A 57,671-nucleotide genomic window follows, 5' to 3' on the forward strand; every position below is an offset into this window, starting at 1 on the left:
TATCGCCGGCGACACCATCCAGGCCATGCTGACGGCCGAACCGTTCTTCCAGTCCCTGATCGACAAGCCGGTCGCGAATGCCCGGGAAGCCAATGAGCTCGTCATTTGCCTCAGTTGCGACAGCCGGGAAGAAGTGGACAGCCTGATCGCCAAGGCCGTCGCTGCCGGCGGCCGCACGCCGCATCCGCCAGAAGACCATGGCTTCATGTACGACCAGGGCTTCGAGGATATCGATGGCCACCTGTGGAACCTGGTCTGGACAGCGCCAGAGGCCTGACGCCGACCACATACTGTGCCCGCCGCAGGCCAATTGTCGGATGCGCGCAGCGTCATCCGGCTCCATGGGTGAGCGGCAGTCTTTATTTCCGGGCCACCCGCGCCACCACCAGTTCGATCAGTTCCGCGATCAGGGGACGGAAGGTGGCCGCGTTGCCGCCCTGCCCCAGCATCACGGTGCGCGTGGTCAGGTGCGAGAAGACGGCATCGAACAGGATCTGCGGCAAATTGGAAAACGAGGCGTCGGGCGCGATGCGCCCTTGCCCGCGCTGCTGCTCCAGCAGGCGCAGGATCAGCGCATGCCACACTTGCGGGCCGTGTTCGTACCAGGTCAGGCCCACGGCGGGCACGGCGGCCGCGCCCGTGACGACGAGGCGGTAGAAATCCACGTGGCGGGGGCTGGTGACGACGGCCACCAGTTCATCGAGGATCAATTGCAAGCCCTGTTCCAGGCCCGCTTGCGAGGTATCGAGCCGGCGCAGGTCGATGATGAAATCGGCGCACAGGTATTCGACCACGGCCACCAGCAACTCCTGCTTGCTGCCGAAATAGCGGTAGGCCGTGGCTTTCGAGCCGCCCGCCTCGGCCACGATGGCGTCCATGCTGACGCCGTCGTAGCCCGATTGCAGGAACAGGTTCGCCGCCGCCACCAGCAGCTTGCGCCGCCGCTCCTCGCTTCGATTGCTGGGGGAAGCTGGAACGGTGCGCAACTGGGGCATGAAGCAAACTCTTACGGTGTCTTGGGAAGCGCGTATGCTATCACGTAATCTCCCCGGTCCGGGCTCTGGCGGGCGCCGCCCGCCACCACCACGACATACTGGCGGCCCGACTTGGGCGACACATACGTCATCGGCGTGCCTTGCGAACCGACGGGCATGCGCGCCTTCCACACTTCGCGTCCCGTGGCGATATCCATGGCGCGCAGATAGTAATCCTGCGTGCCCGCATAAAACACGAGGCCAGACGCCGTGCTGACGCCGCCGCCCAGGGTGGGCATGCCCAGCGGGATCGGCAGATTCGCGCGCACGCCGTGGATGACGGCATCGCGCACCGTGCCGGCCGGACGCTCCCACACTTTCGTGCGGGTCTTGAGGTCGATGGCGGCAAACACGCCCCAGGGCGGGCTTTGGCAGGGAATGCCCAGCGGCGAATTGAAGGCCTTGTGGTCGATGACGAACGGCGTGCCATCCATGGGATAGGTGCTGCCCACGCCGTGGCCCGACGTCAGCTTGGCCACGTCCACCGTCTCGCGCGGCACCAGCTTGACCACTTGCGGCATGCGGATATCGTTGACGAACATATAGCCATTGCTTTCATCGACGGCCGCCCCGCCCCAGTTGAAGCCGCCGTAGTAGCCCGGATAGATCAGGGTCTCCTGCGTGCCCGGCGCCGTGAACTCGCCTTTGTAATTGAGCTTGCGGAAGCTGATGCGGCACGCCAGCTGGTCGAAGAAGGTGGCGCCCCACATGTCGCGTTCCGTCAGGGTCTCCGCCCCCAGGGCCGGCATGCCGGTGGAATATGGCTGCGTTTTCGACACCCAGTCGCCGGCCGCATGTTCCTGCGGCACGGGCTTTTCCACCACTTCCGCAATCGGTTTGCCCGTGCGGCGGTCCAGCATGAAGATCTGTCCCCGCTTCGTCAGCTGCACCAGCGCAGCAATCTTGCCGCCCTTGCCGTCCGGGACGTCGTACAGGGCCGGCTGCGCGGCCACGTCGTAATCCCAGATGTCGTGGTGGACGGTCTGATATGTCCAGCGCTCGCGGCCCGTCGCCATGTCGAGGGCGACGATGGCCGACGCATATTTTTCCGTCAGCGGCGGGCGCTTGCCGCCCCAGAAATCGGGCTGCTCATTACCCGTCGGCAGATAGACGAGGCCCAGCGCATCGTCGAATGCAGGCGTGGACCACATGTTCGGCGTGCTGCGCGTGTAGGTCTGCCCTTCCGGCGGCAGCTTGGTGATGGCAGGATTGCCCAGGTCCCAGGCCCATACCAGTTTCCCCGTGTCGGCGCTGTAGGCACGCACGACGCCCGACGGTTCATCGGTGGAGCGGCCATCGAAGACCCAGCCGCCAAGGATGATCAGGTTGCGCGCCACCGTGGGCGCGGACGTGTAGGCGTAGTACGGCACGTTCATCTTCACCTTGCCCAGGCCGACGGTGAGGTCGACGGCGCCCTTGTCGCCGAAACCCTCGCACTGCTTGCCCGTCTGCGCGTCGATCTCGATCAGGCGCGCATCCATGGTCACCTGCACGATGCGCCTGGCGCACACGCCCGCCTGCGGCGCGCTGGGCGCCTGCATGCCCTCAAACTGGAACGGCTTTGTCACCGTGGCCGGCTCGTAATAGCCCACGCCGCGGCAGCGGTTCCACGTCTTCGTGTTGGCCGGCTTGGGATCGAAGGTCCAGCGCTCCTTGCCCGTGTCCGCGTCGAGCGCGATCACCTTGCTCGTCGGCGTGCACGTGTAGAGGGTGTCGCCGATCTGCAGCGGCGTGTTCTGCGATTCGGACGCGCCCTGGGCCAGTTCGCCCGTGCGGTAGCGCCATGCCACCTGCAGCTGGCCGACGTTGTCCTTGTCGATCTGCGTGTAGGGCGCGAAGCGCGTGCCCGTCGGCCCGTTTGCATAATGCGCCCAGTTGGCGCTGCCGTCATTGACGGCCGCCACGCCATCCTGCTGCGGCTGCACCGTGGCCTCCAGCACGCCGTGCGGCTGGAACATGGAGGCAAGACCGGCCGCCAGCACGACGGCAAACAGGGCGGCGAAACCGCGCGACTGGCCGCTGTGGCCGCGGCCTGCCAGCCATGGATGCACGAGGGCCGCGGCGAAGCCGATGACGAGGAAAGGCGCCAGGCGCGGCACCATGGGCCAGAAGGCAAAGCCGATTTCCCATACGGCCCAGGCCAGGGTCGCGATGAGCAAGGCGCCGACGATGGCGCTGGCCAGCCGTTTGCGGCGCAGATACAGCACGCCGGCCAGGAGCAGGCCGAGACCGGCCAGCAGGTAATACCAGGAACCGCCGAGGCTAATCAGTTCGATGCCGCCCGCCGCCAGGGCCAGGCCGGAAAGTCCGAGGAAAATGCCAAAAACCACCAGGGCAATGCGCTTGCCGCTGGAGACCGGCGGGATCGCCGCCGCTCCATTCTTTGTTGAAGTGTCCATTTTTTATCCATGACGCCTCCCCTGCCCAGGCAAACACGCGGGGATGGCTGATTTTTCAAATCTACGTATTGAAACTGTACTGTACGGTTTCATTTTATGCCGATTTTTGACGCAAGGAAAGAAAAATTGATGTCGGAGCTTGATTTTTGGCGGGGATGGGATGATTTGGTGGGGATGTCGGATTAAGGGGTCAGACCCAATGGGTCTGACCCCAGCCTTGTGCGTCGCACGGAGTATCCAATGATGCTCAGGGCTCAGCACCGGAAAAGCTGGGGTCGGACCCGACGGGTCCGACCCCTTGTCAAATTACTCAGCCAGTGACGCCATATCAATCACAAAACGATATCGGACATCGCTTTTCACCACGCGCTCGAACGCCTCATTGATGTCCTGGATGCGGATGATCTCGATGTCCGACACGATATTGTGCTTGCCGCAGAAGTCCAGCATTTCCTGGGTTTCCTTGATCGAGCCGATCATGGAACCGGACAGGCTGCGGCGCGCGCCCACCAGGCCGAAGGCGCTGATCGGCGGTACGGCGCCGTCGGGAATACCGACGATGACCATGCTGCCATCGACTTTCAGCAGGTTGATGTACTGGTTCCAGTCGATGGACGCGCCCACGGTGCAGATGATCAGGTCGAAGGTGCCGGCCAGTTTGCTGAACGTTTCCGCGTCGTTGGTGGCGTAGTAATGGTCGGCGCCCAGGCGCAGGCCGTCTTCGCGTTTCGACAGGGTCTGGCTCAGCACCGTCACTTCGGCGCCCATGGCGTGGGCGATCTTGACGCCCATGTGGCCCAGGCCACCCATGCCCAGGATGGCGACCTGCTTGCCTGGACCGGCCTTCCAGTGGTTCAGCGGCGAGTACAGGGTGATGCCGGCGCACAGCAGCGGCGCGGCGGCGTCCAGCGGCAGGTTGTCGGGAATCGACAGCACATAGCCTTCCTTGACGACGATGCTGTCCGAGTAGCCGCCCTGCGTGGCCGTCTTGCCATCCGCTTCCAGGCCGTTGTAGGTCTGGATCAGGCCTGGCATGTACTGTTCCAGGTCCACGTTGCGCGTCTTGCAGGTAGTGCAGGAGTCGACGAAGCAGCCCACGCCCACGTGGTCGCCCACCTTGAACTTGCTGACATTGGCGCCGACGGCCGTGACGACGCCGGCGATTTCATGGCCGGGCACCATCGGGAAGGCGGCGCCGCCCCATTCATCGCGCGCCTGGTGGATGTCGGAATGGCACACGCCGCAGTATTTGATCGAGATGGCCACGTCGTCTTCGCGCGGGGCGCGGCGCTCGAACGTGAACGGTTGCAGTGCGGAGGTCGGGCCCAGTGCGGCGTAGCCTTTGGCGATGGTGGTCATGAAAACTCCTGTATCTATATGGTTGTAACGAGGGGGACGCGTGCCGTGCATGCGATGGAGCCAGTGTGGGGCAAATGTGCCGCGCGCGTTACTGCGATCCTGCAAGACCTTTGCACGATCCTCCAAATCTGCGTAAGATCGTCCCCTGCCCGTCCTCGCCTGATGCATACTCGCCCCATGTCCACACAGATCCTCCCCCAAGATGAAATCGCCGCCCTGATCAGCCGCCATGCGCCGCGCAATGGCGACTACGCGACGGCCATCGGCAATCTCACGTTTCACCGCCAGTCCTCGACCACGGAATCGCTGTTCCATGCGGCCAGGCCCAGCGTGGCGCTGATCGCGCAAGGGGGCAAGCAGGTCACGCTGGGCACGGAAACCTTCCATTACAGCCGCATGCAGTATCTGCTGACGTCCGTCGACCTGCCGGTGCAGGTGCGCGTGGTGGAGGCCAGCGAGGCGGCGCCGCATCTGTGCGTGGTGCTGGGCATCGACATCGCCGACGTGGCGGCCCTGCTGGACAGCGAAAGCGCCGGCGGCGCAGCTGGCGCGGCGCAGCAGAAAATCCTGCCCGCCACGCGCGGCATATCCGTCAGCGACGTCTCGCCCGAGCTGCTCGACGCCATGCTGCGCCTCGTGCGCCTGCTCGACAAGCCGGAAGAAATCGCCGCGCTGGCGCCATTGATCCGCCGCGAGCTGACCTACCGCCTGCTGAACGGCCCCGTCGGCGCGCGCCTGCGCCACATGGCGCTGGCCAGCAGCCAGTCGCACCAGGTGGGCCAGGCCATCGACTGGATCAAGCACCATTACGCGCAGCCGCTGCGCATCGAGCACCTGGCCGGCATGGCGAACATGAGCATGTCCTCGCTGCACCACCACTTCAAGGCGATTACCGCCATGACGCCGATGCAGTACCAGAAGCTGCTGCGCCTGCAGGAAGCGCGGCGATTGATGCTGGTCGAGCGAATCGACGCGGGCACGGCCGGCTACCGGGTCGGCTACGCCAGCGAATCGCAGTTCAGCCGCGAATACAGCCGCCAGTTCGGCCGCGCGCCCATGCGCGACGTGGGCCAGGTGCGCGCGCAGCTCAGCGGCGCCAGTACCGGCACGGCCTATTCCGTCTTGCCGTAACCGCCGCCGCCCGGCGTCTCGATGACGAACACGTCGCCAGCGAGCATGTCGGTCTTGCCGATATGCGCCAGGTGTTCGATGCTGCCGTCAGCCCGCTCCACGTAGTTGCGCCCCAGCGCGCCCGGCGCGCCGCCCGCCATGCCGAACGGCGGAATAATCCGGTTGTTCGACAGGATCGCCGCCGTCATCGCTTCCAGGAAGCGCACCTTGCGCACGCCGCCATTGCCGCCGCGCCAGCGCCCCGCCCCGCCCGATCCGGCGCGGATGCTGTAGCTGTCCAGGCGCACGGGGAAGCGCCACTCGAGGATTTCCGGGTCCGTCAGGCGCGAATTGGTCATGTTCGTCTGCACCACGTCCGTGCCGTCGAAGCCGGGACCGGCGCCCGAGCCGCCCGATATCGTCTCGTAGTACTGGTACCTGGCGCTGCCGAACGTGAAGTTGTTCATCGTCCCCTGCGAAGCGGCCATGGCCCCCAGCGCGCCATACAGGGCATTCGTGATGCAGGTCGAGGTTTCCACATTGCCCGAGACGACGGATGCCGGGTACTGCGGGTTGAGCATGGAACCGGACGGAATGATGACCGTGAGCGGCTTCAGGCAGCCCGCATTGAGGGGAATCTCGTCGTCGACGAGGGTGCGGAACACATACAGCACGGCCGCCATGCAGACGGCGGACGGCGCATTGAAGTTGTTCGGCAGCTGGGCGGACGTGCCCGTGAAGTCGATGGTGGCGCTGCGCCGCGCCACGTCGACCTTGATCGCCACCTTGATCTGCGCGCCGTTGTCCAGTTCCAGCGCGTAGCTGCCATCCTTCAGGGTGGTGATGACCCTGCGCACGGCTTCCTCGGCATTGTCCTGCACGTGGCCCATGTAGGCTTGCACGACAGGCAAACCGAAATGCGCGACCATGGTATGCAGTTCCTCGGCCCCCTTCTGGTTGGCCGCCACCTGGGCGCGCAGGTCTGCCAGGTTTTGCCGGGGATTGCGGGCCGGCCAGCTGGCGCCCGCCAGCAGGGCCAGGGTTTCGTCTTCGCGCATCAGCCCCGTGGCGCCGTCAACCAGCTTGAAATTGTCGATCAACACGCCCTCCTGTTCGATGCGCGTGGAATCGGGCGGCATGGAGCCAGGCGTCGTGCCGCCGATATCGGCATGGTGGCCGCGCGAGCCCACGTAGAACAGGATGGCCTTGCCCTCTGCATCGAACACGGGCGAGATCACCGTCACGTCGGGCAGATGCGTGCCGCCGTGATACGGGTCGTTCAGCATGTACACGTCGCCCGGCCGCATGGCACCCGCATTGCGCGTCATGACGGTGCGGATGCTCTCGCCCATGGAGCCCAGGTGCACGGGCATGTGGGGCGCATTGGCGATCAGCTGGCCGGCGGCGTCGAAGATGGCGCAGCTGAAATCGAGCCGCTCCTTGATGTTGACGGAATGGGCCGTATTTTGCAGGCGCAGGCCCATCTGCTCGGCAATCGACATGAACAGGTTGTTGAAGATTTCCAGCATCACGGGGTCGGCCTGCGTCCCGATCGCGACACGCCCGGGCAAGGCGACGGTCCTGCGCAGGATCAAATGGCCGTGCGCCGTGACGTCGGCGCGCCAGCCCGGCTCGATGACGGTGGTGGCGTTGGCGTCGCTGACGATGGCCGGGCCGGCGATCGTATCGCCGGGACGCAGGCTGTCCGCCCCATACAGGCAGCTGTCGCGCCACGCTCCGGCGCAGTACATGGCCACCGTCGCCAAAGGCGCCAGCGCGCCGGCACGGGCGGCGTACGCGGGCGCTGCCGGCTGCGGCGCGTTCGAGGCGCCGATGGCTTCCACGGAAATGGCTTCGACGACCAGCGCGCGCGCCGGCATCAAAAAGGAAAAGCGTTTTTTATAGGCCGCTTCGAACTGCGCCTGCATGCTGCTTGCCGTATCGAACAGCACGACGAGGGCCGAATCCGTGCCTTCGTAGCGCAGGTGCACCCTCCGCACGAGCGCAATGCACTCCCCTGTCACGCCCTGGCGCAGCAAGTCGCCGTGCGCCAGGGCGCCCAGCGCCGCAAAATCATCGGCCAGGTCCACGCCCATTGCTGCCTCGATGGCCTGTTCGCGCATGGCGCTCTGGTCGGCCAGGCCCATGCCGTAGGCCGACATCACGCCCGCCAGGCCGTGGATGAACACCGTGCGCATGCCCAGCGCATCGGCCACCAGGCAGGCGTGCTGGCCGCCCGCGCCGCCAAAGCTGGTCAGGGTGTACTCGGTGACATCGTGGCCCCGCTGCACGGAAATCTGCTTGATGGCGTTGGCCATGTTACCCACGGCGATGGCGACATAGCCTTCGGCCACCTGCTCCGGCGTGGAGTTCACCGTGCGCGCCAGCGCCTCGAACTGGGCACGTACCGTGGCCGCATCGAGCGCTTCATCGGCGTCGGGGCCGAAGACGCGGGGGAAGAACACGGGCTGCAGCTTGCCCAGCATGACGTTGCAGTCGGTGACGGCCAGTGGGCCGCCGCGCCGGTAGCTGGCGGGGCCGGGATTGGCGCCCGCGCTGTCCGGGCCCACCTTGTAGCGGGCGCCGTCGAAATGCAGGATGGAGCCGCCGCCGGCGGCCACCGTGTGGATGCTCATCATGGGCGCGCGCATGCGCACGCCGGCGATCTGCGTCTCGAACACGCGTTCGAAGTCGCCCGCGTAATGCGACACGTCCGTCGAGGTGCCGCCCATGTCGAAGCCGATGACCTTGTCGAAACCGGCCAGCGCGCTGGCGCGTACCATGCCGACGATGCCGCCGGCGGGGCCCGACAGGATGCTGTCCTTGCCCTGGAAGGCGCGCGCATCCGTCAAGCCGCCGTTCGACTGCATGAACTGCAGGTGCACGCCGGGCAGCTCCATCGCCAGCTGGTCGACATAGCGGCGCAGGATGGGCGACAGGTAGGCGTCGACCACCGTGGTGTCGCCGCGCGCCACCAGCTTCATCATGGGGCTCACCTCGTGCGACACGGACACCTGCGCAAAACCGGCTTCACGCGCCAGCTGCGCCACCCGCGCCTCGTGCGCGTGGTGGCGGTAGCCGTGCATCAGCACGATGGCGATGGCGCGCACGCCCCGTGCATGGGCGCGTGCCAGCGCGGTGCGCGCGGCAGCCTCGTCGAGCGGCGTCACGACCTCGCCGCGGGCGCCCACACGTTCATCGATCTCGATCACGTCGCCATACAGCAGTTCCGGCAAGACGATCTGGCGCGCAAACAGCTGCGGGCGGTTCTGGTAGGCGATGCGCAAGGCGTCGCGGAAACCGCGCGTGATGGCCAGCACGGTGGGCTCGCCCTTGCGTTCGAGCAGCGCATTGGTCGCCACCGTCGTGCCCATCTTGATGGCGCCCACCTGCTCCACGGGCAGGGGCGCGCCGGGCGCAAGGCCCATCAGGCGGCGCATGCCGGCCAGCGCCGCATCGCGGTACTGGCCCGGGTTTTCCGACAGCAGCTTGCAGGTGGCCAGGCTGCCGTCGGGACGGCGCGCCACGATGTCCGTAAAGGTGCCGCCCCGGTCGATCCAGAATTGCCAGTCCATCGCCTTGCCCCCAGTCTTAAGTGAGATGGCTATTGTAGCCGCCAAACAGGGGCGCGTTTCAGGCGTGCGCGCCTTGCCTTTCACCCGCTTCGGCCTTATGTTGAAGGCATGCTGACTAACGGAACACGCTCCATGACCCTGATCGACTCTGCAACACCGTTATATTCCATCGCCGAACTGCGCGCCATCGAACAAGCGGCCATGCGCGACCTGCCGCAAGGGCTGCTGATGCAGCGCGCAGGCCAGGCTGCCGCCAGTGCCGCCCTGAAGCTGCTGCACTCACTGGATAGTGCCGGCGAGACGGGCCACCGGCGCGTGCTGGTACTGGCCGGCCCCGGCGACAATGGCGGCGACGCGCTGGAAGTGGCAGCGCACCTGGCCGGCAGCGGCACCGAGGTGCTGGTATGGCTGACGCCCGAGGCGCAAGCCACGTCGCCCGAACGCGAACAGGCCTTGAGCCGCGCGCGCAACAGCGCCGCGCGCTGCATGGAAGCGGCAACGTCCATGGCGTCGGCGGCAGTGGGCGCGGCGCAGTGGCACCTCGTCATCGATGGCCTGTTCGGCATTGGCGCGTCGCGTCCCCTGGACGGCGAATGCCGCGACATGGCGCAGCTGGTCAACAATCTCGATTGCCCCGTGCTGGCGCTCGACGTGCCCAGCGGCCTGCACACGGACACGGGCGCCATCGACGGCGTCGCCATCCGCGCCACGCATACGCTCACCTTCATCGGCGACAAGCCTGGGCTGCACACGGCAAATGGACGCGATTATGCGGGCGAGGTGGAAGTAGCAAGCCTGGCCATCGATCCCGCCCTGCTGCCGCCGGCCAGGGCGCAGCTGGGCGGCCTGCACCTGTTCGCCCGCCAGCTGCAGCCGCGGCGCCAGAATACGCACAAGGGCAGCTACGGCAGCGTGGCCATCATCGGCGGCGCGCAAGGCATGGCGGGCGCGCCCATCCTGGCGTCCCGCACGGCCCTGCATGCGGGCGCGGGACGAGTGTATATCGCGTTTCCCGACGCACCGCCCGCCTTCGACAGCGGCCAGCCGGAACTGATGTGCCGGCACGCCCGGGACGTGGATTTCTCGGGCCTGCACTTTGCCGCGCTGGTGGCCGGTCCCGGCCTCGGCGACAAGGCCGATACGGTGGAACTGCTGCTGCGGGCGTTCGAGAGCGACAGCCCCCTGCTGCTGGACGCGGACGCCCTGAACCTGATGGCGGCCGAACCGGAACTGCAATCGGCGCTGGCCGTGCGCTCAGGCGCGGGCGCGACGATCTTGACGCCGCATCCGCTGGAAGCGGCGCGCCTGCTCGACATGACGGTGGCCGAAGTGCAAGCGGACCGCCTGGGCGCGGCGCGCCAGCTGGCCACGCAGCTGGGCGTCATCGTGGTATTAAAAGGTTCGGGCACGGTGATTGCCGCGCCCGATGGCCAGGTCGTCATCAACAACACGGGCGGCCCCGCGCTAGCCACGGCCGGCACGGGCGACGTCCTGGCGGGCCTGTGCGGCAGCCTGCTGGCGCAAGGCTGGCCCGAATGGGAAGCGGCGCTCGGCGCCGTGTGGCTGCACGGCGCGGCGGCCGACGCGCTGGTGGCCTCGGGCAGCGGCCCCATCGGGCTGACGGCCGGGGAACTGATCCCGGCCATACGCAAGCTGATCAATGCCTTGTCGGCATAAGCGTATGGCGTGGGGGTATGGGATTACGCTGCGCTAATCCAAGCTACGGCCGCGATGATGGCAGGCAAGTAGGTCGGATGAGCGCTGCGGCGCGTCATCCGACAATCACCAGCAGCAATCACACCAGCCTGCCCGCCGCAATCGTAATCGTGCGCCCGCAGCGGGCCGCGATCGAACTGTCGTGCGTGACAAGCACCAGGGTCGAACCCCGTTCGCGGTTCAGCTCGAACATCAGCTGGATCACGGCTTCGCCCGTGGCCGCGTCCAGGCTGCCCGTCGGTTCGTCGGCGAACAGCAGCGGCGGCTCCGTGACGAAGGCGCGCGCCAGGGCCACGCGCTGCTGCTCGCCGCCGGACAGGTACTTTGGATAATGCTTGAGGCGGCTGCCCAGGTTGACCCTGCCCAGCATGGCTTGCGCCTTTTCTTTCGCATCCGGGTCGCCGCGCAATTCCAGCGGCAGCATGACGTTTTCCAGCGCCGTCAAATGGGCCAGCAGCTGAAACGACTGGAACACGAAACCGAGCTTTTCCTTGCGAAAACCGGCGCGGCCATCTTCGTCCAGGGCGAAGATATCGGTGCCGTCAAGGATGACCTTGCCCCCGCTGGGCGTGTCCAGTCCCGCCAGCAAGCCCAGCAAAGTGGACTTGCCGGAACCGGAAGCGCCGACGATGGCCAGCGTCTCGGCCGTTTGCACGGTAAAATCGACTTGATGCAGGATGGTCAGCTCACCATCGGCATCGGGTACGCGCTTGGCCAGCTGGACCACTTCGATGGCCGGCTGGGCATTTTGGCTGTTCGGTGCGGCAGGCCGCTGGGCCGCTGCTTCGGACGGGAGAAAACTGGTGGAAGTCGCTTTAGGGAATTCGGGCATGCTGATCTATCTTAAAAAATTTCGTGAACAAATAAGTGTCAAAGGCAGCAGCCGCATGCGGCGGCGCACCCTGTCCTTGCTTCCTGCGGCAGCCCTGCTCCTGGTGTCAGGCATGACGAGCGCCTATTCTGCACCAAAAACGCTGCTGGTGCTCGGCGATAGCCTGTCGGCCGAGTATGGGCTGGCGCGGGGCACGGGCTGGGTGGCGCTGCTGGAACAGCGGCTGCAGGCGCAGAAGAACGACACGCGCATCGTCAACGCCAGCATCAGCGGCGAGACCACCAGCGGCGGCCGCGCGCGCCTGCCCGCGCTGCTGGCCAAGCACCAGCCCGATGTCGTGCTGATCGAACTGGGCGCCAATGACGGCTTGCGCGGCTTGCCCGTGGCGGTGGCCGAAGCGAACCTGCGCGCCATGGGCGACGCCGTGAAAAAGACGGGCGCACAAGTGGTGCTGGTGGGCATGCGCATGCCGCCCAACTATGGCCGCGCCTACGGTGAGCAGTTTTATGGCGTGTACGGCAAGCTGGCCAGGGAATGGAAGGCCCCGCTCGTACCCTTCATGTTCGAAGGCATCGCCGACCAGCCGCAGCTGTTCCAGGCCGACCGCATGCACCCGAATGCGCAGGCGCATCCCACCATCCTGAAAAACATCTGGCCGCAACTGGCGCCATTGCTGAAAGCCAAGTAGTCCACGCATTCTGCAGACAAAAAAAATAGCCGCTCGAGAGCGGCTATTTTTATGCGTGGAAACTAAATCTTACGGCGCTTCCGGCGCTGCGGCGGCTGGGGCGGTGACCGGTTTGACGATCTTCACCTTGGCCTTGGCTTTCAGGTACTCGACGTAATCGAACATTTCCTGTTGTGCCAGGATGCCGCCGATCTGGTCTTTCTCTTGCTGGCGGCGCGCCGCATCGACTTGCTCCGGCTGCTGCACCTTGCCGATGCGGTAGATGCCATAGCCCAGGGCTGGCAAGTCCACGCCCACATAGGCTGGCAGCTTGCTCGTGTCCGCTTTCATGACTTGCGCGATGGCAGCGCGGTTGATGCCGTCCAGCTTGCTACGCGACACCCATTGCGCTGCGCCGAAACCGGTGGCATCGCCCGACGCTTTCAACGCTGCCAGCTTGGTCTCGCCCGCTTTCCTGGCCAGCTTTTCCGCTTCTTCCAGGGTCACGCGCTGACGGATCATCGCTTCGACTTCAGCCAGCGGACGCTTCGAGGCAGGCTTGAATTCCACCACGCGGCCGGCGATCAGCACGTTAGGCGCCACGGTCACGGCTTCCGTGTTGCGCTTGTCTTTCAGCGAATCGTTCGAGAAGATGGCGCTGAGGAACTTGGCATTGTTGAACGGTGCCTTGCCCAGTGCTGGCGACGGCGTGCGCGACAGGTTAGCAACGGTTTCCACTTTCAACTTCAGCTTGTCGGCCACGGGCTTCAGGCTGTCCGATTGCTCGTACACGGTGTTGGTGAACGTTTCCGCCATTTCCGAGTATTTCTTGGCTGCAAATTGCTTGCGCAGGTCGGCCGTGATTTCGCCGCGGACTTCGTCCAGCGCACGCACGTGCTGTGGTTTGAGCGAGGTGACGGTCAGGATGTGGTAGCCGAAATCGGAAGCGACGACATCGCTGATTTCGCCTTGCTTGAGCTTGCTTACAGCGCTCAGCAGCGGTGCTGGCAAGCCATCTTTGCCGATCACGCCCAGGTCGCCGCCCTGTTCGGCGGATGCCGGGTCTTCCGACTTGGCCTTGGCCACGGCGGCAAAGCTGGCAGGCGCCTTGCGTACGTCAGCCAGGATGGCTTCGGCCTTGGCCTTGGCAGCTGCCTTGTCGGCGGCCGATGCGTCTTTCTTGACGGCTACCAGAATGTGGCTGGCCTGGCGCGCTTCTTCCGTCGTATAGGCTTTCTGGTTCTTCGCGTAGTAGCCGGTCACGTCGGCGTCGGTGACGTCGACTTGCTCGCCGGCAGCGCTGTCGTCGAGCACGACGTATTCGATCTTCGCTTGTTCCGGGATTTCAAAGAACTTGCTGTTCTTGTCATAGAAAGCCTTGATCATGGCGTCCGTCACTTTGACTTCCGGCACGTACTGGGCGATCGGCAACAGCAGTTCCTGCACTTCACGCTCTTCCGAGGTGATGTCGGACAGGCGCTTCGATACGGTGTTCGGCGCGAAGGCGGTGCCTTGCACGGCGCCAGCCAGTTGCTGCAGGGCCAGGTCGCTGCGGCGGCGCGCATCGTACATCTGCGGCGTCATGCCCTGGGCTGCCAGCATGGCCTTGTAGCGTTCCAGGTCGAATTTACCGTCCGGCAAGGTCAAGCCGGGAATCTCCAGCACTTCCTTTTGCAGCACGGCATCGCTGATGACCAGGTGGCTACGGCCCACTTCGGCGGACACGGCGCGCTCGGCGATCAGGTTGTCGAGGATGCTCTGGCGCGCTTCCGGCGTGTCGAACATTTTCTGGTCGAACTGCTCGCCCATCATCTGGCGGTAGCGGTCGATCTGCTGGCGTTGCGCTTCTTCATATTGCTGCTGCGTGACCACCTGGTCGCCGACCTTGGCGATGGTGTTCGCGCCGTCGCCGAAGCTTTGGTAGCCGCTGATACCGACCAGTGCAAAAGACGGGACGATGACCAGCATCAAGAGAAACTGCATCAAGCGTCGATGGGTACGAATAAATTCAAACATGGTCAGCCAATTCGGGATGAGTGGATCACTATAAAAAAAGGCGAACATGCGTTCGCCTTGATTTCTTCGGCGGAATGGACGGGACAGATGTCCACTTCCCCTTTAGATTCAACAACTTGGCGCTGGAACTAAAGCAGGATTCTGACGCCCAAGCCATTATCTCCTGATTCTACAATGCCCATAGCGCTATAGCAAGAGTAAATCAGGGCGCGCGCCCTGCCCCGGCACCGCATGCTGCGCCGCAAAACGGCTGGCGCGGTGCTTCGCGGACCAGGCGCCAGCCTGGGCATTAAACACGGCAAAGCTTAAAGGGGATTTAAATACCGGCGCCGCTCATTTAAAAACGGCAGGCGGGAATTTGCAAATGAAGGGGCGCAAAGATAATCGGGCGCATAAAAGAAAAACCCGCGCCACTTATTCAGCAGCGCGGGTTTCCATATTCTGGCGGAGCGGACGGGACTCGAACCCGCGACCCCCGACGTGACAGGCCGGTATTCTAACCAACTGAACTACCACTCCTTGAGAGCGTATTTTTTTGGCGGAGCGGACGGGACTCGAACCCGCGACCTCCGACGTGACAGGCCGGCATTCTAACCAACTGAACTACCACTCCGAAAAATACACAGTACTACTTGCATTTTGCATCCAGGATCGTCATTCGAGGAACTTCGATCCTGAAATCGCGGCACCCGGAGGCGCCGCCAAATGTTTCCGGTGATTGTCACCTCACCGAAGTCCGTTAGTTTACAGCATCCTTCAAAGCTTTACCAGCTTTAAATTTTGGAACTTTTGCAGCTTCGATCGTGATCGCTTCTTTGGTACGCGGATTGCGGCCGGTACGCTCAGCGCGTTCGCTGACCGAGAAAGTGCCAAAACCAACCAGCGTCACGCTGTCGTTGTTTTTCAAAGTTTCCGTCACGCCGCCGATAACAGCGTCGAGTGCGCGCGCAGCGGCGGCTTTGGAAATGTCAGCTTTTTCAGCAATGTGGTCGATCAATTCAGTCTTGTTCACTAGCATCCCCAATTACAAAGGTATAAAACGTTTACCGTATCGTTGCGGCACTTTTGGCACCACAGCTGTCCGGCGAAAAAAATGTGCAGGCGTATTAAACAAGCCACACTGTATATGTGTCAAGCGCTTTGGGGGCGCAATTCACGTTTCAATATAAAACAAGCGCTCTAAAAGCGCTTGTTTGGGGAAAACAGGGGTAAAACGTTAGTGTTTTACTACCTCGCCGGCCGCGTCGGGCTTCGCTGCGGCGGCCGTGACAGCCTCCACTGCAGCGACTTCCGCCAACGGTTCAGGCATGCGTTCGAGGGCGATTTCCAGCACTTTGTCGATCCAGCGCACGGGTACGATCTCCAGTTTGTTCTTGACGTTGTCCGGAATTTCGGCCAGGTCTTTCACATTTTGCTCTGGAATCAAGACCGTCTTGATGCCGCCGCGATGGGCCGCCAGCAGCTTTTCTTTCAGGCCGCCAATCGGCAACACTTCGCCGCGCAAGGTGATCTCGCCCGTCATCGCCACGTCGGCGCGCACGGGGATACCCGTGAAGACCGAAACCATGGCCACCGTCATGGCTGCGCCAGCCGAAGGACCGTCCTTCGGTGTCGCGCCTTCCGGCACGTGGATGTGGATGTCGCTCTTCTCGAACACGTCCGCCTTGATGCCCAGGCGCTGTGCCCGGCTGCGCACCACCGTGCGGGCGGCCTCGATCGACTCTTTCATGACGTCGCCCAGGGTACCCGTGCGGATGACGCCGCCCTTGCCCGGCATCGACACGGCTTCGATGGTCAGCAGATCGCCGCCCACTTCCGTCCATGCCAGACCGACCACCTGGCCCACCTGGTTTTCTTTCTCTGCGACACCGAAATCGTAGCGGCGCACGCCAAGGAATTTGTCCAGGTTCTTCGAGTTGACGATGACTTTCTTGTCGGATTTCTTCAGCAGCAGCATCTTGACCACCTTGCGGCAGATCTTCGACACTTCACGCTCGAGCGAACGCACACCGGCTTCCCGCGTGTAATAGCGGATGATGTCGCGCAGGGCCGACTCGGCCACGGAAATTTCCTCTTCCTTCAAGCCATTGTTCTTGATCTGCTTCGGCAGCAGGTAGCGCTGCGCGATGCTGGTCTTTTCGTCTTCCGTGTAACCGGACAGGCGGATCACTTCCATGCGGTCAAGCAAGGCTGGCGGAATGTTGTACGAGTTCGACGTGGCCACGAACATCACGTCGGACAAGTCGAAATCGACTTCGATGTAATGGTCGGAGAACGTGTGGTTCTGTTCCGGATCGAGCACTTCCAGCAGGGCCGACGACGGATCGCCACGGAAATCGGCGCCCATCTTGTCGACTTCGTCGAGCAGGAACAAGGGATTGCGCACGCCGACCTTCGACAGCGATTGCAGGATCTTGCCCGGCATCGAGCCGATGTAGGTACGGCGGTGGCCGCGGATTTCGGCTTCGTCGCGCACGCCGCCCAGGGCCATGCGCACGAACTTGCGGTTCGTGGCGCGGGCGATGGACTGGCCCAGCGAGGTCTTGCCCACGCCCGGAGGACCGACGAAGCACAGGATAGGCGCTTTCAGCTTGTCGACGCGCTGTTGCACCGCGAGGTACTCCAGGATGCGTTCCTTGACCTTGTCGAGGCCGTAGTGGTCGCCCTCGAGCACTTTTTCCGCATTCGACAGGTCGTTATTGACCTTGGATTTCTTTTTCCAAGGCAAATTGACGAGGGTGTCGATGTAGTTGCGCACGACGGTGGCTTCGGCCGACATCGGCGACATCAGCTTGAGTTTCTTCAGCTCGTTGGTAGCCTTGTCGAGCGCTTCCTTCGGCATCTTGGCGGAAGCGACCTTTTTCTCCAGCTCGTCGAGGTCGGCACCATCTTCGCCCTCGCCCAGTTCCTTCTGGATCGCCTTGACCTGCTCGTTCAGGTAGTACTCGCGCTGCGATTTTTCCATCTGGCGCTTGACGCGGCCGCGGATGCGCTTTTCCACCTGCAGGATATCGAGCTCGCCTTCGAGCTGGCCCAGCAGGTGCTCGAGGCGCTTGGCCACGCTGAAAATTTCCAGGATGACTTGTTTTTGCTCCAGTTTGAGCGGCAGATGCGCAGCCACCGTGTCGGCCAGGCGGCCGGCATCGTCGATGCCGGACAACGATGCCAGGATTTCCGGTGGGATCTTTTTGTTCAGTTTGACGTACTGGTCGAACTGCTGCACGATCGCGCGGCGCATGGCTTCGACTTCCGACTCGTCGCCCGGCTCGGACTCGAGCGGCGTCAGGTCGGCGATGAAGTGCGTCGGCGCATCGCTGATGTGGTTGATGCGGGCACGCTGCGCGCCTTCGACCAGCACCTTGACGGTGCCATCGGGCAACTTCAGCATTTGCAGAATATTGGCGACGCAGCCAATTTCATAGATATCCGAAGGCGATGGTTCGTCCTTCGCGGCTGCTTTTTGAGCGGCAAGCATGATGCTCTTGCCCTGCTCCATCGCAGCTTCCAGCGCCTTGATCGACTTTGGACGGCCAACGAACAGCGGTATCACCATATGCGGGAAAACGACGACATCCCGCAACGGCAATAACGGCAGTTGAGTTTGCTCAGTTAATTTGGAAGTTGTCATGGCGTACCTTATAGAAAGCGTGTTTACGATGTTGGCGCTCGCTGCCAAAACACAAGACCGGCGAGAATAAATAATTCTGTGAAACAAACATGAAGTCTATTTCGCAAAACACACCCGCATGACTGTAACAAATGCAGTTTTAACAGTAAAAAAGCCACGCGCAGCTAAGCGCCGCGAGTGGCTTTACGATTGAAGCCTGCACTCATTGATTTAAATTGTACTGCCATGCTTTAAGGAATCAAAACCCTTTTTATGCATTTGTCTCGGCAGTTTTCAATTTTCTCCGGAGGCTTTGGCAGTCTCTTGATAAATCAACAAAGGTTTGGCACCACTGGTGATGGTATTTTCGTCGATGACGACTTTCACCACATTTTGTTCGCTCGGCAGTTCGTACATGACGTCCAGCAAAGCATGTTCCAGGATGGAACGCAGGCCACGGGCACCGGTCTTGCGCGCCAGCGCCTTGCGGGCGATCGCATGCAGGGCGGCCGGACGAATCTCCAGTTCCGCGCCTTCCATCTCGAGCAGCTTCGAATACTGCTTGATCAGCGCATTCTTCGGCTCGACGAGAATCTGGATCAGCGCCTCTTCCGTCAATTCCGCCAGGGTGGCGATGACGGGCAGACGGCCCACCAGTTCCGGGATCAGGCCGAACTTGACCAGGTCTTCCGGTTCCGCTTGCAGCATCAGTTCGCTGGCCGAGCTTTGCGACTTGCTGCGCACCGTGGCCGAGAAGCCGATACCGCTCTTTTCGGAACGGTTGGCGATCACTTTCGACAAGCCGTCAAAGGCGCCGCCGCAGATGAACATGATGTTGGTCGTGTCGATCTGCACGAAATCCTGGTTAGGATGCTTGCGGCCGCCTTGTGGCGGCACGGAAGCCATCGTGCCTTCGATGAGTTTCAGCAAGGCTTGCTGCACGCCCTCGCCCGACACGTCGCGCGTGATGGACGGATTGTCGGACTTGCGTGAAATCTTGTCGATTTCATCGATATAGACGATGCCGCGCTGGGCTTTCTCGACGTCGTAGTTGCAGCTTTGCAGCAGCTTCTGGATGATGTTTTCCACGTCTTCACCCACGTAACCGGCTTCGGTCAGGGTGGTGGCGTCGGCGATCACGAACGGCACGTTGAGCATGCGCGCCAGGGTCTGTGCCAGCAGGGTCTTGCCCGAACCGGTAGGACCGACCAGCAAGATGTTGCTCTTGGCCAGTTCGATGTCGTCTTTCTTGCCCAGGTGCTTGAGGCGCTTGTAATGGTTGTACACCGCCACCGACAGGATGCGCTTGGCAGTCTGCTGGCCGATCACGTACTGATCGAGCAAGGCGGCAATTTCTTGCGGCGTCGGCAGGTCGGATTTGGTACCGGTCACCGTCTCGATGCTCGACGTTTCATCACGGATGATGTCGTTGCACAGGTCGATGCACTCGTCGCAAATGAACACGGACGGGCCGGCGATGAGTTTCTTCACCTCGTGCTGGCTTTTGCCGCAGAACGAGCAATACAGTAATTTTTCGCCGCTAGAGGATTTTTTGTCTGACATAAGGCATTTTGGTTGGAACTGCATTAACAATATTGCAAAATCGCAAGCCGGAGTGCGGAAGTTGCCCGCAAAGGCAGCTACCCATGGGGCAAGTCAACAACGTGCACAAGCTCCATGCTACCCGAAATAAAAGCGAAACGCCCGAACGTTTGATCGCCCGGGCGTTTACTTACGTACTTAGCAATACCGGTAGGGGCTCATCAAGCGCGGCTGGTCAACACTTTGTCGATCAAACCATACTCAACGGCCTCGTCGGCGGACATGAAACGGTCGCGGTCGGTGTCCTTGGCGATCTGTTCGATCGACTGGCCCGTGCGCTCGGCCATGATGCCGTTCAAGCGGGTGCGCAGGTAAAGGATTTCCTTCGCCTGGATCTCGATGTCGGACGCCATGCCTTGCGAACCACCGGACGGCTGGTGAATCATGATGCGCGAGTTCGGCAGCGAGAAACGCTTGCCCTTGGCGCCAGCGGCCAGCAGGAAAGCGCCCATCGAAGCAGCCATGCCCGTGCACAGGGTCGAGACGTCCGGCTTGATGAACTGCATGGTGTCGTAGATGGCCATGCCGGCCGAGACCGAACCACCTGGCGAGTTGATGTACAGCGAGATTTCCTTTTCCGGATTTTCGCTTTCCAGGAACAGCAGCTGGGCGACAACCAGGTTGGCCATCTGGTCATTGACCGGGCCGACCATGAAAATCAAGCGTTCCTTCAGCAGGCGCGAGTAAATATCATACGAGCGCTCGCCGCGACCGCTTTGTTCCACCACCATCGGCACCAGGCCGAGCATCTCTGTGTCCAGCGCTGGATTACGGTTCATACCTGTCATTTCATTTCCTTGTGAAGCAGTTAGGGGATACCGCATCGACCTTGCGGCAAGAGGCGGCATCCCAATACCAACTGGTTTACGCTTGTGCGTTGCTTCCCATCAATTCGTCGAAGGCAACTGCTTTCGACGTAACTTTCGACAGGCCCAACACGTAGGTGACGACGTTTTCTTCCAATACAAGGGCTTCGATCTCACCCAGACGACGACGGTCGCTGTAGTAGTACTTCAGCACTTCGCGTGGGTCTTCGTAGCTTTGGGCGAAATCTTCGATCTGCGCCTTGACTTGCTCAGGCGTAGCCTGCAGGTTGTTGTCGCCGACCAGTTGCGACAGGATCAGGCCCAGGCGTACGCGACGCTCGGCTTTTTCCGCGAACAGTTCTGCTGGGAAAGGCACGTCCTTGACGTTCATGCCGCGCTGCGCCATGTCCTGGCGGGTCATTTCGGCCAGACGCTCGGAATCCTGAGCGATCAGCGTTTTTGGCACTTCCAGCTCTGCAACTTTGATCAGCGCGTCCATGACGGCTTCCTTGTTGCGTGCTTTCACGCGGCCAGCGACTTCGCGTTGCAGGTTGACTTTGATGTCTTCGCGCATTTTGGCCAGGTCGCCATCGGCAACGCCCAGCGACTTGGCGAATTCAGCATCGACTTCCGGCAGGTGCGCCCATTCCAGCTTTTGCAGGGTGATGGTGAACGAAGCGGTTTTGCCGGCCACGTCCTTGCCATGGTAGTCCTCAGGGAACGACAATGGGAAAGTCTTCGACTCGCCCACTTTCAGGCCCAGGGTCGCTGCTTCGAATTCTGGCAGCATGCGGCCTTCGCCCAGCACGAAAGCGTAGCCTTCAGCTTTGCCGCCTGGGAATTCAACGCCGTCGATCGAGCCGACGAAGTCGACGGTCACGCGGTCGCCGTTGGCAGCGATCGGCTCACCGCCGTCGCCGTGTTCGCCAGCTTCGCCCTTGGTGTGGAAGTGCACGCGCTGCTTGCGCAGGATATCGATGGTTTTGTCGATTTCGGCTTCCGACACGTCGGCTTGCACGGTTTCGATTTCAACGGCCGTCAGGTCGCCGATGGCGACTTCCGGATACACTTCGAACGTTGCGTCGAAAGCCAGCTGGCCTTCGGCTGCTTCTTCTTTCGGCACGATGTTCGGGAAACCGGCGACGCGCAGGTTGTTTTCGTTGGCGGCGTCGTTGAAAGCGCGGCCGACTTTGTCGTTCAGCACTTCCGATTCAATTTGGTAGCCGTATTGTGCTGCGACCATTTTCAACGGCACTTTGCCCGGACGGAAGCCCGGTGCCTTAGCCGTACGGGCTTGCACTTTCAGGCGCTTCTCAACTTCCGTGCGGACGTCCGTCAGCGGGAAGGAGATCGTGATACGACGTTCGAGTTTGCCCAAGGTTTCGACTGCAGTTGCCATGTAAAAAATCGTCCAAAAAATAAACACTGTTGGTGCGAGAAAAGAAGACCCGACCCCTTGCGCCATCACTGGCGACAAGACATGGGTCCAGCTTCACTCGCTCGCATATTCATCTGTAAAAGTACTGGAAAACAGGACGATGGACCTGGTCTACCCGGCTGAGGAAAAACCCGCACCAGGCACCAAACAATCCGCCGCTTCCAGTACTGCGACAGGGCTCCGAGCGTCCAGCCATGCGTCTAAGTAAATGCAGGGCCGGCCATCATTCGGTAAAGCGTGGCATTATAACAAAGGACTTCGGGAAAGTGGCTGGCTTTGCAGCCCGGCCACAGAGGATGCCAGCGGCGGCGAATGAATCGCCACAGCCTGGTTGGCCCTGTCTTTACTCTTGCCCCGGCATTCTTTATTTCGCCAGAGACAGGCTTTCCAGCCTGCTTCGTTCATTAGTATATGCGAACTGGCGCTCCGTCCGAAACAAAGAAATGCGCTCTCAGCGAAGATTTCGGGCAAAAAACCTTTGATTTATCTCAATTTAGCCATTTTTCAGGCAAACCTAAGCCATTTCTTCGCCCTCCAACTGCATTTAATGGAAAAAACATCATGGGCGATAGCGCACCCGGCAGTTCCAGCAACGCCACAGCCAGGCTGAAAATGGCCCTCAGCCGCTTGCCCGACGACATCATCGATGGCGATCGGCAAGAAATCCAGACGCAAGCCGGTGAAATGGCGTGGCGCATGAGGGGCGACAGCCACCCTGCCCCCGCCTGATCCGGCAAGCGCCCATGCAAGCAGTGCAGCTTATGCAAGCCGCGCAAGCTATGCCGGCATACTGCGCCCCGCCGCTGGACGCGGCAGTGCTGCGCGCCGTGGAAACGGCGCTGGTCAGCCACCCCACCTTTGGCGACAGCAACCATATCCGCGAGCAGCTGGCCGTGGCCTGCCGGCGATGCCTGCACACGCTGGGCAGCGCCCTGCCCGAAGCCGGACGGCTGGCCACGCTGCTCGATGGGGCGCCGCCCGCGCGCCAGCGCCAGCTGCTGGGCGACACGGTGCTGCGCTGCGCCGTCCAGCACGCCATGCGCCGGCTGCAGCTCCCTGACGGGTATGGTTTACCTCTGCCGCAATGCGCGGCGCTGTTCCAGGTTGCCGCCGAGCACCTGCGCGCGGGCTTGCCCGGCGGCCCGCTGGCGGCCCATCTGCCGCCCATGGCGCGCCTGCACGACACACGCGCCATGGGCGAAGAAGACACGGGAGCAGACATATATATATGGCATGCCTGGCAAGAAGACACGCCATATGCGCGCGCATTTCTCACCATCATGCACGACAACCACGGCGCGGCGCTGGCCACGCCTACGCCCCATGAACGGACCCTGCTGCGCCGCGGGCTGCGCCTGCTGGAAACCCTGCTGCCCCGTCTGACGGCCAGCACGCTTTCTCATGTGCAATTGGTCGCCCTGCTTCCCGAGCTGGGAACACGGCGGGGCAAAGCGTCCAGCTTGCCATTGCGCGGCCATGGCAGCGTTTTCCTGAACCGGGAACTGATCGGCAATCCCTGGTGGCTGGCCGAGCACTTGCTGCACGAGGCCCTGCACCAGAAACTGCACGACTTGCGCTACGGCCACAGCCTGCTGGCGCCTGACTATGCGTGCGACGATGGCATCAAGATCTGCGCGCTGTGGAATGCGCCCGATGACGACGGCAATCACGATTGGCATGCCCACCGCGTGCTGGCCGGCTTTCATGCCTATGTCCACCTGGCCTTGCTGTGCCTGCAGGCCGAGCGGCAGGAAGCGGTACTGACGCCCCAATACGGCCCCATCGGCCAGCACATGCGCGGCAGCCGCCGCGCCATCGACCGCGCCCGCTACCTGGGCGAGCAATTGCACAGCACGATCTGGCCGGAACTGGGAATGGCCGGGCGGCACATGACGCAGTGGCTGCTGGACGCGCTCGACGTGCTCGATACGCAACGGCGGCCAGCCGGCGCCACGCTTCATTTGCTGCTGGACCTGTACCAGCGCCAGAGCCGCCAGCTCGCCGCTTTCCTCATGCGGCAGCCGCCGCCAGATGGCGATGCACTGGCATGGCAGGCGGCACACGAGCTGGCGATGACGCGGGAAGCGTTGCACATGCTGGACAGGGAATTGCCGCCAGCGAGCCTGGCGCAGGAGCTGCACTGGCCGCAGGCACGGCAACGCATCCTGCAGGCGCTGTGGCCGCTGACGCACGATGCAATACTGATGGAGAGAGCGGCTTACCCGCAGGCACAGGCGCTGATTGCGCAGATGGTGCAACAGTCGAGCCGGCAACTGGCCGCACTCGGCGCACTGGCTTGAAGAATAACTACCTTGGAGAATATCTTGATGGCGCTGCACCTCCGGGCTGGAACAACCCGAAGTGGTGCGGATGGGGAGACTCGAACTCCCAAGCCGAAGCACTGGCTTCTAAGACCAGCGTGTCTACCAATTCCACCACATCCGCATACTTGTACTACTTTGCGCTGCTTGCCGCAGACTCTCGCCTGCACTCTCCCGATTTTAACAACTCGGGAGCGATCTGGCTACCGTGGACTTACCGAGCAAGCCCGGAGTAAGCCCGCGCTAAAGCAAAGGCGGCATTCTACTGGATTTCCCAGAGGAATGCCGCCTTTTTTATGTCAGTGGCCTGAAGCGATTACTTAAGCTTCGCCCTTGGCAACCTCCACCGGCTTCTTGACCCGGAACCACGCCGCATACAGGGCCGGCAGGAACAGCTGGGTCAAGACCGTCGCCAGGATCAGGCCGCCCATGATGGCCACGGCCCTGCGTGATCCGCCCCGGAACACGGAGCACGACAGGGGAATCATGGCCAGCGCGGACGGTTTCCCTCCCTTACTCCCCTCACTTGTCCAGCGCCACCGGCTTCTTGACCCGGAACCACGCCGCATACAGGGCCGGCAGGAACAGCAGGGTCAAGGCCGTCGCCAGGATCAGGCCGCCCATGATGGCCACGGCCATCGGTCCCCAGAACACGGAGCGCGACAGGGGGATCATGGCCAGCGCGGCGGCCGCGGCCGTCAGCACGATGGGCCGGCAGCGGCGCACGGCCGAGTCGATGATGGCGTCCCACGGAGCAGAACCATCCTTGATGTCTTGCTCGATCTGGTCGACGAGGATCACCGAGTTGCGGATGATCATGCCGAACAGCGCGATGACGCCCAGGTTGGCCACGAATCCAAGCGGACGGTGCAGCAGCAGCAAGGCAAACGCGGCGCCCGCCACGCCCAGCGGCCCCGTCAGGAACACCAGCAGGGAACGCGAGAAACTGTGCAGCTGCAGCATCAGCAGGGTGAAGATGATGAAGATGGCCAGCGGCAAGTTGGCCGCAATCGACGCTTCCGCATCGCCGCTGTCGGCCGCTACGCCTTTCACGGTGATGCGATAGCCGTCCGGCAACTTGGCCCGCAAAGCGTCGAGCTGCGGTGCCAGCTGCGTCGACACCGTCGCGCCCTGGATGCCGTCGACCACGTCCGACTGCACGGTAATGGCCCATTCGCGACGGTCGCGCCAGACCACACCCGGTTCCCACACGAAATGCACGCGGGCCAGCTGCGAGATGGGCACGGACTTGCCCGTTGCCGTCGGAATATTCGTGTCATTGAGCACGGAGATCGTCGCCCGCTCCTCCAGCGGCTGACGCACCTGGATATCGATCAGCTTGTTATCTTCGCGGAACTGGCCGATGACGGTGCCCGTGAGGATGGTATTGGCCGCCTGCATCACCGTTTTCGACGTGACGCCCAGCGCGCGCATCTTGTCCTGGTCCAGGTCCAGGCGCAGCACCTTCACCGACTCATTCCAGTTGTCATTGACGCCCAGGGTGTTCGGGTTGGCGCGCATGATGTCCTTGACCTGGTCGGCAATGGCCCGCACGCCAGCCACTTCCGGCCCCGTGACGCGGAATTGCACGGGATACGGCACGGGCGGTCCGTTCGGCAACAGCTTGACGCGGCCCCGCACTTCCGGGAAATCCTTCTTGAAGACGTCGACGATTTGCTGGCGCAAGCGTTCGCGGTCGGCCAGGCTCTTCGGCAACACCACCACTTGCGACACGTTGGTCTGCGGGAAGATCTGGTCCAGCGGCAGATAGAAACGGGGGCTGCCCGTGCCCACGTAGCTGGTGATGCTTTCCACGCCGTCGAGCTTGCCGACAAAGGCTTCGAATTTCTTGACCTGCTTTTCATTCGCGGCAAAGGTCGTGCCTTCGGGCGACCACAGCTCCACCATCAGTTCCGGACGGCTGGAATCGGGGAAGAATTGCTTTTCGATAAAGTTGAAACCATAGATGCCCAGCGCAAAGATGGCCAGGGTGGCGGCGATCGTCGTCTTGCGCCATTCCACGCACCAGGTGACGGCACGGCGGAAGCGGCGGAAGTTCGGCGTATCGAACAGTTCATGGTCGTTGTGCGCGTGCGGCTTGACCTTCAGCAAGACATAGCCGATATACGGCGTGAAGACGACGGCCACCACCCAGGAAATGATCAGGGCCAGCGCATTGACGGAAAACAAGGAGAACGTGTATTCGCCGGCGGCCGACTTGGCCAGGCCGATGGGCAAGAAGCCCGCCACCGTGATCAGGGTGCCCGTCAGCATGGGCATGGCCGTCGACGTGTAGGCGAACGTGGCCGCGTCGAAGCGGGACATGCCCTCTTCCATCTTGCGCACCATCATCTCGACGGCAATGATGGCGTCATCGACCAGCAAGCCAAGCGCGATGATCAGGGCGCCCAGCGAAATCTTGTGCAAGTCGATGTCAAGCAGGCGCATGAACAGGAAGGTGACGGCCAGCACCAGGGGAATCGTCAGCGCCACCACCAGGCCCGGCCGCACGTCGATGCGCAGCGGCTTCGTGTGCAAGCCCAGCGCGACAAAGCTGACGGCCAGCACGATCAGGATCGCTTCGATCAGGGTATGCACGAATTCGCCCACGGAAGCGGACACGGCTTCCGGCTGGTTCGACACGCGCTGCAGCTCTATGCCCACCGGCAATTCGCTCTTCATGCGGGTCACCGTCGTTTGCAGGGCCTTGCCCATGTCGATGATGTTGCCGCCCTTTTCCATCGACACGCCCAGGCCGATCACTTCCTTGCCGTTGAAGCGCATCTTGTCCTTGGGTGGATCGACGAATTCGCGTTTCACGGTGGCAAAGTCGCCGAGGCGGAACGTGGTGCCGTTGGCACGCAGTTCCAGGTTTTCCAGGTCCTTGACGGTAACCATGGCGCCCGTCACGCGCACTTGCAGGTTGTCCGTCGGCGTCACCAGCACGCCCGTGGCGTTGATGCTGTTTTGCTCGGACAATTGCTGCACGATGGCGTCGAACGGAATACCCAGCTGGGCGAATTTCTTGTGGGAAAAGATGATATTGATCTTTTCATCTTGCACGCCGAACAGTTCCACCTTCGATACCTGCCCCACGGCCAGCAGCTCCTGGCGCACCTTGTCCGCGTAATCCTTCATTTCCGCGTAGGTAAAACCGTCGCCGGACAGGGCAAAGATGGAGCCATAGGTGTCGCCGAACTCGTCATTGAAGAACGGGCCCACCACGCCGGCCGGCAAGGTGCCCTTGATGTCGCCGATCTTCTTGCGCACCTGGTACCAGGCAGCCGCCGTTTCCTTGGGCGGCGCCGATTCGCGCAGTTCCAGCAAAATCAATGTTTCGCCCGGCTTCGAATAGCTGGTGATTTCATTGATATACGGCGTTTCCTGCAGCTTCTTTTCCAGCTTGTCCGTCACCTGCTCGGCCATCTGCAGGGCCGTGGCGCCGGGCCAGTATGCCTGCAGGACCATGGCGCGGAAGGTAAACGGAGGATCTTCATCCTGGCCCAGGCTGGCATAGCTGAGCATGCCGCCAATCAGCAGCACGGCCATCAGGTAGCGCGTCAGCGGGATGTGTTCGAGGGCCCAGCGCGACAGATTGAAGCCGCCCTTCATTTGGCCGCACCCACGCTGATGGCGGCAGCGGCGGCATCCGGCTTGCTGGCCAGTTCGGCGCCGAGGATGGACACTTTCTGGCCTGGCTTGAGCAGGTTGACGCCGGCCGTGACCACCGTCTGCCCCGGCTTCACTCCCGAGGTCAGCAGCAACTCATTGCCCGCCACGCCGCCCACCGTTACGGGGACGAGCTTGACGGCGCCGTTTTCCACCACCCATACGGAGCTTTGCGATTTTTCGTTGAACAGGGCCGTCAGCGGCACCTTGATCTGCGGCGTGGCCGTCTGCGAGGCGAACTGCACCACGGCCGTCATGCCCAGGCGCGCTTGCGGCGCGTCCGGGATGCTGACCTTGGCCAGATAGGTGCGCGTGGCGGCATCGGCCACGGGCGACACTTCGCGGATCTTGCCCGGGAGCGCCTGTTTCGGGTCGGCCCACAGGCGCACCACCACATCCTTGACGCCGCGCAAGGTTTCCACCTTGTCTTCGGGAATGCCGATCACGACTTCCTTTTCGCCGCTCCTGGCCACTTGCACCACGGGCGTGCCGGGCGCCACCACCTGCCCCACTTCCGCCTCGATGCGCGTGACGACGCCATCGACGTCGGCCAGCAAGCTGGCATAGCCGGACTGGTTCGCCTGGCCCCGGTGCAGGGCCTGCGCCGCTTCCACGTTTGCCTGCGCCGCCTTGTAGCTGGCATCCTTGCCATCGAGCACGGCCTGGCTGACGAAATTTTTCTCGCGCAAATCCTGGTAGCGCTTCAATTCGGCACGCGCCAGGTCGCGGCTCGTTTCCGCACTGACCAGCGATGCCTTGGCCTGGGCCTGCGACAGCTGCAGGTCGGCAGGATCGAGCTGCATCAGCACTTGCCCCTTCTTCACGCTGGCTCCCACATCGACCTTGCGTGCCACGATCTTGCCGCCCACGCGGAAACCCAGCTGCGACACGACGCGGGGCACGACCTCGCCCGCCAGCTCGGCACTGACATCGACATTGCTACTGGACAACACAATCGCGCGCACGGGGCGCACGTCTTCCACCTTGACGGCGGGCTTGGAACAGGCGGCCACGGTCATCGCCAGGGCGGCGGCGGCAATCAGCCGCAGGGCAGGCAGTGCGGGTGCGCCGGTCTCGCGGCGCAGGGTTTTCAGGGCAAACAAGGTATTTTCCTTTACTATGCGGGCTGTAATATTTTTATGCGGAGAAACTTTTTGCTTGTTCCTTGGGCCAAGCCAAACTTTTTCGCACGCGATATCCTTAAATTTGTGACAATATCAGTTCAGTCATGGCGGGAAGCGATCCCGCCTAATGACTTTCTGGTTATTAATTATAATCGTGCGTAAAAGTTTTTAGTGACTTTTGCGTCATTAATCTTGTGACGTACAACGTCCGGCTATACTCGCGCGTTTCCGGGTGCCGGACAAAACTGCAAGACTAGAGAAGTGTGTTCATGCCTGTAGACCATTACGAAAATTTTCCTGTTGCATCATTTTTACTGCCGCGCCGCCTGGTGCCCGCCGTCGAAGCCATCTATGCCTTTGCCCGCAGCGCCGACGACCTGGCCGACGAAGGCGACGCCACGCCGGCCCAACGCCTCGCTGCCCTGCACGCCTATGAAGAGGCGCTGGGCCGCATCGACCGCCACGAAGGCCATGAAGGCGAGCACGCCGCCATGTTCGAACGCCTGGCCGCCGTCATCGCCAAGCACCAGTTGCCGCTGAAACCGTTCCACGATTTGCTGTCCGCCTTCAAGCAGGATGTGGAGACGACGCGCTACGCCAGCTACGAGGACGTGCTCGATTACTGCGCCCGTTCCGCCAACCCCGTGGGGCTGCTGATGCTGCACCTGTACGGTGCGGCCGATGAACAGAATGTACGCGATTCCGATGCGATATGCTCAGCTTTGCAACTAATTAATTTCCTGCAAGACGTCGCCATCGACCAGCAAAAAGAGCGCATCTACCTGCCGATGGAAGACTTGAGCCGCTTTGCCGTTTCCGCCGCCGCCTTCGAGCGGCCCGAGGCGCACGGCAAGTGGAGCGCCCTGATGCGCTTTGAAGTGGCGCGCACACGCGCGCTGATGCTGTCCGGCGCGCCGCTGGCCCTGCGTTTGCGGGGCCGCATCGGCTGGGAACTGCGCCTCGTGGTGCAAGGGGGCTTGCGCATCCTGGAAGCCATCGAAGCCGTCAATTACGACGTGTTCCGCCGCCGCCCCAAGCTGGAGAAACGCGACTGGCTGATCATTTTCTGGCGCGCCCTGCGCATGTCGCGCAAAAGCCTGCATCAAGAGACACAAGTAAAAACGGCTTTTCCCCCGTCGCCCACTCTGTAAAACGATAGAATAGCGGCTTCGATCTGCAACCCTTGCTCTTTTGACTATGTCTCCCGACGAATACTGCCAACAAAAGGCCGCCCAGAGCGGCTCCAGCTTCTACTACAGCTTCCTGTTCCTGCCGGCCGAGCGCCGCAAGGCCATCACGGCCCTGTACGCGTTTTGCCGCGAAGTCGACGATACGGTCGACGAATGCACGGACGAAGCCGTGGCACGCACCAAGCTGGTCTGGTGGCGCAAGGAAGTCAAGGCCATGTACGAGGGCAACCCCACGCATCCCGTGATGCGCGCGCTGCAGCCGCACCTGGACATCTACAAACTGGAAGAAAAGCATTTGCAGGCCATCATCGACGGCATGGAAATGGACTTGAACCAGACCCGCTACCTCGACTACCAGGCCATGAGCCGCTACTGCTGGCATGTGGCCAGCGTGGTGGGCATCTTGTCGGCCAGCATCTTCGGTGCGACGCGCCCGGAAACCCTGCTGTACGCGGAAAAGCTGGGCCATGCCTTCCAGCTGACCAACATCATCCGCGACGTGGGCGAAGATGCGCGCAAGGGGCGCATTTACCTGCCCATCAGCGAATTGCAGCAATTCAACGTAACGGCGGCCGACCTGCTGAACGCGCGCCACAGCGAAAACTTTGAAAACCTCATGCGCTTCCAGGCGGCGCGCGCGCAGCAGGCGTATGACGAAGCGTTCGCCCTGCTGCCGGCGGAAGACCGCCGCGCCCAGCGTCCGGGCCTGATCATGGCTGCCATCTACCGCACCTTGCTCAATGAAGTCGAGCGCGACGGCTATCACGTGCTGAAACAGCGCATCTCGCTCACGCCGATCCGCAAACTGTGGCTGGCCTGGAAGACCTGGGTTCGTGGCTGAGAGTAAGGTGAAGCAACGCTACGCCGTCATCGGCGCCGGCTGGGCCGGCTGCGCGGCGGCCATGGAACTGGCGCGCGCCGGCCATGCCGTCACCGTCTTCGAGGCGGCGCGCACCCTGGGCGGACGCGCGCGCAGGGTCGAGCGCGAAAACACGGTGCTCGACAACGGCCAGCACATCCTGCTGGGCGCGTACACGGAAACCTTGCGCCTGATCAAGCTGGCGGGACAGGACCCTGCCGAACTGATCCTCACGCTGCCCCTGCAGATGCGCTATCCGGCCGGTCCCGATGGCATGGATTTCATCGCGCCCCGCCTGCCCGCGCCCATGCACCTGGCATGGGCCCTGCTGCGCGCCCAAGGCTTATTGCGCGCCGACAAGCTGGCCCTGATGCGCTTTTCCACGGCCATGCGATGGATGGGCTGGCAACTGTACAACGATTGCACGGTCAGCGAACTGCTGCAGCGCTTCGACCAGACGGACCGTCTGAACCGGCTGATGTGGCATCCGCTGTGCCTGGCTGCCCTGAATACTCCGCCCGAGCGGGCGTCGGCGCGCGTCTTCATCAACGTGCTGCGCGACAGCCTTGGGGCGCGCCGCCGCCGCGCCTCGGACATGCTGATCCCGAAGGCGGACCTGAGTGCTCTGCTACCCGACGCGGCCGCCCGCTATGTGGAGCGGCATGGCGGCGAAGTCCGCACGGGCGCCAAAATCGCCGCCTTGCAGGCGCTGGCCGACGGCCGCTGGCAGCTTGACGACGCCGATGTCTTTGACGGCGTCATCGTTGCCACTTCGTCCGTGCAGGCGGCCAGCCTGCTGCAAGGCGTGCACGACGCCCGCCTCGACGAAGCGGTGAACCGCATGCAGGCGTTCACGCCGGAAGCCATCAGCACCTGCTACCTGCAATACGACGCCGCCGTGCGCCTGGACTTGCCGTTCTACGCCCTCGTCGATGCACCCGTGCGCCAGCACTGGGGCCAGTTCGTCTTCGACCGGGGCCAGCTCGACACCAGCCAGGCGGGCTTGCTGGCCGTCGTCATCAGCGCGTCCGGCCCGGCCGCCGAGCAAGGCCACGGGCCGCTGGCGCAAGCCATCGCGGCGCAGCTGGCGCAGGTGCTGCAGCGTGCGGACCTGGCGCAACCCGTCTGGACCCAGCTGATCACGGAAAAGCGCGCCACCTTTGCCTGCACGCCGGACCTGCCCCGCCCCGGCAACGCCAGCGGCATGCCGGGCCTGCTGCTGGCCGGCGACTACACGGCCAATGATGACCGCACGCTTGACTATCCGGCCACCATCGAGGCGGCCGTGCGCAGCGGCGTGGCGGCAGCCAGGGCCGTCGCCACGGGCAAGGGACCAAAGTAGACTTGACGGTGCATCCTGCCCTGGCGTCGCTCGCCCCCGCGAAATTGCATTCTGTCGCACCGCGCTGGTGCGCCTGCCTGCGCTTCGGTACAGTCCGATCATCGACAACGGCCATGCCACGGGGAATACCATGCACACCACTTTGCACTTGAAGAACAGCTTGAAAACCGTGGCGCTGCTGGCAGGCGTGGCACTGGCCACCATGATCGTCATGCACGCACAGCCAGCGCAGCATGCGCCATTGCTGCTGAGCCAGGCAAGCATGTTGCTGCCGGCAGTGGGCTGAGGCGGCGCAGCGGACGAACAGGAAGAATATGATGAACAAGCAAGATTATCTCGACTCTCTGCGGCGCGCGCTGGCCGGCTTGCCGCCGGACCTGGTGGCCAAGACCCTCGACTATTACGAACAGACCTTCATCGAAGGCGCTGCGGCCGGCCGCAGCGAGCACGAGATCGCCGACGACCTGGGCGACCCGAAGAAAATCGCCCTCACCTTGCGCAGCAGCACCCACCGCCAGGCTTTCGAACAAAAGAAAACGCCCGTCAACCTGCTGCGTCTGCTCGTCTCGCTCGTGGGCCTGGCCATCTTCAACCTGTTCATGGTCGTGCCTGCCGCCGTGTATGCGGCCCTGCTGGCCACCCTGTATGCCGTGGGCCTGAGCTTTTACCTGGCCGGCATCGCCATCACGGCCAGCGGCTTGTCCGGCGCCAACGAACTGGTGCTCGATGGCCCCCTGCGCCACGTCTTCATCCATGACGATGACGGCGGCGAAGGGGGCGAGCGGCGCGAGACGCGCATCACCATCGGCGACACGGGCATCGAAGTGGACCACGTACCCGGCACCGCACAGCGTGAGCGCACCGAATCCGAGACACCGGGCGCCTCGTCGCGCATGATGGAACGGGCCGAAGCGCTGGCCGGCGGCGGCATCCGCATTTCCACCGACATGGACCGCGATGCGCGCACCACGCAAACCGTCTTCGGCATGGGGATGCTGCTCGGCGGCATCGCCATCTTCCTGCTCAGTCTGGTGGTAACGCGCTATACCTTGATCGGTATCAAGCGCTACATCGCCATGAATGTTTCCCTGCTCAAAGGTCACTAGAAAGGCTGCCATGAAACGCTTGCTCAAAGTTGGCCTGTCCATGTTCCTGCTGGCACTGGTCCTGATCGCCATGTCCTACGCCGCGCTGCGCGCCAAGGGAATCAGCAATCCCAGCAGCGCTGCCGGCCGCGCCGTGCGCAGCGAAACGCGCCCGATTTCTCCCACGATCAACAGCATCGACCTGGCTGGCCCCATCGACCTGGTGCTGCGCCGCGGCACCACGCCATCGCTGAAGGTGAGCGGCGAGCAGCGCCTGCTGTCGAACGTCGATACCACGCAGGATGGCACGACCCTGCATATCGGCCCGAAAGGCATGCTGTTCCACCACCGCCAGCCGCTGCAGGTGGAACTGGTGCTGCCCGCCCTCGTGCGCCTGGAAGTGCACGGCAATGGCGACAGCAAGATCACGGGATTTTCCGGCGACAGCTTCATCCTGGAACTGATGGGCTCCGGCAACGTCAGCTTCACGGGCCGCTACAAGCAGGTGCAAGCCACCGTCAACGGCAGCGGCGACCTCGACATCAATGGCGGCAACAGCGACAGCGTGGTGCTGGAAATGGTGGGCTCCGGACGCATCGCCGCCAGCGGCAACACGAAATTCCTCCGTGCCGACCTGAGCGGCTCAGGCGATATCGATGCCGAGCACCTGGCGGCCGACAAGGGCAGCGTCAGCCTGCAAGGCTCGGGACAAAGCACCGTCTTCGTGCGCGACGCCACCAACCTGACCCTGCGCGGCAGCGGCGACATCCACGTCTACGGCAACCCGCGCCAGCGCGATGCGCAGAAAAGCGGCTCGGGCGACATCATCTGGCATTGACGAGGACAGCCGCGCACAATCTGCTGCGCGGCGCAATTGTGAACGGCGTCGTGGCGCTGACGATCAGGTAATTTCAAGAATGCTCTTCCAGCCAGCTGACCGCCTGCTCGCCGGCCGCCTTGCCTTGCGCCAGGCAGGCCGTCAGCAGGTAGCCGCCCGTCGGCGCTTCCCAGTCCAGCATTTCACCGGCCACGAACACGCCCGGCATGGCGCGCAGCATGCAGCCGTCGATGCCGTCGAATGCCACGCCGCCGGCGCTGCTGATGGCTTCATCGATGGGGCGCGGGCGTATGAGCGTGACGGGCAGCAGCTTGATGGCGCGCGCCAGCTTTGCCTCATCGGCAAAATCGGCGGCGTTCAGGCATTCGCGCAGCAAGCCCGATTTCACGCCCTTGATGCCCAGCCGGCTTTGCAAATGGCTGGACATGGAACGGGCGCCGCGGGGCCGCGTCACTTCCTCGAACACGCGTTCCTGGCTGTGGTCGGGCGCCAGGTCCAGCCAGATGGTCGTGCTGCCCTCGGCCGCGATCTGCTCGCGCAGGGCAGCCGACAGCGCATAAATCAGGCTGCCCTCGACGCCGCCCGCCGTGATGACGAACTGGCCCTGGCGCTTGATCGTCAAGCCATCGATGTCGCGCGCCGTGATGGCCACCGTGGTCAGCGGTTCGCCCGCATGGCGGCCGCTGAAATGCGCGCTCCAGTCCACGTCGAAGCCGCAATTGGCGGGCGCCAGCGCTTGCACGGCCACGCCCTGCCCTTGCAGCAGCGGCACCCAGGCGCCGTCCGAACCCAGGCGCGCCCAGCTGCCGCCGCCCAGCGCCAGGATCACGGCATCAAAAGTAAAGCGGCGTTCGCCGTCCGGCGTGGCAAAGGCCAGCTGGCCATCGCGCCAGCCCGTCCAGCGGTGGCGCATGTGAAATTGCACGCCCGCTTCGCGCAAGCGGTGCAGCCAGGCCCTCAGCAAGGGCGCGGCCTTCATATCGGTGGGGAAGACGCGGTTCGAGGAGCCGACAAAGGTGTCCACGCCCAGGCCATGAACCCAGTCGCGCACCTTTTGCGGGCCGAACTGGTCCAGCGCCGGCTTCAAGCGATTGGCCTGCCTGCCATAGCGCGAAACGAAGGCCTGGTAGCCTTCCGCATGCGTGATGTTCATGCCGCCCCGCCCCGCCAGCAGGAATTTGCGGCCGACGGACGGCATGGCGTCGAACAGCTCCACCCGCGCCCCCTGCTCGGTGGCTGCCTGGGCGGCCATCAGGCCGGCGGGGCCGCCGCCGATGACGGCGATGTGAAACGGAGGGGAAGTGGTATGGGTCATGGCAGGCTGGGAAGACGGTGAAAACCCCGGCATTTTAGTCGAGATTGGCGTGCTTAAGGCTGCCCGATGGCGCGGCCGCCAAAAAATGAGGCATACTGCGCTCAGATGCTGCAGCGATCGGCAGCCTGACCACACGAGACAACGCGACGACAAGAGGAGAAACGCATGGGTGCAGGATTCTGGATTTCCCGCTATTTGCTGGCCAGCTCGATTTTATTCATCATCCTGACGGTGGTCGAATACAGCAAGGGCACCACCAGCCAGGCTGACATCCTCAGCGCCCTGGCCTGGTCGCTGGTGGCGTCGGCCATCTTCATCGGCTCGAAATACTGGCGCTACCGGAAAGCCATCGCCTGCGCCACGTGCAGCGGGCACAAAGCAAAAACCAAGTCGTCATAAAAAATGGCCGCTTCCGCGGCCATTTTCTCCAGTGGACATTCTCAGCCGCCCGTCACGGGCGGGAAGAACGCCACTTCGTCGCCTTCGCCTATCACGGTATCGGCATCGCACATCACCTGGTTATGCGCCATGCGCAGCGCGCGCCCCTGCGCCAGCGCGTATTCCCAGTTGCCGCCGCGGGCGATCAGGAGGGCTCTCACCTCGCCCACCGTCAGCCGCGGCTCGGCCACTTCCAGCATTTCCTGGCCCGTGCCCACCAGCTCGCGCACGCTGGCAAAAAAACGCAGATTGATCTTCATCAGGACTTCCTTAGTACAGCAATTCGTTAAACGGGATAAAGCGCAGCATGTCGCCGCGCGCAATCGACAGTCCCGGCGGACAGTCGATCAAGCCGTCGCCCCACACGGTGGACGTCAGCACGCCCGAACTCTGGTTGGCGAACAGTTCCAGCTCGCCCTCCTCGTTGACCTTGGCGCGCAAGAATTCGTTGCGCTTGTCCGCCTTCAGGCGCTCGAAAGCGGCCGGCAGCTTGTAGCTGCGCGGCGCCACATTCCCCGCCACGCCCTGCAGGCGCAGGATGAACGGACGCACGAACAGCAAGAAGGTGACAAAGCTGGACACGGGATTGCCGGGCAAGCCGACAAAGAACGCGTCGTTCACTTCGCCGAACGCCAGCGGCTTGCCCGGTTTGACGGCAATCTGCCACATGTTGAGCCGCCCTTCCGCTTCCACGGCCGGCTTGATATGGTCTTCCTCGCCCACGGACACGCCGCCCGAGGTGATGATCAGGTCATTGCCCTGGGCCGCCTGGCGCAGCACGGCGCGCGTGGCGTCCAGGCTGTCGGGCACGATGCCCAGGTCCGTGATGTCGCAGCCGAGGTTTTCCAGCAGGCCCCGCAGGGTAAAACGGTTCGAGTTGTAGACGGCGCCCGGCGCCAGAGGCTCGCCGGGCATGGCCAGTTCGTCGCCCGTGAAAAATACGGCGACGCGCAGCTTGCGCAGCACGGGCACTTGCGCCAGGCCCACGGAGGCGGCCAGGCCCATTTCCTGGCTGCGCAAGCGCCTGCCTGCGCCCAGGATCTCGCCGCCGGCGCGGATATCCTCGCCCTGGCGGCGCACCCATTCGCCCGCATGCGGCACGTGGTTGACCGTCACCACGCCGTCAAGCACGGAGCACTGCTCCTGCATCACCACGCAATCGGCGCCCTCAGGGATCAGGGCGCCCGTGAAGATGCGCGCCGCCGTCCCCGGCTGCAATGGCTGGCCCACGTGGCCGGCCGCGATACGCTGCGACACGGGCAGGCTGGCCGCGCCGCTGGCGCAATCCTGCGCGCGCACGGCATAGCCATCCATCTGCGTGTTGTCGCGCTCGGGCACGTTCAGGGTCGACGTCTGCCCGGCCGCCAGCACGCGGCCGTTGGCGCGCATGGTGTCGACCAGTTCCACTTCGGCCACCGGGCGCGCCGCGCCCAGCATGAAGGCTTGCGCCTCGGCCACCGACAGCATGGGTTTGCGTTGTGCAGCCGGATCGTTCATCACGGGCCCGCTCATCACAAGCCCGTATTGGCGGCGATGTACGCCTTCATTTTTTCCACGTCCGTGCCCATCACGACAAACTTCTGCGGCAAGTCTTCGATGTTCTCGAAGCCGGCTGGTCGCTCCGCGTCCACGCCCAGCGCTTCGAGAATGGTTTCGTTGAACTTGGCCGCCAGCGCCGTTTCCAGCACGATCATCGGCACGTTGGGCTCCAGGTGCTCGCGCGCCACCTTGATGCCGTCGGCCGTGTGCGTGTCGATGGTGATGCCGTAGTCGTCGGCCACGTCGCGGATGGTGTCGAGGCGGTCCTGGTGCGTGGATTTGCCCGACTTGAAGCCGTATTTGGCCACCAGCTTGAACTCGTCGCCATCGCTGCCCGGCTTGCCGGACAGGTCGAAGCCGCCGTGCGTTTCCACTTTCGTGAACAGCGCGCGCACGCGCTCGCTGTCGCGGCCCACCAGGTCGTAGACAAAGCGCTCGAAGTTCGACGCTTTCGAGATATCCATCGACGGGCTGCTCGTGTGATACGTTTCGGCGGACTTGCGCACGCGGTACACGCCCGTGCGGAAGAATTCGTCGAGCACGTCGTTTTCATTCGTCGCCGCCACCAGTTTCGAGATGGGCAAGCCCATCATGCGGGCGATATGGCCGGCGCAGATATTGCCGAAGTTGCCCGACGGCACCGTGAACGACACTTTCTGTTCGTTGCTGGTGGTGGCCGCCAGGTAGCCGCGGAAGTAGTACACGACCTGCGCCACGACGCGCGCCCAGTTGATGGAATTGACGGTGCCGATCTTTTGCTGCGCCTTGAACGGCAAGTCGTTCGACACGGCTTTCACCATGTCCTGGCAATCGTCGAACACGCCTTCGACGGCGATGTTGTAGATGTTCGGGTCTTGCAGGCTGAACATCTGCGCCGTCTGGAATGCGCTCATTTTCTTGTGCGGCGACAACATGAAGACGCGGATGCCCTTCTTGCCGCGCATCGCGTATTCGGCCGCGCTGCCCGTGTCGCCCGACGTGGCGCCGAAGATATTGAGTTCGGCGTCGTGCTTGGCCAGGGTGTATTCGAACAGGTTGCCCAGCAGCTGCATGGCCATGTCCTTGAAGGCCAGGGTCGGGCCGTTCGACAGCGCCTGCAGGATCAGGGTGGTCGATCCGCCCTTGACGACGTTTTCTTCGAGCACGCGCAGCGGCGTGATGTCGGCCGCGTTTTCGCCGGCGCGGGCGTTCTTGTAGACTGCCTTGGTATAGGTTTTCGCCGTCAGCGCCTTCAGGTCCGCGGCCGGGATATCGGTGGCGAACTTCTTCAGGATTTCGTAGGCCAGGTCGGCATACGACAATGTGCGCCAGGCATTGAGCTCGGCACCAGTGACTTGCGGGTAGTGTTCTGGGAGATACAGTCCGCCATCGGGGGCCAGGCCGCCCAGGAGGATGTCGGAGAATTGCTGCAAAGATGACGGTTGCGACTGCAATGGCGCTTTATCAGCGCGGGTAGACACGTAATGCATAGATTTGAAGAGTCCAGTTGAGCTGAGAGCGGTTGATCATGAATGGCAGCGGATATTATAGTGCCAGCCGCCGTCCAAGGCGAATCGCGTGACGCAAGCAGTATCCGGATGCAACAATTCAGATGTGACAATTGGAGAGCCGCGCTGTTATCAAAGCGGCCATAATGCCCTGAGATCAAGCCATGTGGCCATGGCTGGCGTGCACGCTGGCGCGCGCCGCCGATTTGCGCCACACTGCCCCTGTCGCCCCGACCGGGGCCATCACTGGAGTAGCAAAACATGGAGTCGAGAAGCGGCCATGCCGATCAGTAAAAAACCGTACCTGCAAAGCGCCGCGCTGCGCCCGGACGCCGTCGTCGACCTGGACCACTATCCGTTCACCATCCCTGCCATCCGCGACTTCGTGCACATCGACTTCCACCGCGACGTGACGTTTTTCGTGGGCGAGAACGGCAGCGGCAAGTCGACCATGCTCGAAGCGCTGGCCGTGGCGCTGGGCTTCGGCAAGGATGGGGGGACGCGCAATGTGCGCATCGCCCTGCCATCGGACGAGGAATCGGGCTTGCACGCGCACTTGCGTCTGAGCAAGAGCTACAAGAAACCGGACGACAGCTATTTCCTGCGCGCAGAAAGCTTTTTCAACGTCGCCACCTACATGGACGACATGCCCGAGTACCTGGGCAGCTACGGCGGCAAGTCGCTGCACGCGCAGTCGCACGGCGAAGCGTTCATGGCGACCCTGATCAACAAGCTGCGGGGCAAGGGACTGTATCTGCTGGACGAGCCCGAGGCGGCCCTGTCGCCCAGCCGCCAGATGGCGGCGCTATCGGTGATCCACCAGCTGGTGCATGACGACTCGCAGCTGATCATCGCCACCCACTCGCCCATCCTGCTGGCCTACCCGAACGCGAAAATCCTCAGCTTCACGGGCGGCGGCATCCACGAAGTGGCGTATGAAGACACGGAACACTACGCCGTGACGCGCGATTTCCTGAATAACTATCCGAGAAGGCTGGAGCAGCTGTTTGAGGAGGAGTGAGGACCAACCCAAGGACAAACTCCGGGGTCGGACCCTGAGGGTCCGACCCCAGTCCTTGCCGTTGGGGTATTTGGCTGATGCTCAGCAAGCGGCGTGGTTGACGGTAATCACGTGCACGGCCAGGCCGCCCAAGGACGTTTCCTTGTACTTGTCCTGCATGTCCGCGCCCGTCTGGCGCATGGTTTCGATGACTTCGTCGAGGCTGACGAAGTGGGTGCCGTCGCCCTTCAACGCCAGCGAGGCGGCCGTAATGGCTTTCACGGCGCCCATGCCATTGCGCTCGATGCAGGGGATCTGCACCAGGCCGCCGATGGGGTCGCAGGTCATGCCCAGGTGGTGCTCGATGCCGATTTCGGCCGCGTTTTCAATCTGTTCATTGGTGCCGCCCAGGGCCGCCACCAGGCCGGCGGCCGCCATGGCGCAGGCCACGCCCACTTCGCCCTGGCAACCCACTTCCGCGCCCGAGATCGAGGCATTGCGCTTGCACAGCATGCCGATGGCCGCAGCCGTCAGCATGAAGCGGCGCACGCCGCCCACGGGGTCGCTGGGACGGCAATCCTGCGCGTAGTAGCGCAGCACGGCCGGGATGATGCCGGCAGCGCCGTTGGTCGGCGCCGTCACCACGCGCCCGCCGGCCGCGTTTTCCTCGTTGACGGCCATCGCGTACAGGCTGACCAGGTGCACGGCGTCGTGCGGCAAGTCGTTGGCGCGGTTGTCGGACGCCTTGGCTTCCTGCGCCAGACGCCACAACTTGGCGGCGCGGCGCTTCACGTTCAAGCCGCCCGGCAGGTTGCCCGTCGTTTCCAGGCCGTGCGCGATGCAGTCGCGCATGACGTGCCAGATGCGGTCCAGGCCTTCATTGAGCTCCGCATCGCTGCGCTTGACGCATTCGTTCGCGCGCAGCATTTCCGGGATCGACAAACCGCTTTCCACGCCATGCGCCAGCAGCTGCTCCATCGTATCGAAGGGGAAGACGACGCGCGCGGCAGCGGCCGATTCCACGGCCCCTTCCGCCTCGCCCGCTTCGCGGATAAAGCCGCCGCCGATCGAGTAATACACCTTGTCGATGCGGCTGCCGTCGGCCAGTTTCAGGGTAAAGCGCATGCCGTTCGGATGTTCGGGCAAGGATTCGCTCTTGTGCCAGACCAGGCCCGTGGCGGCCGTAAACGGCACCACATGCGTGCCCAGCAGCGCGATTTCGCCGGCCGCCTCGATGGCGGCCAGCTTGGAGTCGACGGCATCGGGCGCCACGTGCTGCGGCGTTTCGCCCATCAAGCCCAGAATGACGGCCTTGTCCGTGGCATGGCCCACGCCCGTCAGCGCCAGCGAGCCATACAGGGCCGCCTCGACGCCCACCACCTGGTCCAGGGGACCGTATTCGACCAGAAAACGCCGCGCCGCCACCATCGGTCCCACCGTGTGGGAACTCGACGGCCCGATGCCGATCTTAAACAGGTCAAATACGCTCATGTCCATGTAGTGTCTCTTTATATTAGTATGTTTTTATAAATGCCGGTGCTGGACTCAGGCCGCCTTGGCCGCCTGCCCCGCATCGACGTTGGCCAGCATGTCCGTGACCATCTGCTCGACGCCGATCTGCGCCTTCCAGCCCCAGTCCGCACTGGCCTTGCTGTCGTCCAGGCTTTGCGGCCAGCTGTCGGCGATGGCCTGGCGGCTGTCCGGCTTGTAGCTGATCTTGAAGTCCGGCACCATGTGCACGATGGCTTTGGCCAGCTGCTCCGGGTTGAACGACACGCCGGCCACGTTGTAGGACGAACGGATCTTGATCGATGCCGCCGGCGCGTCCATCAGTTCGATGGTGGCGCGGATCGCGTCGGGCATGTAAATCATCGGCAAGGTGGTATTCGCATCGAGGAAGCAGTCATAGCGCTCGCCGCGCAAGGCCGCATGGAAAATGGCGATGGCGTAATCGGTGGTGCCGCCGCCCGGAGGCGATTTGTAGCTGATGATGCCCGGGTAGCGGATGCTGCGCACGTCCACGCCGTACTTGTTGAAGTAATACTCGCACAGGCGCTCGCCAGCCAGCTTGCTGATGCCGTACATCGACGTCGGGTCCATCACGGTCATTTGCGGGGTATTGACTTGCGGCGTGTTCGGGCCGAAGGCGGCAATCGACGATGGCCAGAAGATGCGCAACGGTTTACCCGCCTCGCCCCGCTCGCGCGCCAGTTCCAGGATATTGAGCAAGCCATCCATGTTCAGGCTCCACGCCTTCAATGGCGCCGCCTCGCCCGTGGCCGACAGCATGGCCGCCAGCTGGTACACCTGGGTGATGCCTTCGTCGGCGATGATCTTCGCCAGGCCGTCCTTGTCCAGCACGTTCAATTGCGCGTAGCGCTTGGCCTGGTACAGATTACTCGTGCCGATGTCGCTGGCGATGACGTTGTCCGCGCCGTGCTGCTGCGCCAGTGCGCCCACCAGTTCACTACCGATTTGGCCGTTTGCGCCTATGACTAAAATGCGTTCCATCTTCGTATCCTGATTTCTTGTTAATTAGTGGTAGTAGCGGTGGTCAGCAAACCGAGTTCCTTGCCAGCCTGCTCGAAGGCGGCCAACACTTTCACCAGCTGTTCGCGGGTATGCGCGGCCGACAGCTGCACGCGCACGCGGGCCTGGCCCATCGGCACGACCGGGTAGAAGAAACCCGTCACCAGCACGCCCAGTTCATACAGGCGGGCGGCGAATTTCTGCGCCACGGGAGCGTCGAACAGCATCACGGGAACGACGGGATGGGTGCCCGGCTTGATGGTAAAGCCGATGCGCTCGATCTCGCTGCGGAAGAAAGCCGTGTTTTCATGCAGGCGGTCGCGCAGTTCCGTCGACTTGGCCAGGCGTTCCAGTACCGACAGCGAAGCGCCGGCAATCGATGGCGCCAGGGTGTTCGAGAACAGGTAGGGACGCGATTTCTGGCGCAGGGTGTCGATGACTTCCTTGCGCGCCGAGGTAAAGCCGCCCATGGCGCCGCCCAGGGCCTTGCCCAAGGTGCCCGTGATGATGTCGATGCGGCCCATCACATTGTGGTGTTCGTGCGTGCCGCGGCCCGTCGCGCCCATGAAGCCGGAAGCGTGGCATTCGTCGATCATCACCAGCGCGCCATACTTGTCGGCCAGGTCGCAGATCTTGTCCAGTTGCGCAATCGTGCCGTCCATCGAGAACACGCCGTCCGTGACGATGACTTTATGGCGCTTGCCGGCGGCGACGGCCGCTTGCAGCTGCACTTCCAGGTCGGCCATGTCGTTGTGCGCGTAGCGGTAGCGGCCAGCCTTGCACAGGCGGATGCCGTCGATGATGGACGCGTGGTTCAGCGCGTCCGAGATGATGGCGTCGTTTTCATCGAACAGGGGCTCGAACACGCCGCCGTTGGCGTCGAATGCCGCCGCGTACAGGATGGTGTCTTCCGTGCCCAGGAAGCTGGAAATGGCCTGTTCCAGTTCTTTATGCACGGTTTGCGTGCCGCAGATGAAGCGCACGGACGACAGGCCGTAGCCGTATTTTTGCGTGGCGGCAATGGACGCTTCCTGCGTCTGCACGTCGCCGGACAGGCCCAGGTAGTTGTTCGCACACATATTGATCAGGGTACGGCCATCGTCGCACACCACTTCGGCGCCCTGGCGCGAGGCGATCACGCGCTCGGGCTTGTACAAGCCCTGCTCGCGCAGTTGATCGAGATTCTGTTGCAGACCGCTGAAAAAGGTGTTCTTCGCTTGCTCGCTCATGATATTCCCTGTGTCCCTGATGTATGCGTGTGGTGTCCGTGTGGTCTCAGCCGCCATAGAGGAAAAGCCGCCGCTTGACCGGTGCGCGCACAATGCTGTACCGTGAAGCGCTGTTTGAAGTCTACACGTTTCCGTGTTTTTCCTCAAAATCCACTATTTCGAACTGAAATTCAATATAGTGGATATTACCCAAGCCTATTGAACTTTGCAAGCCACCTGCCGATGAAAACCAGCGTTTCGACCAATTCTCCCCCTGAAGTGGGTGCCACCCTGCAACGGCTGCGCCTGGCGCGCGGCCTGACACTCGAGGATTTGTCGCGCATCGCGGGCGTATCGAAGTCCATGCTGTCGCAGATCGAGCGCGAAAAAGCCAATCCCACCATCGCCATCACGTGGCGCCTGGCCAACGCCCTGGGCGTGCAGATCGGCGAATTGCTGTCCAGCGCGGAAAAAGCCGTGGAAACCATCCGCGTCACGGACGCCCACGAAACCCCCACCCTGCCCGGCGACCACGCGGGCTACGTGCTGCGCATCCTGGGGCCGATGGAACTGGCGGGAAAATACGAATGGTATGAAGTGACCCTGGCGCCGGGCGGCGAACTGGCGTCGCAGCCGCACGATCCGGGCACCACCGAACATCTGACGGTGATCCACGGCAACCTGGAGCTGGAAGTGGGCGCGGCAAAGAAAAAGGTCAAGAATGGCGGCACGGCGCGCTATCCGGCCGACTTGCCGCACACGATACGCAATCTGGGCAAGACGGAGGGCAAGGCGCTGCTGGTGGTGATCCACCGCTAGCGCGCCGGCCCGCCATTAGCAACATCAGCCGTGGCGCCGGCGCCGGCGCAAGCGGGCAAGGCCCAGCAGGGCCAGACCTCCCAGCAGCATGGCATAGGTTTGCGGCTCGGGCACGGGGCTGAGCGGATCGAGCCGAACGATCTCGCACAGGAACGATTTGCAGCGGCGCGCGGAAATCTGTCCCGCTTCATTGATGCCGCCGGCGGCAACGTAGCTCCAGCCGGTCTCGCCCGGCACCAGGCTTTCCAGGCTGTAGAAAACCCCGTTGCTGTAGAACATGCCACTTGCGCTCAGCACCTGCCCCTGGCCGTCCACGCCGACAGGCTCCGATATCGATTTCAGGAATTCCGTCCGCTCGCCCGTCTTGAGAAAGCCGCGCGTCCGGTCCTGGTTCCAGTCGGGGGTGACGTGGCCCACCATCTGGCCCGCATTGTTGATGCCCGAAATCGTGCTCTGGTAGCCGCCCCACCCCGTCACGTCGGTCATCACGCCATCCTTGTACATGAAGCCTTGCGAACCGCCCGGGGTTGGCGCCATGGTGGAGCCGCCGACAACGACGCCAGCATCGTTGATGCCCGTGACCCAGCTATCCTTGCCGCCCAGGGTGCCCAGGGCCCGGATACCGAATTGCGGGTCGTACAGATAGGCTTTCGTCGTGTAGTCGAAAGTGGCATAGCTGCCGAAGCCGGCATTGAAGGCAACTTGCCCTGCAGCATTCATACTCCCTGACCACGTCGTTTGTCCGGCGATATTGAGCGAAGTCGCCACGCCGCCGGACAGGATGTGCACCAGCGCATTGCCATTGCTGCCCGCCGAACGCACGAGGCTATCCCCTGCCGCATTGCTGGCAAACACCATGTTGCTCACCGCGGCCTTCGGCGCCACCGTCAATTGACTGTCCGCCGTGGCGTACACCATGTCGACGCCGTCGAGCCGGCCCACGCCGTAGATCTGCCCCATGGCGCTGATGCTGCCCACGCTCAGATTGGCCAGCGATGCATTCTCGAACACCGTGACGGAAAACTGGGGCCGTGATGCCGGCGTTCCCTGTGCCAGCGCCAAGGTGCTGACGCAAGCGCAAGACAAGGACAGCGCGATTCTCCGGATTATTTTCATTATTCCCTCCAAGAAAAATGCACGATATAATTAAATATCAAAAATGTAAACTTATTTGACAACATTGTTGTTTGTGAGCTATCTCAAGTCGCTGCGTTGCCGCGCAGCCGTGCGCAATAAGTCCTTTTGCCCATGCTAAGATTTCGCAATAGACAAGATTTCCAGGCCTGGATGTCTTTGCAGAGCGCCGCAGCACATCCCGGCTCGCCCCATCCCTGCTACGCCCCTGCGCGGCATCCAGGCCCCCACTGTTTTCTAACGGAGCCCACGCGATGACCATTTCCGACAGCACCACCACCTTCCACAATAAAAAGGTCGTCGAGTACGACCCGGACCTGCCGTTCGACGCGTCACCCGACATCGTCTATCGCCTGTCGCTCGAGTATGACGACGCGCGCAAGATGGACGAACTGATCGCCAGCTTCCTCGGCAAGGCCGACAAGAACGCGCTGGCCGCGCTGATCATCGGCATGTGGGGCGACCCGTACGAATCGGGCGCCGACGACGTGATGGCCGCGCTGATCGCCCATGCCGCCGAACTGCCCAACTTGCGCGCCCTGTTCATCGGCGACATGACGTACGAGGAATGCGAAATCTCGTGGATCGTGCAAGGCAGCTACAAGCCCCTGCTGGACGCCTTCCCGCTGCTGGAGGAATTGCGCATCCGCGGCGGCAATGAACTCGTCATCGAGCCGTTCGCGCACCAGCACCTGCGCCGCTTCACCATCGAAGCGGGCGGCCTCGATCAAAAGATCGCCGAGGCGCTGGCGCAATCGAGCATGCCGCAGCTGGAACACCTGGAACTGTGGCTGGGCACGGACGACTATGGCTTTTCCGGCGACGTGGACCTGTACCGCAAGGTGCTGGCGCAGCTGACCGTGCCGACCCTGCGCTACCTGGGCTTGCGCGATGCGGAAATCGCCGACGACCTGGCCGTGTGGCTGGCGGAAGAACCGCTGGTGGCGCAGCTCGACACGCTGGACCTGTCGCTGGGCACCATCGGCGACCTGGGCGCCGTGGCCGTGCTCAATCACACGCAGCTGGGCAATCTGAAACGCCTGGACCTGTCGCACCACTACATTTCCGAGGAAAACCAGGCAAAACTGAAGGCGCTGCCTTTCGAGGTGGTGCTGGACGACCCGCAGGAAGAGGACGAAGACGACGGCGAAAGCTACCGCTACGTGGCCGTGGGCGAATAAGCGGAGTCTCTCCCTTGGCTGCACCTCTCACCCTGCTTGCCACCGCCGGCAGCAAGCGCGTGCGCCTGATGCAGGCGGCGCGCGCGCACCTGCGCCTGCCGCCCGCGCAGGTGCTGGAATGGCGCGACTGGCTGGCGCAGCCGGCGCTGCTGGACGAGGCATTGCGCCAGCCCGGCCTGTTGAAGATCGAACCACCGGGCGACGATCGCGCCGCCCACCTGCTGTTGCTGGATGCGGGCTGCCGCCTGCAGGGGCGCGCCCCCGTGCATGCGCCCGAACACGGCGAACTGCTGGCCATGGATGCGTGGTTTGCCGGTTTTGCCGCCGCCATGGCCTCCCTGGCGGCGCAACTGGCCGACCTGCCGCAGGCGCGCGTCGTCAATGCGCCAGGCGAAATCAGCCTCATGACGGACAAGCTGGCGTGCCAGCGCCACCTGGCCGCGCACGGCGTACCCATCCCCGCGCTGCTGGGGCCAGTCGAGAGCCACGAGCACCTGCAGTCGCTGCTGCGCGAACATGATCTCGACCGCGTGTATCTGAAACCGCGCTATGGCTCGTCCGCGTCCGGCGTCGTCGCCTACCGCAGGAACAAGGCCGGGCGCCAGCAAGCCACCACCTCGGCCACCATGTCGCGGACGGACGGCCAGACACGGTTGTTCAACGTGAAGCGCATGGCGCGCTACGAGGCAGCGGCCGACATCGCGGCCCTCGTCGATGCGCTGGCCGCGCAACAGCTGTACGCGGAAGCGTGGCTGAACAAGCCGCGCTGCGGCGACAGCCATTACGACCTGCGCGTCATCACCGTGGCGGGCCAGCCCGCGCACCGGGTGGCGCGCATCGGCGACAGGATGATGACCAATCTGCACCTCGACAACCGGCGCGGCGACGCGGCCGGCCTCTTGAACGACGCCGACGTGGCGGCGCTGGAAGCGGCCAGCGCCCTGGCCGCGCGCGCCTTCCCCGCCAGCCACGTGACGGGCTACGACCTCGTGGTGCGCCACGGCCAGGCCCGCGTGCTGGAAGCGAACGCCTTCGGCGACCTGCTGCCCGGCCTGCTCTGGCAGGGCAACGACACCTATACGGCGCAACTGGCCCATTTCACCCGACATGCCTGACGAAATCCCCAAAATCCCCAATATGCACGCCGTCGTGGGCAGCCACGACATCGTCTTCATCACGCTCGACACCCTGCGCTACGACGTGGCGCAGGCGCTGTACGCCGCGGGCGAACTGCCCGTGCTGGGGCGTTTTTTACCACCGGGCGGCTGGGAACGGCGCCATTCGCCCGCCACGTTTACCTACGCGGCGCACCAGGCCTTCTTTGCGGGATTCCTGCCCACGCCGGCCGCGCCGGGCCGCCATCCGCGCCTGTTCGCTTCCGCCTTCGCGGGCAGCGAAACGACGTCGCCAAGCACGTTCGCGTTCGGGGAAGCGGACCTTCCCGCCGCGCTGGCCGCACGCGGCTACCGCACCATCTGCATCGGCGGCGTGGGTTTTTTTAACAAGCAGACCGCGCTGGGCTCCGTGCTGCCGTCGCTATTCCAGGAAAGCCACTGGAGCGCGGGCATGGGCGTGGCCAGCCGCCACTCGACGCAAAAGCAGGTGGCGCTGGCCATAGCCCGCCTGGCGGACGGCGAACAGCGCACTTTTTTGTTCATCAACGTGGCCGCCCTGCACACGCCGAACCGCGCCTACCTGCCCGGCTGCCGCGCCGACAATCTGGACAGCCATGCAGCGGCCCTGCGCTATGTCGACGGGGCGCTGGCGCCCCTGTTTGCCGCCTGCGCCAAGCGCGCGCCCACGTTTGCCATCGTCTGCTCGGACCACGGCAGCGCGTATGGCGAAGACGGTTACCGGGGCCACCGCGTGGCGCACGACAGCGTGTGGAACGTGCCCTACGCGCATTTTTTCATTGAATCTTCACACCAGCATTCCAAGGGAGCCGCACCGTGAATCCATCCGAACAGCCGGGCACCCTGGCGCAGCGCATGCGCCACACGCCCTACCAGGCGTATTCCTACTCGTATCCGCACAAGGCCGCCTACCGTACGCTGAAGCAGGCCACGCCGCTGGCGCCCATCTGGGCGCAGCAGGACCGCTCCGCCCTGTTCGCGTACATCCACATCCCGTTTTGCGAGATGCGCTGCGGCTTTTGCAACCTGTTCGCCATGGCGCGCCCCGGTGCCGACATGGTCGAGCGCTATGTGCGGCAAGTGCTGGTGCAGATGCGCGCCCTGGCCGGCGCGCTGGGCGAGCGGAGCTTTGCCCGCTTCGCGCTCGGCGGCGGCACGCCCACCTACCTGTCGCCCGCGCAGCTCGACACCCTGCTGTGCGGCGCGCGCGACATCCTCGGCATCGACCTGCAAACCACGCCGGCCGGCATCGAGGCGTCGCCCGAAACCATCACGCCCGAGCGCCTGGCCGTCTGCCGCGCGCACGGCATCGACCGCGTCAGCCTGGGCATCCAGAGCTTTGCGGCCGGCGAGATGCGGGCGCTGGCCCGCCCCCAGCAAAACGCCACCGTCCATCACGCCATCGGCCTGATACGCGCGGCCGGCTTTCCCACCTTGAACCTGGACCTGATCTACGGCATCGCGGGCCAGACGGTGGCCAGCCTGCTGGCGTCCATCGACAGCGCGCTGGCCTTCCGCCCCGAGGAAATCTATCTGTATCCGCTGTACGTGCGCGAGCAGACGGGTCTCGGCAAGATCGCGCGCCGCCAGGGCGCCGATACGCTCAATCCCATCATGCTGGCGCAGGACGGCGACAGCCGGCTGGCCCTGTACGCGGCCGCGCGCGACCATTTGCGCGCGCAAGGCTACGAACAGGTCTCGATGCGCATGTTCCGCGCACCGCACGCGCCGGAACAAAACGGACCCTCGTACTGCTGCCAGAACGACGGCATGGTGGGCCTGGGCGCGGGCGCCCGCTCCTACACGGCCACTCTCCATTATTCGAGCGAGTACGCGGTGGCGCGGGCAGAGACCATCGGCATCATCGACAACTACCTGGCGCTGGACGAAGAACGCTTTGCGCAGGCCGAACATGGCTATGTGCTCGACGAGGTGGAACAGCGCCGGCGCTACGTGATCCAGTCGCTGCTGACGGAACCGGGCCTGGACCGCGACGCCTACACGGCCCGTTTCGGCACGCACTGCGAAGCGGACCTGCCGCAGCTGGCAGAACTGCACGCACTGGAACTGGTGGAGCAGGACGGTCCGCTGCTGCGCCTCAATGACCGGGGCTACAGCTACGCCGACACCATCGGCCCGTGGCTGGCTTCCGAGACGGTGCGCACGCTGATGGCACAGGAGGGCCAGGCGTGCTGACCACGCAGCCAGGCACCTTGTCCCTGCTGTACCGGGGCACGCTATCGAGCTGCAACTACGCGTGCGGCTACTGCCCGTTTGCCAAGAAGCGCGACAGCCGCGCCGCGCTGGCCCGCGACGCGCGCGAAGTGGCGCGCTTTACCGGCTGGGTGGCGGCGCAGGAACTGGACATCGGCGTGCTGTTCACGCCCTGGGGCGAAGCGCTGGTGCGGCGCCACTACCGCGCGGCCATGCAGGCGCTGGCCGCACTGCCGCACGTACGCCAGGTGGCGCTGCAGACGAATCTGTCCGGCCCATTGAGCTGGCTGGATGGCATGGATGGACTGGAAAAGATCGGCCTGTGGTGCACCTACCATCCGGACCAGACGACACCGGCCCGCTTTGTCGAACGCTGCGCGCGCCTGGACGCCATGGGCGTGCGCTATTCCGTCGGCGTCGTGGCGATGAACGAACACCTGGACGCCATCCGCGCCCTGCGCGCGGCCCTGCCCGCCCACGTCTACCTGTGGCTAAACGCCTACGACCGGCGCGGTCCCGGCTACTACGCGGCGGAAGACCTGGCCTGGCTCGACGCCGTCGACCCGTGGTTCGCGCAGAACCGCCGCCCGTCTCCCTCGCGCGGTAAACCGTGCCTGGCGGGCGAAGGATCGCTGTCCGTCGATGGCGACGGCGAACTGGCCCGCTGCCATTTCGTGCCCGAGCGGCTGGGGAATCTGTATGTGGATGAGCTGGCGGACATGCTGCAGGAAAAGTCCTGCCCCCGCTTCAAGTGCGATTGCTACATCGGCTATGCGCAGCGCAAGGATTTGCCGTTCCAGACGGTGTTTGGGGAAGGGCTGCTGGCGAGAATAGCCCCAGATGCAAGGGCCGGGGTCGGACCCTCAGGGTCCGACCCCAGTCTTTGCCTGGGGGGTTAAATACGGCTTACTGCGCCGCTACCTTGGCCGCTTCCGCAGGCACCGCTGGCGTCATCTTCAACGAACGGCTGAGGAAGCCCCAGCGGTCTGCCACTTCTTCGATCTGCTTGGTCGTCGGCTTGCCGGCGCCATGGCCCGCCTTGCTGTCGATGCGGATCAGCACGGGTGCGGCACCGCCTTGCGCTGCCTGGGCGGCGGCGGCGAACTTGAAGCTGTGGGCAGGCACGACGCGGTCGTCATGGTCCGCCGTCGTGATCATGGTGGCCGGATAGCAGCCGCCCGCCTTCAGGTTGTGCAGCGGCGAGTATTTCACCAGCGCCTTGAACTGTTCGGCATCGTCCGACGAGCCGTAGTCAGGCACCCAGCCCCAGCCCACGGTGAACTTGTGGAAGCGCAACATGTCAAGTACGCCCACCTGCGGGATCGCCGCAGCGAACAGGTCGGGACGCTGCGTCATGGCCGCGCCCACCAGCAGGCCGCCATTGCTGCCGCCGCCGATCGCCAGCTTCGATGGCGAGGTGACCTTGTTGTCCACCAGCCATTGCGCTGCGCCGATAAAGTCGTCGAACACGTTTTGCTTGTTCAGTTTGGTACCAGCCTGGTGCCAGGCTTCGCCGTACTCGCCGCCGCCGCGCAGGTTGGCCATCACGTAGACGCCGCCCATTTCCACCCAGGCAAGATTCGCCACGGAGAAGCTAGGCGTCAGCGAAATATTGAAGCCGCCATAGCCGTACAGATAGGTCGGGTTCGTGCCGTCCAGCTTCATGCCTTTTTTCGAGACGATGAACATCGGCACCTTGGTGCCGTCGCGGCTGGTGAAGAATTGCTGGCGCGTTTCAAAGGCGTTCGGGTCGAAATCGACCTTCGGCTGGCGGTACACGCTGCTCTTGCCCGACTTCATGTCGTAGCGGTAGATGGTCGCTGGCGTCGTAAAGCTGGTGAACGAATAGAACGTTTCCGTATCGCCGCGCTTGCCCGCAAAGCCGCCCGCCGAACCGATGCCCGGCAAGGCCACTTCACGCACCAGTTTGCCGTTCAGGCCGACGATCTTGATTTGCGTTTGCGCATCTTTCAAGTAATCGAGCACCAGCTGGTTGTTGATCAGGTTGACGGCAACGAGGGTTTCCGCCGCTTGCGGCACGATTTCCTTCCAGTCGGAGGGCAGCGGCTTGCGCGTATCGATGGCGATCACGCGCGATTTCGGCGCCTGGTTGTCCGTCTTGAAGAAGAACACGGGGCCGTCATTGTCGATGAACGAGTACGACGCATCGAACGCTTCCAGCAAGCCCACGACCTTGGCATTCTTCTGGCGCAAGTCCTTGTAGAAGACGCGGTTCTTGCGTTCCGTGCCTTGCGTGGCCGTGATGATCAGATAATTGCCGTCGTCGCTGACGGTGCTGCCGCCAAACGCCCATTCCTTCTGGTCGGGACGGTCGAAGACGAGCACGTCGTCGCTTTGCGGCGTACCGATCTTGTGGAAGTACAATTTCTGGAAGTAATTGATATCGGCCAGCTTGGTTGCTTCGTTCGGCGCGTCATAGCGGCTGTAGAAGAAACCGGTGTTGTCCTTGGTCCACGAGGCGCCCGAGAACTTGGCCCACTTGATGTGGTCCGTCAAATCCTTGCCCGACTCGATGTCGCGCACCTTCCACTCGTTCCAGTCGGAACCGGAAGCGGACGTGGCATACGCCAGGTACTTGCCGTTCGGGCTGATCGAGGTGCCGGCCAGCGCCACCGTGCCATCGGTGGACAGGGTGTTCGGGTCCAGCAGCAGGCGCGGCTCGTCCGTCAGTTTTTTCACCGTGTACAGCACGGCCTGGTTCTGCAAGCCGTCGTTGCGGCTGTAGAAGTAGCGGCCGCCCTGCTTCGTTGGCGTAGTGAAACGCTCATAGTTCCACAGCTTGGTCAGGCGCTGCTTGATCGCGGCGCGCTCGGGGATGGTGCCCAGGTACGATTGCGTCAGCTTGTTTTGCGCCGCCACCCATTCGCCCGTTTCCGCGCTGTTGGCATCTTCCAGCCAGCGGTACGGGTCGGCGATGGTGGTGCCGAAATAGCTGTCTTGCTGGTCGACTTTTTTGCTGACCGGATACGTCACGGAGGCGCCATCGCCGGCCGGGCAGGATTGTGCCATGGCATTGCCACCGAAAGCGGCCAGCAAGCTGAATATGAGGGTTGCACTACGTAATTGCATGGGTTGTTTGTCTCATTGTTGGATGTCGAGGAAAGCAGGCCGCGCGCACATGCCGCGGCTGCCCATATTGACTTTCGCCAAGAGAAATCATAGCGCGGATTGCCACTTTTAAAGCACAGTTATCTGATGGATTTGCCGTCTTTTGTTTGGGCAATTCACAGGAATCGCCGTGATAAATCGTGTTTTTGGCAAGAATCGGCAAACTGGCGGACAGGCAAGAAACATTGTCAAAATCAAATACGTTTCATCAAGCCGTCATAATTCTTCCTTACTATGGGCAACATGTTCATGGCCCGTCCAGAGGCCGTGCCGCCACGTCCGCCTATGCACACTCTCGCCCTCCCTTCCGCCACTGCCGCGCCGGCCAGCGCGCCGCCATCGAATGTGGCTTACCTGAAGCCGCCATCGGCCACCATGACCATCGAAGGGACGGATGCCTTGCACGAGATCCTGGCGGGCCGCAAGCTCAGTGCGCTGTTCCAGCCCATCATCCACATGCACAGCGGCGACATCATCGGCTACGAAGGCTTGATACGGGGCCCGTCCGACAGCCCCCTGCATGCGCCGATGAATCTGTTCAAGGTGGCGCGCGCGCACGACCTGACCCTGGAAGTGGAACACCTGTGCCGGCAAGTGGTGCTCGAACGCTTTGCCGAACTGCAGCTGCCAGGCAAGCTGTTCCTCAATGTCAGCCCGGAATGTTTATTACTGCGCAATGCCCGCCATGGCGAAACCCTGGAATACATCGAACACATCGGCATCAATCCGGACCGGGTCATCATCGAGCTGACGGAAAACCAGCCCACCTACGATTACGAGCTGATGCGCGAAGCAGTGCTGCATTACCGTAACATGGGTTTCCAAATCGCCATCGACGACCTGGGCGAAGGCTTTTCCAGCCTGCGCCTGTGGTCGGAACTGCGCCCCGAATACGTGAAAATCGACATGCATTTCATCCAGGGCATCAATAATGACCCCGTGAAACTGCAATTCGTGCGCTCGATCCAGGAAATCGCCGAGAAATCGGGCACCCTGGTGATCGCCGAAGGCATCGAGGCGCAGACGGAACTGCTGGTCTTGCGCGACCTGGGTGTGGCGTTCGGCCAGGGCTACCACCTGGGCCGGCCCAACGCCGTGCCGGCGCGCGCCTTGCCGGCCGAAGTGGTGCAGGCGCTGGGGCGCAACGGCGTGGCCGTGTATCCGCAGCGCAGCAATCTGGAAAAGAACGGCGCCAGCATCCGCAAGCTGCTGCACCGCGTGGCCGCCGTTTCGCCGCAGCTCAACAATAACGAGGTGTACGATATTTTTCTGAAGGAACCGAAGCTGATGATCATCCCCGTCGTCGACGACGGCGTGCCGCTGGGCCTGATCAGCCGCTTTGAGATGATCGACCACTTCGCCCGCCCGTATCAGCGCGAACTGTATGGCAAGAAATCATGCAGCCTGTTCATGGATGCCACGCCCCTGATCGCCGACCACGAGACGAGCTTGCAGGAACTCAGCTACACCATGGTGCAATCGAGCGCCCACCATCTGTTCAACGGCTTCATCATTACCGAACACGGCCGCTACCTGGGCATGGGCACGGGACACGACCTGATGCGCGAAATCACGCAGATGCAGATCAATGCGGCCCGCTACGCCAACCCGCTCACGCAACTGCCCGGCAACGTGCCCATCAACGAGCACATCGACCGCCTGCTGCACAGCGGCAGCCGTTTCTGGGTCTGCTATTGCGACCTCGACCACTTCAAGCCCTTCAACGATGTGTACGGCTACCGCAAGGGCGACGACGTGATCCAGCTGACGGGAGAAATCCTCAGCGGCCATTGCGACCCGAACCGCGACTTCATCGGCCACATCGGCGGCGACGATTTCATGATCCTGTTCCAGAGCGAAGACTGGGAAACGCGCTGCCAGGCCATGCTGGACGACTTTGCGGCCGCCATCCTCGCCTACTACAGCACGGGCGACTGCGAACGGGGCGGCTACATCAGCGAAGACCGGCAGGGCAAGAAAGTGTTTTATTCATTGATCAGCCTATCGTTGGGCGTGATCAAGGTGGAAGCGCACCAGTACTACACGCACCACCAGATTGCCACGCAGGCAGCGGAAGCAAAGAAGCAGGCGAAGAAAATCCACGGCAACAGCCTGTTCCTGGACCGGCGCCAGGGCACGGGCATGGCGCGCATGGATGCCTAGCCAGGGTCGATAGCAGGAAGCCGGACGGGGACAGGCGACGCGGGATCAAATACGCACGAGGTCGCCAAACGTATTGCTGCTGCGCGCATCGGGCACGAATGCCAGGCTGATGCGCGCGCCATCGCGGTGCGCCTGCACGCGGCAGCCGCCCACTGGCACGTCGACGAATATCCCGCCGTATGCCGTGTCCGGTTCCAGGCCCCCTCCCGTGACGTCTTCCCCCGCGCCGATGAAGACGCGACCAGAGGCGATAGCCAGATGCACGCTCACATGCGGTTCGGCAAGCTCATCGTGCACTACCAGGTCATACGCGCCGTCGCCGCCCACGTTGAAAAACGCCACCTGGCCGCCATTCACGGCCGCCAGTTCCGCGCTGGGAATACTCCACCAGTCGCAGTCGTCTTCCAGTTTGTGGCGCACCAGCGCAGGATCGAACACGCACAGGGTTGCCGTGCCGGTCACGATTCTCGTCATGCCGCCAGCGGCGCCGGTCCCAGCAGGGGCTGGCTATCCACATACTGCGCACTGGCTTGCGCCTGCCACGGGAAGTGCCCATCGCGCGACGGCCAGACGATCTGGTACACGGTAAAATCATCGCCCTGGTAATACCAGCGCGCATAGCCGACATAGTTGCGGTATTGCTCGACGGGCACGCGCACGAAGGCGCATTGGTGGCCCTGCAGCAAGACGTCCGTGGTGGTCGTGAAATCCGTGATGGCGCCGCTGCGCGCGGCATCGAGCGCCACGTCGAGTATCTGGTGGGCCATGGCGCGCGGCAAGCCCATGATGAGGAATTCAGGCTGGCCGAAACTGTGGCAAGCGCCTATCGTGAACGCATAGCCGGGACCTTCTTCATCGGCGCTGATATGGACGCCATGCCAGCCATGCGTGGCGATGTCGTCGATGACTTTTTGCTCGGATGCATCCTCACCTGCCTGCCTTACCATGTTCCACCTTTCACTCTACCAATAACCCGCGCCGCCTGCAGGCCTTGTACACGCGCACTACACGCGTTGTGCACGCGTAGTACACGCATGGCCTCGTTGCGGCGCGACATGCCTGCTGGCAATTATCGCATGCGGCGCCCGCCCATGCGCGCACGGCGCCACCGGTTCAGTCGCGCGGCGGCAGCGGCGGGGAACGCACCTGATGCCATTGGCGCATGCGCTGCTGCGCCTCCTCCAGCTGTGCCGGCTCCAGCCGGGCACCCGCCGCTTCCCTGGCCTTGGCCGCCCCGCTATCGCCGCCCTCGGCCGCCAGCGCCAGCCACATATAGCCGCAGACGGGATCCTTTTCCACGCCGCGCCCGCTGTTGTACATGCCGCCCAGGTTGTACTGCGCCAGCGCATGGCCCTGGCCGGCCGCGCGCGCATACCATTGCACGGCCAGGCCGTCGTCCTGCTGCACGCCATGGCCGTTCGCGTACATGACGCCCAGGTTGTTTTGCGCGCTGGCATCGCCCTGCTCGGCGGCCGTGCGGTACCAGCGCACGGCGCACACTTCGTCGCGCTCCACGCCATGGCCATTCGCATACATTACGCCCAGGTTGAACTGCGCATTCGACGCGCCCTGGGCGGCCGCCCTGGCATACCAGTCCAGCGCCTGGCGCAAGTCGCGGGCGACGCCCCGTCCGCCCGCAAACATGCCGCCCAGGTTGTATTGCGCCATGCAATGGCCCTGCAGGGCGGCGCGCCGGTACCAGGCGACGGCGCGCGCCTCGTCCTTGTCCACGCCCTGGCCACGCGCCAGCATCAGGCCCAGGTTGAACTGGGCGTCGGCGTCGTCCTGTTCGG

47 protein-coding genes and 3 tRNA genes (2 of these 50 cut by a window edge) are annotated in these 57,671 nt (G+C 63.3%); 21 read left to right on the top strand and 29 right to left on the bottom strand.

Annotated elements, in window-relative coordinates:
* On the top strand, window positions 1-277 hold the 3' portion of the coding sequence (locus GCN75_RS13310; RefSeq protein ID WP_152282951.1) for a VOC family protein. 122 nt of this gene lie to the left of the window's left edge; only the last 277 of its 399 coding nucleotides appear in the window; the start codon falls outside the window, past its left edge; the stop codon is at window positions 275-277.
* 82 nt (window positions 278-359) lie between these two features.
* Here the strand turns inward: GCN75_RS13310 and GCN75_RS13315 are convergent, their stop codons facing one another.
* The 3 genes from GCN75_RS13315 to GCN75_RS13325 form a co-directional block, all read right to left on the bottom strand.
* Complete coding sequence (locus GCN75_RS13315) at window positions 360-995, bottom strand: TetR/AcrR family transcriptional regulator (protein ID WP_152282952.1); 636 nt, start codon at window positions 993-995, stop codon at window positions 360-362.
* Window positions 996-1,006: 11 nt separating this feature from the next.
* Complete coding sequence (locus GCN75_RS13320) at window positions 1,007-3,433, bottom strand: membrane-bound PQQ-dependent dehydrogenase, glucose/quinate/shikimate family (RefSeq protein ID WP_152282953.1); 2,427 nt, start codon at window positions 3,431-3,433, stop codon at window positions 1,007-1,009.
* A gap of 306 nt (window positions 3,434-3,739) precedes the next feature.
* A complete protein-coding gene (locus GCN75_RS13325) occupies window positions 3,740-4,792 on the bottom strand; it encodes an NAD(P)-dependent alcohol dehydrogenase (protein WP_152257736.1) in 1,053 nt (350 codons plus the stop codon).
* 177 nt (window positions 4,793-4,969) lie between these two features.
* Here GCN75_RS13325 and GCN75_RS13330 point away from each other — a divergent pair, with 177 nt between their 5' ends.
* Entirely contained in the window at window positions 4,970-5,923 is a 954-nt protein-coding gene (locus GCN75_RS13330; RefSeq protein WP_152282954.1) for an AraC family transcriptional regulator, read from the top strand.
* Here the strand turns inward: GCN75_RS13330 and GCN75_RS13335 are convergent.
* A complete protein-coding gene (locus GCN75_RS13335; protein ID WP_152282955.1) occupies window positions 5,905-9,477 on the bottom strand; it encodes a hydantoinase B/oxoprolinase family protein in 3,573 nt (1,190 codons plus the stop codon). The two genes, GCN75_RS13330 and GCN75_RS13335, sit on opposite strands and share 19 nt — an antisense overlap.
* A gap of 132 nt (window positions 9,478-9,609) precedes the next feature.
* Here GCN75_RS13335 and GCN75_RS13340 point away from each other — a divergent pair, with 132 nt between their 5' ends.
* Complete coding sequence (locus tag GCN75_RS13340) at window positions 9,610-11,154, top strand: NAD(P)H-hydrate dehydratase (protein WP_152282956.1); 1,545 nt, start codon at window positions 9,610-9,612, stop codon at window positions 11,152-11,154.
* A gap of 118 nt (window positions 11,155-11,272) precedes the next feature.
* Here GCN75_RS13340 and GCN75_RS13345 read toward each other — a convergent pair whose 3' ends face one another.
* Window positions 11,273-12,025, bottom strand: coding sequence for an ABC transporter ATP-binding protein (locus GCN75_RS13345; RefSeq protein ID WP_405002809.1), 753 nt, complete (start codon window positions 12,023-12,025; stop codon window positions 11,273-11,275).
* A 112-nt stretch (window positions 12,026-12,137) separates the two neighbouring features.
* Here GCN75_RS13345 and GCN75_RS13350 point away from each other — a divergent pair, with 112 nt between their 5' ends.
* The gene (locus GCN75_RS13350; RefSeq protein WP_319633289.1) at window positions 12,138-12,713 is read left to right on the top strand and encodes an arylesterase; all 576 of its coding nucleotides are present in this window, start codon (window positions 12,138-12,140) and stop codon (window positions 12,711-12,713) included.
* A 69-nt stretch (window positions 12,714-12,782) separates the two neighbouring features.
* Here the strand turns inward: GCN75_RS13350 and GCN75_RS13355 are convergent, their stop codons facing one another.
* From GCN75_RS13355 to tig, 8 genes are all read right to left on the bottom strand, one after another.
* Entirely contained in the window at window positions 12,783-14,708 is a 1,926-nt protein-coding gene (locus tag GCN75_RS13355) for a SurA N-terminal domain-containing protein (protein WP_193317498.1), read from the bottom strand.
* A gap of 442 nt (window positions 14,709-15,150) precedes the next feature.
* Window positions 15,151-15,227 (bottom strand) — tRNA-Asp (locus GCN75_RS13360).
* 17 nt (window positions 15,228-15,244) lie between these two features.
* A tRNA-Asp gene (locus tag GCN75_RS13365) sits at window positions 15,245-15,321 on the bottom strand.
* Between the two features lie 126 nt (window positions 15,322-15,447).
* On the bottom strand, window positions 15,448-15,720 hold the full coding sequence (locus GCN75_RS13370) for an HU family DNA-binding protein (protein ID WP_010398442.1): 273 nt from the start codon (window positions 15,718-15,720) through the stop codon (window positions 15,448-15,450).
* Window positions 15,721-15,924: 204 nt separating this feature from the next.
* A complete protein-coding gene (lon, locus tag GCN75_RS13375) occupies window positions 15,925-18,336 on the bottom strand; it encodes an endopeptidase La (protein WP_152257742.1) in 2,412 nt (803 codons plus the stop codon).
* 273 nt (window positions 18,337-18,609) lie between these two features.
* Entirely contained in the window at window positions 18,610-19,878 is a 1,269-nt protein-coding gene (clpX, locus tag GCN75_RS13380) for an ATP-dependent Clp protease ATP-binding subunit ClpX (protein ID WP_076568804.1), read from the bottom strand.
* A gap of 200 nt (window positions 19,879-20,078) precedes the next feature.
* A complete protein-coding gene (gene clpP / locus GCN75_RS13385; protein WP_374106865.1) occupies window positions 20,079-20,696 on the bottom strand; it encodes an ATP-dependent Clp endopeptidase proteolytic subunit ClpP in 618 nt (205 codons plus the stop codon).
* 85 nt (window positions 20,697-20,781) lie between these two features.
* The gene (gene tig / locus GCN75_RS13390) at window positions 20,782-22,122 is read right to left on the bottom strand and encodes a trigger factor (RefSeq protein ID WP_152283003.1); all 1,341 of its coding nucleotides are present in this window, start codon (window positions 22,120-22,122) and stop codon (window positions 20,782-20,784) included.
* 600 nt (window positions 22,123-22,722) lie between these two features.
* Between tig and GCN75_RS29175 the strand changes: the two genes are divergently transcribed.
* Together GCN75_RS29175 and GCN75_RS13395 are read left to right on the top strand one after the other, a co-directional pair.
* The gene (locus GCN75_RS29175; protein WP_193317499.1) at window positions 22,723-22,890 is read left to right on the top strand and encodes a hypothetical protein; all 168 of its coding nucleotides are present in this window, start codon (window positions 22,723-22,725) and stop codon (window positions 22,888-22,890) included.
* Window positions 22,891-22,940: 50 nt separating this feature from the next.
* The gene (locus tag GCN75_RS13395) at window positions 22,941-24,461 is read left to right on the top strand and encodes a hypothetical protein (RefSeq protein WP_152282959.1); all 1,521 of its coding nucleotides are present in this window, start codon (window positions 22,941-22,943) and stop codon (window positions 24,459-24,461) included.
* Window positions 24,462-24,523: 62 nt separating this feature from the next.
* Here the strand turns inward: GCN75_RS13395 and GCN75_RS13400 are convergent.
* The 4 genes from GCN75_RS13400 to GCN75_RS13410 all read right to left on the bottom strand — a co-directional run bounded on the left by GCN75_RS13400 (window position 24,524) and on the right by GCN75_RS13410 (window position 29,254).
* Window positions 24,524-24,606, bottom strand: a tRNA-Leu gene (locus GCN75_RS13400).
* A gap of 196 nt (window positions 24,607-24,802) precedes the next feature.
* A complete protein-coding gene (locus tag GCN75_RS29180) occupies window positions 24,803-24,970 on the bottom strand; it encodes an efflux RND transporter permease subunit (RefSeq protein WP_193317500.1) in 168 nt (55 codons plus the stop codon).
* Between the two features lie 34 nt (window positions 24,971-25,004).
* On the bottom strand, window positions 25,005-28,094 hold the full coding sequence (locus GCN75_RS13405) for an efflux RND transporter permease subunit (protein ID WP_152282960.1): 3,090 nt from the start codon (window positions 28,092-28,094) through the stop codon (window positions 25,005-25,007).
* Complete coding sequence (locus GCN75_RS13410) at window positions 28,091-29,254, bottom strand: efflux RND transporter periplasmic adaptor subunit (RefSeq protein WP_152282961.1); 1,164 nt, start codon at window positions 29,252-29,254, stop codon at window positions 28,091-28,093. Before GCN75_RS13410 ends, GCN75_RS13405 begins: the two co-directional genes overlap by 4 nt.
* A gap of 290 nt (window positions 29,255-29,544) precedes the next feature.
* Between GCN75_RS13410 and hpnC the strand changes: the two genes are divergently transcribed.
* The 6 genes from hpnC (at window position 29,545) to GCN75_RS13435 (ending at window position 34,589) form a co-directional block, all read left to right on the top strand.
* Window positions 29,545-30,426, top strand: a complete 882-nt coding sequence (gene hpnC / locus GCN75_RS13415; protein ID WP_152282962.1) for a squalene synthase HpnC — start codon at window positions 29,545-29,547, stop codon at window positions 30,424-30,426.
* A 46-nt stretch (window positions 30,427-30,472) separates the two neighbouring features.
* The gene (hpnD, locus tag GCN75_RS13420) at window positions 30,473-31,306 is read left to right on the top strand and encodes a presqualene diphosphate synthase HpnD (RefSeq protein ID WP_152257787.1); all 834 of its coding nucleotides are present in this window, start codon (window positions 30,473-30,475) and stop codon (window positions 31,304-31,306) included.
* Window positions 31,307-31,313: 7 nt separating this feature from the next.
* Entirely contained in the window at window positions 31,314-32,666 is a 1,353-nt protein-coding gene (gene hpnE, locus GCN75_RS13425) for a hydroxysqualene dehydroxylase HpnE (RefSeq protein ID WP_319633290.1), read from the top strand.
* A gap of 130 nt (window positions 32,667-32,796) precedes the next feature.
* Window positions 32,797-32,952, top strand: coding sequence for a hypothetical protein (locus tag GCN75_RS29185; RefSeq protein ID WP_193317501.1), 156 nt, complete (start codon window positions 32,797-32,799; stop codon window positions 32,950-32,952).
* Between the two features lie 28 nt (window positions 32,953-32,980).
* Window positions 32,981-33,772 carry a DUF1700 domain-containing protein gene (locus tag GCN75_RS13430; RefSeq protein ID WP_226941367.1) on the top strand — a complete coding sequence of 264 codons (792 nt, stop codon included), beginning with the start codon at window positions 32,981-32,983 and terminating at the stop codon, window positions 33,770-33,772.
* 10 nt (window positions 33,773-33,782) lie between these two features.
* Entirely contained in the window at window positions 33,783-34,589 is an 807-nt protein-coding gene (locus GCN75_RS13435; RefSeq protein WP_152282965.1) for a GIN domain-containing protein, read from the top strand.
* A 73-nt stretch (window positions 34,590-34,662) separates the two neighbouring features.
* On the opposite strand, the gene GCN75_RS13440 is transcribed toward GCN75_RS13435, so the two are convergent.
* Window positions 34,663-35,904, bottom strand: a complete 1,242-nt coding sequence (locus tag GCN75_RS13440; RefSeq protein ID WP_152282966.1) for a TIGR03862 family flavoprotein — start codon at window positions 35,902-35,904, stop codon at window positions 34,663-34,665.
* Window positions 35,905-36,069: 165 nt separating this feature from the next.
* On the opposite strand from GCN75_RS13440, the gene GCN75_RS13445 reads away from it, so the two are divergent.
* Window positions 36,070-36,303 (top strand): hypothetical protein, encoded by a 234-nt coding sequence (locus GCN75_RS13445; RefSeq protein ID WP_152282967.1) that lies wholly within the window; start codon window positions 36,070-36,072, stop codon window positions 36,301-36,303.
* A 41-nt stretch (window positions 36,304-36,344) separates the two neighbouring features.
* On the opposite strand, the gene moaD is transcribed toward GCN75_RS13445, so the two are convergent.
* Genes moaD through thrC form a run of 3 tightly spaced genes read right to left on the bottom strand, consistent with a single transcriptional unit; the run spans window position 36,345 to window position 39,350 of the window.
* Complete coding sequence (moaD, locus tag GCN75_RS13450; RefSeq protein ID WP_152282968.1) at window positions 36,345-36,602, bottom strand: molybdopterin converting factor subunit 1; 258 nt, start codon at window positions 36,600-36,602, stop codon at window positions 36,345-36,347.
* Window positions 36,603-36,612: 10 nt separating this feature from the next.
* On the bottom strand, window positions 36,613-37,839 hold the full coding sequence (locus GCN75_RS13455; protein ID WP_152283004.1) for a molybdopterin molybdotransferase MoeA: 1,227 nt from the start codon (window positions 37,837-37,839) through the stop codon (window positions 36,613-36,615).
* Window positions 37,840-37,853: 14 nt separating this feature from the next.
* Complete coding sequence (gene thrC, locus GCN75_RS13460) at window positions 37,854-39,350, bottom strand: threonine synthase (RefSeq protein WP_152282969.1); 1,497 nt, start codon at window positions 39,348-39,350, stop codon at window positions 37,854-37,856.
* A 298-nt stretch (window positions 39,351-39,648) separates the two neighbouring features.
* On the opposite strand from thrC, the gene GCN75_RS13465 reads away from it, so the two are divergent.
* A complete protein-coding gene (locus GCN75_RS13465) occupies window positions 39,649-40,389 on the top strand; it encodes an AAA family ATPase (RefSeq protein ID WP_152282970.1) in 741 nt (246 codons plus the stop codon).
* Between the two features lie 81 nt (window positions 40,390-40,470).
* On the opposite strand, the gene GCN75_RS13470 is transcribed toward GCN75_RS13465, so the two are convergent.
* Genes GCN75_RS13470 through kbl form a run of 3 tightly spaced genes read right to left on the bottom strand, consistent with a single transcriptional unit; the run spans window position 40,471 to window position 44,126 of the window.
* A complete protein-coding gene (locus GCN75_RS13470; protein ID WP_152282971.1) occupies window positions 40,471-41,865 on the bottom strand; it encodes an L-serine ammonia-lyase in 1,395 nt (464 codons plus the stop codon).
* Window positions 41,866-41,913: 48 nt separating this feature from the next.
* Entirely contained in the window at window positions 41,914-42,879 is a 966-nt protein-coding gene (locus GCN75_RS13475; protein ID WP_152282972.1) for an NAD-dependent epimerase/dehydratase family protein, read from the bottom strand.
* Between the two features lie 20 nt (window positions 42,880-42,899).
* Entirely contained in the window at window positions 42,900-44,126 is a 1,227-nt protein-coding gene (gene kbl, locus GCN75_RS13480; RefSeq protein ID WP_152282973.1) for a glycine C-acetyltransferase, read from the bottom strand.
* A gap of 222 nt (window positions 44,127-44,348) precedes the next feature.
* On the opposite strand from kbl, the gene GCN75_RS13485 reads away from it, so the two are divergent.
* On the top strand, window positions 44,349-44,924 hold the full coding sequence (locus GCN75_RS13485) for a helix-turn-helix domain-containing protein (RefSeq protein WP_152282974.1): 576 nt from the start codon (window positions 44,349-44,351) through the stop codon (window positions 44,922-44,924).
* Window positions 44,925-44,948: 24 nt separating this feature from the next.
* Here GCN75_RS13485 and GCN75_RS29555 read toward each other — a convergent pair whose 3' ends face one another.
* Window positions 44,949-46,040 (bottom strand): PEP-CTERM sorting domain-containing protein, encoded by a 1,092-nt coding sequence (locus GCN75_RS29555; RefSeq protein WP_226941369.1) that lies wholly within the window; start codon window positions 46,038-46,040, stop codon window positions 44,949-44,951.
* Window positions 46,041-46,312: 272 nt separating this feature from the next.
* On the opposite strand from GCN75_RS29555, the gene GCN75_RS13495 reads away from it, so the two are divergent.
* Genes GCN75_RS13495 through GCN75_RS13515 form a run of 5 tightly spaced genes read left to right on the top strand, consistent with a single transcriptional unit; the run spans window position 46,313 to window position 51,485 of the window.
* Window positions 46,313-47,239, top strand: coding sequence for an STM4015 family protein (locus GCN75_RS13495; RefSeq protein ID WP_152282975.1), 927 nt, complete (start codon window positions 46,313-46,315; stop codon window positions 47,237-47,239).
* A 14-nt stretch (window positions 47,240-47,253) separates the two neighbouring features.
* The gene (locus tag GCN75_RS13500; RefSeq protein ID WP_152282976.1) at window positions 47,254-48,354 is read left to right on the top strand and encodes an STM4014 family protein; all 1,101 of its coding nucleotides are present in this window, start codon (window positions 47,254-47,256) and stop codon (window positions 48,352-48,354) included.
* Window positions 48,347-49,192 (top strand): STM4013/SEN3800 family hydrolase, encoded by an 846-nt coding sequence (locus GCN75_RS13505; protein ID WP_152282977.1) that lies wholly within the window; start codon window positions 48,347-48,349, stop codon window positions 49,190-49,192. Before GCN75_RS13500 ends, GCN75_RS13505 begins: the two co-directional genes overlap by 8 nt.
* The gene (locus GCN75_RS13510) at window positions 49,189-50,568 is read left to right on the top strand and encodes an STM4012 family radical SAM protein (protein WP_226941370.1); all 1,380 of its coding nucleotides are present in this window, start codon (window positions 49,189-49,191) and stop codon (window positions 50,566-50,568) included. The genes GCN75_RS13505 and GCN75_RS13510 overlap by 4 nt, the downstream gene beginning before the upstream one ends.
* Window positions 50,562-51,485: an STM4011 family radical SAM protein gene (locus tag GCN75_RS13515; protein WP_152282978.1), complete on the top strand. Its 924-nt coding sequence runs from the start codon at window positions 50,562-50,564 to the stop codon at window positions 51,483-51,485. Before GCN75_RS13510 ends, GCN75_RS13515 begins: the two co-directional genes overlap by 7 nt.
* Before the next feature lie 7 nt (window positions 51,486-51,492).
* Here the strand turns inward: GCN75_RS13515 and GCN75_RS13520 are convergent, their stop codons facing one another.
* On the bottom strand, window positions 51,493-53,676 hold the full coding sequence (locus GCN75_RS13520) for a prolyl oligopeptidase family serine peptidase (RefSeq protein WP_193317502.1): 2,184 nt from the start codon (window positions 53,674-53,676) through the stop codon (window positions 51,493-51,495).
* Between the two features lie 414 nt (window positions 53,677-54,090).
* On the opposite strand from GCN75_RS13520, the gene GCN75_RS13525 reads away from it, so the two are divergent.
* Window positions 54,091-55,878 carry a GGDEF domain-containing protein gene (locus tag GCN75_RS13525; RefSeq protein WP_152283007.1) on the top strand — a complete coding sequence of 596 codons (1,788 nt, stop codon included), beginning with the start codon at window positions 54,091-54,093 and terminating at the stop codon, window positions 55,876-55,878.
* A gap of 45 nt (window positions 55,879-55,923) precedes the next feature.
* Here the strand turns inward: GCN75_RS13525 and GCN75_RS13530 are convergent, their stop codons facing one another.
* The 3 genes from GCN75_RS13530 to GCN75_RS13540 form a co-directional block, all read right to left on the bottom strand.
* Window positions 55,924-56,340 carry a DUF6386 family protein gene (locus tag GCN75_RS13530; RefSeq protein ID WP_152282980.1) on the bottom strand — a complete coding sequence of 139 codons (417 nt, stop codon included), beginning with the start codon at window positions 56,338-56,340 and terminating at the stop codon, window positions 55,924-55,926.
* 8 nt (window positions 56,341-56,348) lie between these two features.
* Window positions 56,349-56,825, bottom strand: a complete 477-nt coding sequence (locus GCN75_RS13535; RefSeq protein ID WP_152282981.1) for a DUF4262 domain-containing protein — start codon at window positions 56,823-56,825, stop codon at window positions 56,349-56,351.
* A 166-nt stretch (window positions 56,826-56,991) separates the two neighbouring features.
* Window positions 56,992-57,671, bottom strand: the final stretch of a protein-coding gene (locus tag GCN75_RS13540; protein ID WP_152282982.1) for a tetratricopeptide repeat protein. Its footprint extends 709 nt past the window's final position; 680 of the gene's 1,389 nt are visible here — the last part of the coding sequence; its start codon lies beyond the right edge, outside the window; its stop codon occupies window positions 56,992-56,994.

This window comes from Janthinobacterium violaceinigrum (assembly GCF_009208555.1).
Lineage (GTDB): Bacteria > Pseudomonadota > Gammaproteobacteria > Burkholderiales > Burkholderiaceae_D > Janthinobacterium > Janthinobacterium violaceinigrum.

Excerpts from the sequence above, each read along its gene's own strand:
- GCN75_RS13315 (WP_152282952.1), bottom strand. The coding sequence starts at position 995 with ATGCCCCAGTTGCGCACCGTTCCAGCTTCCCCCAGCAATCGAAGCGAG.
- GCN75_RS13320 (WP_152282953.1), bottom strand. The coding sequence starts at position 3,433 with ATGGACACTTCAACAAAGAATGGAGCGGCGGCGATCCCGCCGGTCTCC.
- GCN75_RS13325 (WP_152257736.1), bottom strand. The coding sequence starts at position 4,792 with ATGACCACCATCGCCAAAGGCTACGCCGCACTGGGCCCGACCTCCGCA.
- GCN75_RS13330 (WP_152282954.1), top strand. The coding sequence starts at position 4,970 with ATGTCCACACAGATCCTCCCCCAAGATGAAATCGCCGCCCTGATCAGC.
- GCN75_RS13335 (WP_152282955.1), bottom strand. The coding sequence starts at position 9,477 with ATGGACTGGCAATTCTGGATCGACCGGGGCGGCACCTTTACGGACATC.
- GCN75_RS13340 (WP_152282956.1), top strand. The coding sequence starts at position 9,610 with ATGACCCTGATCGACTCTGCAACACCGTTATATTCCATCGCCGAACTG.
- GCN75_RS13345 (WP_405002809.1), bottom strand. The coding sequence starts at position 12,025 with ATGCCCGAATTCCCTAAAGCGACTTCCACCAGTTTTCTCCCGTCCGAA.
- GCN75_RS13350 (WP_319633289.1), top strand. The coding sequence starts at position 12,138 with ATGACGAGCGCCTATTCTGCACCAAAAACGCTGCTGGTGCTCGGCGAT.
- GCN75_RS13355 (WP_193317498.1), bottom strand. The coding sequence starts at position 14,708 with ATGTTTGAATTTATTCGTACCCATCGACGCTTGATGCAGTTTCTCTTG.
- lon (WP_152257742.1), bottom strand. The coding sequence starts at position 18,336 with ATGACAACTTCCAAATTAACTGAGCAAACTCAACTGCCGTTATTGCCG.
- clpX (WP_076568804.1), bottom strand. The coding sequence starts at position 19,878 with ATGTCAGACAAAAAATCCTCTAGCGGCGAAAAATTACTGTATTGCTCG.
- clpP (WP_374106865.1), bottom strand. The coding sequence starts at position 20,696 with ATGAACCGTAATCCAGCGCTGGACACAGAGATGCTCGGCCTGGTGCCG.
- tig (WP_152283003.1), bottom strand. The coding sequence starts at position 22,122 with ATGGCAACTGCAGTCGAAACCTTGGGCAAACTCGAACGTCGTATCACG.
- GCN75_RS29175 (WP_193317499.1), top strand. The coding sequence starts at position 22,723 with ATGGGCGATAGCGCACCCGGCAGTTCCAGCAACGCCACAGCCAGGCTG.
- GCN75_RS13395 (WP_152282959.1), top strand. The coding sequence starts at position 22,941 with ATGCCGGCATACTGCGCCCCGCCGCTGGACGCGGCAGTGCTGCGCGCC.
- GCN75_RS29180 (WP_193317500.1), bottom strand. The coding sequence starts at position 24,970 with ATGATTCCCCTGTCGTGCTCCGTGTTCCGGGGCGGATCACGCAGGGCC.
- GCN75_RS13405 (WP_152282960.1), bottom strand. The coding sequence starts at position 28,094 with ATGAAGGGCGGCTTCAATCTGTCGCGCTGGGCCCTCGAACACATCCCG.
- hpnC (WP_152282962.1), top strand. The coding sequence starts at position 29,545 with ATGCCTGTAGACCATTACGAAAATTTTCCTGTTGCATCATTTTTACTG.
- hpnD (WP_152257787.1), top strand. The coding sequence starts at position 30,473 with ATGTCTCCCGACGAATACTGCCAACAAAAGGCCGCCCAGAGCGGCTCC.
- GCN75_RS29185 (WP_193317501.1), top strand. The coding sequence starts at position 32,797 with ATGCACACCACTTTGCACTTGAAGAACAGCTTGAAAACCGTGGCGCTG.
- GCN75_RS13430 (WP_226941367.1), top strand. The coding sequence starts at position 32,981 with ATGATGAACAAGCAAGATTATCTCGACTCTCTGCGGCGCGCGCTGGCC.
- GCN75_RS13435 (WP_152282965.1), top strand. The coding sequence starts at position 33,783 with ATGAAACGCTTGCTCAAAGTTGGCCTGTCCATGTTCCTGCTGGCACTG.
- GCN75_RS13440 (WP_152282966.1), bottom strand. The coding sequence starts at position 35,904 with ATGACCCATACCACTTCCCCTCCGTTTCACATCGCCGTCATCGGCGGC.
- GCN75_RS13445 (WP_152282967.1), top strand. The coding sequence starts at position 36,070 with ATGGGTGCAGGATTCTGGATTTCCCGCTATTTGCTGGCCAGCTCGATT.
- moaD (WP_152282968.1), bottom strand. The coding sequence starts at position 36,602 with ATGAAGATCAATCTGCGTTTTTTTGCCAGCGTGCGCGAGCTGGTGGGC.
- GCN75_RS13455 (WP_152283004.1), bottom strand. The coding sequence starts at position 37,839 with ATGAACGATCCGGCTGCACAACGCAAACCCATGCTGTCGGTGGCCGAG.
- thrC (WP_152282969.1), bottom strand. The coding sequence starts at position 39,350 with ATGCATTACGTGTCTACCCGCGCTGATAAAGCGCCATTGCAGTCGCAA.
- GCN75_RS13465 (WP_152282970.1), top strand. The coding sequence starts at position 39,649 with ATGCCGATCAGTAAAAAACCGTACCTGCAAAGCGCCGCGCTGCGCCCG.
- GCN75_RS13470 (WP_152282971.1), bottom strand. The coding sequence starts at position 41,865 with ATGGACATGAGCGTATTTGACCTGTTTAAGATCGGCATCGGGCCGTCG.
- GCN75_RS13475 (WP_152282972.1), bottom strand. The coding sequence starts at position 42,879 with ATGGAACGCATTTTAGTCATAGGCGCAAACGGCCAAATCGGTAGTGAA.
- kbl (WP_152282973.1), bottom strand. The coding sequence starts at position 44,126 with ATGAGCGAGCAAGCGAAGAACACCTTTTTCAGCGGTCTGCAACAGAAT.
- GCN75_RS13485 (WP_152282974.1), top strand. The coding sequence starts at position 44,349 with ATGAAAACCAGCGTTTCGACCAATTCTCCCCCTGAAGTGGGTGCCACC.
- GCN75_RS29555 (WP_226941369.1), bottom strand. The coding sequence starts at position 46,040 with ATGAAAATAATCCGGAGAATCGCGCTGTCCTTGTCTTGCGCTTGCGTC.
- GCN75_RS13495 (WP_152282975.1), top strand. The coding sequence starts at position 46,313 with ATGACCATTTCCGACAGCACCACCACCTTCCACAATAAAAAGGTCGTC.
- GCN75_RS13505 (WP_152282977.1), top strand. The coding sequence starts at position 48,347 with ATGCCTGACGAAATCCCCAAAATCCCCAATATGCACGCCGTCGTGGGC.
- GCN75_RS13520 (WP_193317502.1), bottom strand. The coding sequence starts at position 53,676 with ATGCAATTACGTAGTGCAACCCTCATATTCAGCTTGCTGGCCGCTTTC.
- GCN75_RS13525 (WP_152283007.1), top strand. The coding sequence starts at position 54,091 with ATGACCATCGAAGGGACGGATGCCTTGCACGAGATCCTGGCGGGCCGC.
- GCN75_RS13535 (WP_152282981.1), bottom strand. The coding sequence starts at position 56,825 with ATGGTAAGGCAGGCAGGTGAGGATGCATCCGAGCAAAAAGTCATCGAC.